The sequence below is a fragment of the Streptomyces sp. NPDC090106 genome (assembly GCF_044747265.1).
GTDB lineage: Bacteria > Actinomycetota > Actinomycetes > Streptomycetales > Streptomycetaceae > Streptomyces.
This window is the reverse complement of sequence record NZ_JBIVDS010000013.1, coordinates 155,093-210,935: the sequence shown is the minus strand read 5'-3', so window position 1 is coordinate 210,935 and position 55,843 is coordinate 155,093. Positions and strand designations below refer to the sequence as shown.

Annotated in this window: 50 protein-coding genes and 7 tRNA genes; 40 read left to right on the top strand and 17 right to left on the bottom strand. The window is 71.9% G+C overall.

Annotation, left to right across the window (positions count from 1 at the left end; all coding sequences use genetic code 11):
- Positions 1-144: 144 nt before the first annotated feature.
- From ACIPSE_RS35490 to ACIPSE_RS35480, 3 genes are all read left to right on the top strand, one after another.
- Entirely contained in the window at positions 145-1,116 is a 972-nt protein-coding gene (locus ACIPSE_RS35490; RefSeq protein ID WP_401671033.1) for an aldo/keto reductase, read from the top strand.
- Between the two features lie 123 nt (positions 1,117-1,239).
- The gene (locus tag ACIPSE_RS35485) at positions 1,240-1,791 is read left to right on the top strand and encodes a TetR/AcrR family transcriptional regulator (protein WP_401671031.1); all 552 of its coding nucleotides are present in this window, start codon (positions 1,240-1,242) and stop codon (positions 1,789-1,791) included.
- Positions 1,788-3,314, top strand: a complete 1,527-nt coding sequence (locus ACIPSE_RS35480; protein WP_401671028.1) for an MFS transporter — start codon at positions 1,788-1,790, stop codon at positions 3,312-3,314. Before ACIPSE_RS35485 ends, ACIPSE_RS35480 begins: the two co-directional genes overlap by 4 nt.
- A gap of 120 nt (positions 3,315-3,434) precedes the next feature.
- Here ACIPSE_RS35480 and ACIPSE_RS35475 read toward each other — a convergent pair whose 3' ends face one another.
- Positions 3,435-4,106: a lysophospholipid acyltransferase family protein gene (locus ACIPSE_RS35475; protein ID WP_401671025.1), complete on the bottom strand. Its 672-nt coding sequence runs from the start codon at positions 4,104-4,106 to the stop codon at positions 3,435-3,437.
- Between the two features lie 323 nt (positions 4,107-4,429).
- Here ACIPSE_RS35475 and ACIPSE_RS35470 point away from each other — a divergent pair, with 323 nt between their 5' ends.
- From ACIPSE_RS35470 to ACIPSE_RS35460, 3 genes are all read left to right on the top strand, one after another.
- A complete protein-coding gene (locus tag ACIPSE_RS35470; RefSeq protein WP_401671022.1) occupies positions 4,430-5,596 on the top strand; it encodes a glycerophosphodiester phosphodiesterase in 1,167 nt (388 codons plus the stop codon).
- 74 nt (positions 5,597-5,670) lie between these two features.
- Positions 5,671-6,177, top strand: coding sequence for a sigma-70 family RNA polymerase sigma factor (locus ACIPSE_RS35465; protein ID WP_401671019.1), 507 nt, complete (start codon positions 5,671-5,673; stop codon positions 6,175-6,177).
- A gap of 46 nt (positions 6,178-6,223) precedes the next feature.
- Positions 6,224-6,721, top strand: a complete 498-nt coding sequence (locus tag ACIPSE_RS35460; protein ID WP_401671017.1) for a GNAT family N-acetyltransferase — start codon at positions 6,224-6,226, stop codon at positions 6,719-6,721.
- 15 nt (positions 6,722-6,736) lie between these two features.
- Here the strand turns inward: ACIPSE_RS35460 and ACIPSE_RS35455 are convergent, their stop codons facing one another.
- Complete coding sequence (locus ACIPSE_RS35455; RefSeq protein ID WP_401671014.1) at positions 6,737-7,180, bottom strand: hypothetical protein; 444 nt, start codon at positions 7,178-7,180, stop codon at positions 6,737-6,739.
- Entirely contained in the window at positions 7,161-7,520 is a 360-nt protein-coding gene (locus ACIPSE_RS35450; protein WP_401671011.1) for a hypothetical protein, read from the bottom strand. The genes ACIPSE_RS35455 and ACIPSE_RS35450 overlap by 20 nt, the downstream gene beginning before the upstream one ends.
- Before the next feature lie 59 nt (positions 7,521-7,579).
- Between ACIPSE_RS35450 and ACIPSE_RS35445 the strand changes: the two genes are divergently transcribed.
- The 9 genes from ACIPSE_RS35445 to ACIPSE_RS35405 all read left to right on the top strand — a co-directional run bounded on the left by ACIPSE_RS35445 (position 7,580) and on the right by ACIPSE_RS35405 (position 19,891).
- A complete protein-coding gene (locus ACIPSE_RS35445) occupies positions 7,580-8,227 on the top strand; it encodes an HAD-IA family hydrolase (RefSeq protein ID WP_401671009.1) in 648 nt (215 codons plus the stop codon).
- A 368-nt stretch (positions 8,228-8,595) separates the two neighbouring features.
- On the top strand, positions 8,596-9,627 hold the full coding sequence (locus tag ACIPSE_RS35440; RefSeq protein WP_401671006.1) for a methionine ABC transporter ATP-binding protein: 1,032 nt from the start codon (positions 8,596-8,598) through the stop codon (positions 9,625-9,627).
- Entirely contained in the window at positions 9,627-10,352 is a 726-nt protein-coding gene (locus ACIPSE_RS35435; RefSeq protein ID WP_401671004.1) for a methionine ABC transporter permease, read from the top strand. Before ACIPSE_RS35440 ends, ACIPSE_RS35435 begins: the two co-directional genes overlap by 1 nt.
- A gap of 71 nt (positions 10,353-10,423) precedes the next feature.
- Entirely contained in the window at positions 10,424-11,254 is an 831-nt protein-coding gene (locus ACIPSE_RS35430) for a MetQ/NlpA family ABC transporter substrate-binding protein (RefSeq protein WP_401671002.1), read from the top strand.
- A 163-nt stretch (positions 11,255-11,417) separates the two neighbouring features.
- Positions 11,418-12,056, top strand: a complete 639-nt coding sequence (locus tag ACIPSE_RS35425; protein ID WP_401671000.1) for a GNAT family N-acetyltransferase — start codon at positions 11,418-11,420, stop codon at positions 12,054-12,056.
- 84 nt (positions 12,057-12,140) lie between these two features.
- Entirely contained in the window at positions 12,141-13,352 is a 1,212-nt protein-coding gene (gene cbiE, locus ACIPSE_RS35420; protein ID WP_401670998.1) for a precorrin-6y C5,15-methyltransferase (decarboxylating) subunit CbiE, read from the top strand.
- A gap of 367 nt (positions 13,353-13,719) precedes the next feature.
- Positions 13,720-17,571 carry a nicotinate-nucleotide--dimethylbenzimidazole phosphoribosyltransferase gene (gene cobT / locus ACIPSE_RS35415; protein WP_401670996.1) on the top strand — a complete coding sequence of 1,284 codons (3,852 nt, stop codon included), beginning with the start codon at positions 13,720-13,722 and terminating at the stop codon, positions 17,569-17,571.
- A gap of 156 nt (positions 17,572-17,727) precedes the next feature.
- Complete coding sequence (cobA, locus tag ACIPSE_RS35410; protein ID WP_401670994.1) at positions 17,728-19,008, top strand: uroporphyrinogen-III C-methyltransferase; 1,281 nt, start codon at positions 17,728-17,730, stop codon at positions 19,006-19,008.
- Positions 19,009-19,072: 64 nt separating this feature from the next.
- Complete coding sequence (locus ACIPSE_RS35405) at positions 19,073-19,891, top strand: TrmH family RNA methyltransferase (protein WP_401670992.1); 819 nt, start codon at positions 19,073-19,075, stop codon at positions 19,889-19,891.
- Positions 19,892-19,895: 4 nt separating this feature from the next.
- Here ACIPSE_RS35405 and ACIPSE_RS35400 read toward each other — a convergent pair whose 3' ends face one another.
- Entirely contained in the window at positions 19,896-21,248 is a 1,353-nt protein-coding gene (locus ACIPSE_RS35400) for a protein kinase (protein ID WP_401670989.1), read from the bottom strand.
- A 196-nt stretch (positions 21,249-21,444) separates the two neighbouring features.
- On the opposite strand from ACIPSE_RS35400, the gene ACIPSE_RS35395 reads away from it, so the two are divergent.
- From ACIPSE_RS35395 to ACIPSE_RS35380, 4 genes are all read left to right on the top strand, one after another.
- Positions 21,445-21,717, top strand: coding sequence for a hypothetical protein (locus ACIPSE_RS35395; protein WP_401670987.1), 273 nt, complete (start codon positions 21,445-21,447; stop codon positions 21,715-21,717).
- A gap of 249 nt (positions 21,718-21,966) precedes the next feature.
- Positions 21,967-22,164 carry a hypothetical protein gene (locus tag ACIPSE_RS35390; RefSeq protein ID WP_401670985.1) on the top strand — a complete coding sequence of 66 codons (198 nt, stop codon included), beginning with the start codon at positions 21,967-21,969 and terminating at the stop codon, positions 22,162-22,164.
- A 728-nt stretch (positions 22,165-22,892) separates the two neighbouring features.
- On the top strand, positions 22,893-23,867 hold the full coding sequence (locus ACIPSE_RS35385; protein WP_401670983.1) for a phosphotransferase: 975 nt from the start codon (positions 22,893-22,895) through the stop codon (positions 23,865-23,867).
- A gap of 80 nt (positions 23,868-23,947) precedes the next feature.
- Complete coding sequence (locus ACIPSE_RS35380) at positions 23,948-24,232, top strand: zf-TFIIB domain-containing protein (protein WP_401670980.1); 285 nt, start codon at positions 23,948-23,950, stop codon at positions 24,230-24,232.
- Positions 24,233-24,292: 60 nt separating this feature from the next.
- Here ACIPSE_RS35380 and ACIPSE_RS35375 read toward each other — a convergent pair.
- The 5 genes from ACIPSE_RS35375 to ACIPSE_RS35355 all read right to left on the bottom strand — a co-directional run bounded on the left by ACIPSE_RS35375 (position 24,293) and on the right by ACIPSE_RS35355 (position 24,750).
- Positions 24,293-24,364, bottom strand: a tRNA-Val gene (locus ACIPSE_RS35375).
- Between the two features lie 32 nt (positions 24,365-24,396).
- Positions 24,397-24,468: transfer RNA gene (locus tag ACIPSE_RS35370), tRNA-Val, on the bottom strand.
- A 23-nt stretch (positions 24,469-24,491) separates the two neighbouring features.
- Positions 24,492-24,563: transfer RNA gene (locus ACIPSE_RS35365), tRNA-Val, on the bottom strand.
- Between the two features lies 1 nt (position 24,564).
- A tRNA-Cys gene (locus ACIPSE_RS35360) sits at positions 24,565-24,638 on the bottom strand.
- Positions 24,639-24,677: 39 nt separating this feature from the next.
- Positions 24,678-24,750: transfer RNA gene (locus ACIPSE_RS35355), tRNA-Gly, on the bottom strand.
- Positions 24,751-24,928: 178 nt separating this feature from the next.
- Between ACIPSE_RS35355 and ACIPSE_RS35350 the strand changes: the two genes are divergently transcribed.
- From ACIPSE_RS35350 to ACIPSE_RS35340, 3 genes are all read left to right on the top strand, one after another.
- Positions 24,929-25,969 carry a chorismate-binding protein gene (locus tag ACIPSE_RS35350; RefSeq protein WP_401670978.1) on the top strand — a complete coding sequence of 347 codons (1,041 nt, stop codon included), beginning with the start codon at positions 24,929-24,931 and terminating at the stop codon, positions 25,967-25,969.
- An 81-nt stretch (positions 25,970-26,050) separates the two neighbouring features.
- On the top strand, positions 26,051-26,872 hold the full coding sequence (locus tag ACIPSE_RS35345; protein ID WP_401670976.1) for an aminotransferase class IV: 822 nt from the start codon (positions 26,051-26,053) through the stop codon (positions 26,870-26,872).
- A 72-nt stretch (positions 26,873-26,944) separates the two neighbouring features.
- On the top strand, positions 26,945-27,769 hold the full coding sequence (locus ACIPSE_RS35340) for a GNAT family N-acetyltransferase (RefSeq protein WP_401670974.1): 825 nt from the start codon (positions 26,945-26,947) through the stop codon (positions 27,767-27,769).
- A 15-nt stretch (positions 27,770-27,784) separates the two neighbouring features.
- On the opposite strand, the gene ACIPSE_RS35335 is transcribed toward ACIPSE_RS35340, so the two are convergent.
- Positions 27,785-28,321, bottom strand: coding sequence for a DsbA family protein (locus ACIPSE_RS35335; protein ID WP_401670972.1), 537 nt, complete (start codon positions 28,319-28,321; stop codon positions 27,785-27,787).
- Positions 28,322-28,515: 194 nt separating this feature from the next.
- Here ACIPSE_RS35335 and ACIPSE_RS35330 point away from each other — a divergent pair, with 194 nt between their 5' ends.
- Both ACIPSE_RS35330 and ACIPSE_RS35325 read left to right on the top strand, forming a co-directional pair.
- Positions 28,516-28,959: a hypothetical protein gene (locus ACIPSE_RS35330; protein WP_401670970.1), complete on the top strand. Its 444-nt coding sequence runs from the start codon at positions 28,516-28,518 to the stop codon at positions 28,957-28,959.
- 207 nt (positions 28,960-29,166) lie between these two features.
- The gene (locus ACIPSE_RS35325) at positions 29,167-29,319 is read left to right on the top strand and encodes a hypothetical protein (RefSeq protein ID WP_020138043.1); all 153 of its coding nucleotides are present in this window, start codon (positions 29,167-29,169) and stop codon (positions 29,317-29,319) included.
- 80 nt (positions 29,320-29,399) lie between these two features.
- On the opposite strand, the gene ACIPSE_RS35320 is transcribed toward ACIPSE_RS35325, so the two are convergent.
- Entirely contained in the window at positions 29,400-29,960 is a 561-nt protein-coding gene (locus ACIPSE_RS35320; RefSeq protein ID WP_401670968.1) for a CGNR zinc finger domain-containing protein, read from the bottom strand.
- A 331-nt stretch (positions 29,961-30,291) separates the two neighbouring features.
- Positions 30,292-30,705 (bottom strand): SsgA family sporulation/cell division regulator, encoded by a 414-nt coding sequence (locus tag ACIPSE_RS35315; RefSeq protein WP_004002642.1) that lies wholly within the window; start codon positions 30,703-30,705, stop codon positions 30,292-30,294.
- 191 nt (positions 30,706-30,896) lie between these two features.
- Here ACIPSE_RS35315 and ACIPSE_RS35310 point away from each other — a divergent pair, with 191 nt between their 5' ends.
- The 7 genes from ACIPSE_RS35310 to ACIPSE_RS35280 all read left to right on the top strand — a co-directional run bounded on the left by ACIPSE_RS35310 (position 30,897) and on the right by ACIPSE_RS35280 (position 39,178).
- Positions 30,897-31,346 (top strand): TIGR02611 family protein, encoded by a 450-nt coding sequence (locus ACIPSE_RS35310; protein ID WP_401670966.1) that lies wholly within the window; start codon positions 30,897-30,899, stop codon positions 31,344-31,346.
- 42 nt (positions 31,347-31,388) lie between these two features.
- Positions 31,389-31,460 (top strand) — tRNA-Val (locus tag ACIPSE_RS35305).
- 1,139 nt (positions 31,461-32,599) lie between these two features.
- Entirely contained in the window at positions 32,600-33,889 is a 1,290-nt protein-coding gene (locus ACIPSE_RS35300; protein WP_401670963.1) for an ABC transporter substrate-binding protein, read from the top strand.
- Between the two features lie 14 nt (positions 33,890-33,903).
- Positions 33,904-34,860, top strand: coding sequence for a carbohydrate ABC transporter permease (locus ACIPSE_RS35295; protein ID WP_401670961.1), 957 nt, complete (start codon positions 33,904-33,906; stop codon positions 34,858-34,860).
- On the top strand, positions 34,857-35,729 hold the full coding sequence (locus ACIPSE_RS35290; RefSeq protein WP_401670958.1) for a carbohydrate ABC transporter permease: 873 nt from the start codon (positions 34,857-34,859) through the stop codon (positions 35,727-35,729). The genes ACIPSE_RS35295 and ACIPSE_RS35290 overlap by 4 nt, the downstream gene beginning before the upstream one ends.
- A gap of 11 nt (positions 35,730-35,740) precedes the next feature.
- Positions 35,741-36,334, top strand: coding sequence for a hypothetical protein (locus ACIPSE_RS35285; protein ID WP_401670955.1), 594 nt, complete (start codon positions 35,741-35,743; stop codon positions 36,332-36,334).
- A gap of 102 nt (positions 36,335-36,436) precedes the next feature.
- The gene (locus ACIPSE_RS35280; protein ID WP_401670953.1) at positions 36,437-39,178 is read left to right on the top strand and encodes a Tat pathway signal sequence domain protein; all 2,742 of its coding nucleotides are present in this window, start codon (positions 36,437-36,439) and stop codon (positions 39,176-39,178) included.
- A 4-nt stretch (positions 39,179-39,182) separates the two neighbouring features.
- On the opposite strand, the gene ACIPSE_RS35275 is transcribed toward ACIPSE_RS35280, so the two are convergent.
- Positions 39,183-41,498, bottom strand: a complete 2,316-nt coding sequence (locus ACIPSE_RS35275; RefSeq protein ID WP_401670950.1) for an SCO7613 C-terminal domain-containing membrane protein — start codon at positions 41,496-41,498, stop codon at positions 39,183-39,185.
- Between the two features lie 93 nt (positions 41,499-41,591).
- On the opposite strand from ACIPSE_RS35275, the gene ACIPSE_RS35270 reads away from it, so the two are divergent.
- Positions 41,592-42,038, top strand: coding sequence for an SRPBCC family protein (locus tag ACIPSE_RS35270; protein ID WP_401670948.1), 447 nt, complete (start codon positions 41,592-41,594; stop codon positions 42,036-42,038).
- 39 nt (positions 42,039-42,077) lie between these two features.
- Positions 42,078-42,149, top strand: a tRNA-Val gene (locus tag ACIPSE_RS35265).
- 75 nt (positions 42,150-42,224) lie between these two features.
- On the opposite strand, the gene ACIPSE_RS35260 is transcribed toward ACIPSE_RS35265, so the two are convergent.
- On the bottom strand, positions 42,225-42,950 hold the full coding sequence (locus ACIPSE_RS35260; protein ID WP_401670945.1) for a 3'-5' exonuclease: 726 nt from the start codon (positions 42,948-42,950) through the stop codon (positions 42,225-42,227).
- A gap of 168 nt (positions 42,951-43,118) precedes the next feature.
- On the opposite strand from ACIPSE_RS35260, the gene ACIPSE_RS35255 reads away from it, so the two are divergent.
- The 3 genes from ACIPSE_RS35255 to thrS all read left to right on the top strand — a co-directional run bounded on the left by ACIPSE_RS35255 (position 43,119) and on the right by thrS (position 47,010).
- Entirely contained in the window at positions 43,119-43,685 is a 567-nt protein-coding gene (locus ACIPSE_RS35255) for a DUF4365 domain-containing protein (protein ID WP_401670942.1), read from the top strand.
- Positions 43,682-44,917, top strand: a complete 1,236-nt coding sequence (locus tag ACIPSE_RS35250) for a hypothetical protein (protein WP_401670939.1) — start codon at positions 43,682-43,684, stop codon at positions 44,915-44,917. The genes ACIPSE_RS35255 and ACIPSE_RS35250 overlap by 4 nt, the downstream gene beginning before the upstream one ends.
- A 116-nt stretch (positions 44,918-45,033) precedes the next feature.
- Positions 45,034-47,010, top strand: coding sequence for a threonine--tRNA ligase (gene thrS, locus ACIPSE_RS35245; RefSeq protein ID WP_401670936.1), 1,977 nt, complete (start codon positions 45,034-45,036; stop codon positions 47,008-47,010).
- A 39-nt stretch (positions 47,011-47,049) separates the two neighbouring features.
- Here thrS and ACIPSE_RS35240 read toward each other — a convergent pair whose 3' ends face one another.
- Positions 47,050-47,706, bottom strand: coding sequence for a potassium channel family protein (locus ACIPSE_RS35240; protein ID WP_401670933.1), 657 nt, complete (start codon positions 47,704-47,706; stop codon positions 47,050-47,052).
- A gap of 67 nt (positions 47,707-47,773) precedes the next feature.
- On the opposite strand from ACIPSE_RS35240, the gene ACIPSE_RS35235 reads away from it, so the two are divergent.
- Positions 47,774-48,334 (top strand): HIT family protein, encoded by a 561-nt coding sequence (locus ACIPSE_RS35235; RefSeq protein ID WP_401670931.1) that lies wholly within the window; start codon positions 47,774-47,776, stop codon positions 48,332-48,334.
- 39 nt (positions 48,335-48,373) lie between these two features.
- Here the strand turns inward: ACIPSE_RS35235 and ACIPSE_RS35230 are convergent, their stop codons facing one another.
- Positions 48,374-50,041 (bottom strand): hypothetical protein, encoded by a 1,668-nt coding sequence (locus ACIPSE_RS35230; RefSeq protein ID WP_401670929.1) that lies wholly within the window; start codon positions 50,039-50,041, stop codon positions 48,374-48,376.
- Between the two features lie 211 nt (positions 50,042-50,252).
- Positions 50,253-52,448, bottom strand: a complete 2,196-nt coding sequence (locus ACIPSE_RS35225; protein ID WP_401670928.1) for an elongation factor G-like protein EF-G2 — start codon at positions 52,446-52,448, stop codon at positions 50,253-50,255.
- 216 nt (positions 52,449-52,664) lie between these two features.
- Here ACIPSE_RS35225 and pgsA point away from each other — a divergent pair, with 216 nt between their 5' ends.
- The 3 genes from pgsA to ACIPSE_RS35210 are packed head-to-tail and all read left to right on the top strand — an operon-like array spanning position 52,665 to position 55,467.
- Complete coding sequence (pgsA, locus tag ACIPSE_RS35220; protein WP_401671308.1) at positions 52,665-53,378, top strand: phosphatidylinositol phosphate synthase; 714 nt, start codon at positions 52,665-52,667, stop codon at positions 53,376-53,378.
- Positions 53,375-54,295, top strand: a complete 921-nt coding sequence (locus ACIPSE_RS35215) for a phosphatidylinositol mannoside acyltransferase (RefSeq protein WP_401670926.1) — start codon at positions 53,375-53,377, stop codon at positions 54,293-54,295. Before pgsA ends, ACIPSE_RS35215 begins: the two co-directional genes overlap by 4 nt.
- Positions 54,292-55,467 (top strand): glycosyltransferase family 4 protein, encoded by a 1,176-nt coding sequence (locus ACIPSE_RS35210; RefSeq protein ID WP_401670924.1) that lies wholly within the window; start codon positions 54,292-54,294, stop codon positions 55,465-55,467. Before ACIPSE_RS35215 ends, ACIPSE_RS35210 begins: the two co-directional genes overlap by 4 nt.
- The last annotated feature ends 376 nt before the right edge of the window (positions 55,468-55,843 follow it).

Genomic DNA, 55,843 nt, shown 5'->3' with positions numbered 1-55,843 from the left:
AAACCCACCGCCCCGCACCCGAAAACCCACCGCCCCGCACTCGAAAACGCACCGCCCCCACAACGCACCCCCCCCAGACGTCACCGAAGGTCACCGCGGGTTACGTTGACCAGGCACCCTGGACCCGACCCGACGGAGCCCGCGATGCCTTTCGCCCGACTGGCCAACGCCACCACGCCCACCTGCCACATCGGCTTCGGCCTCGCCGCGGTGGGCCGCCCCGGCTACATCAACCTAGGCCGCGACGAGGACCTCGGAGAGAACCGCAGCGTCGACTCCCTCCGCACCCGCACCCACGAACTCCTCGACGCCGCCTACGCCCAGGGCGTCCGCTACTTCGACGCCGCCCGCTCCTACGGCCGCTCGGAGGAGTTCCTCGCCGACTGGCTGAACGAACGCCCCGGGATCGACGACATCGTCGTGGGCAGCAAGTGGGGCTACACCTACACCGCCGCCTGGTCGACGGACGCCGAGAAGCACGAGGTCAAGGACCACGGCGTGGCGACCTACGACCGGCAGCGCGCCGAGAGCGCGGCGCTGCTCGGCGACCGGCTGGACCTCTACCAGATCCACTCGGTGACCCCGGACAGCCCCGCCCTCACCGACAAGGAACTCCACGCCCGCCTCGCCGAGGCCGCGGCCCAGGGAGTCACCGTCGGCTTCTCCACCAGCGGCCCCGCCCAGGCCGACGCCATCCGAGCCGCGCTCGACGTGACCGTCGACGGCGAGCCCCTCTTCCGTACCGTCCAGTCCACGTACAACGCCCTGGAGACCTCGGCCGGCCCCGCCCTCGCCGAGGCCCACGAGGCCGGGCTCACGGTGATCGTCAAGGAAGGCATGGCCAACGGCAGGCTCGCGGCCCCGCACGCACCGGACGCCCTGAAGGCCGTGGCCGCCGAGACCTCGCTCGGCTGCGACGCCGTGGCCCTCGCGCTGATCCTGCGCCGGCCTTGGGCCGGCGTGGTCCTCTCCGGCGCGGCGACCCTCGGTCAGCTGGCGTCCAACCTGCACGCGGCGGTCGTCGACCTCGACGACGACCAGCTCGACCGCCTCGCGGCCCTCGCGGAGGAGCCCCGCGCGTACTGGGAGCACCGCGGCCTGCTGCCCTGGCACTGAACCGCGGCCTGCGGCCCCGGCACTGAGAAGAAGCCGGACGGAATCCGACACGAACCGCACCGACGGTGAGACGCACATGCCCGCGATGAGACACGAGTGTCTCATTTGGTCTATAGTCGTCTCATGGCTGTCGATCGTGACCATGTGCTGCGCAGTGCCGCGGCCCTGCTGACCCGCAAATCCACCGCGACCATGGACGAGGTCGCCAAGGCCGCCGGGATCAGCCGGGCGACGCTGCACCGCCAGTTCGCGGGCCGCGACGCGCTCGTACGGGCGCTGGAGGCGCTCGGCATCGCGGAGTGCGACGCGGCGCTGGACCGGGCGCGCCTCGACGAGGGCCCCGCCCGGGACGCCGCGCACCGGCTGGTGCGCGAGATCGAACCCGCCGCCGCGCTGCTCGCCTTCCTCTACACCGAGAACCAGCTGTTCGAGGGCGAGGGGCAGAACGAGGGCTGGGCCCGTATCGACGACCGCATCGCGACCTTGTTCCGTCGCGGCCAGTCCGCGGGCGAGTTCCGTATCGACCTCACCCCGGCCTGGCTCACCGAGGCGCTCTACGGCCTGCTGGCCTCAGGGGCCTGGGCCGTGGCGGAGGGCCGGGTCGCGGCCAAGGACTTCCATTTCATGATCACCGAGTTGCTGCTCGGTGGCGCACTGCGGAGAGAGGAATCATGACCAGCACCGTGCAGCCGGTGACGACGACCGAGGAGGTGACCGGGCGCCCCGGCCGCTGGCTGGCGCTGTCCGTCCTCGTGCTCGCCGTGCTGCTGGTGGCCGTCGACGCGACCGTCCTCGGCCTCGCGACCCCGTACATCAGCGAGGACCTGAACCCGACCGGTACCCAGCTCCTGTGGATCGGCGACGTCTACTCGTTCGTCATCGCCGGTCTCCTCGTGTCCATGGGCAGCCTCGGCGACCGCATCGGCCGCAAGCGGATCCTGCTCGTCGGCGCCACGGCGTTCGGTGCGATATCCGTCCTCAACGCCTATGCCACGACACCCGAGTTGATGATCCTGGCCCGGGCCCTGCTCGGTGTCGCGGGCGCGACCCTGATGCCCGCCACCCTGGCCCTGATCCGCAACCTCTTCCACGACCCGCGCGAACGCAGCCTCGCCGTCGGCATCTGGGGCGCCACCGCCTCCGCCGGCACGGCCGTCGGCCCGATCGCGGGCGGCTTCCTCCTCGAACACTTCTGGTGGGGCTCGGTCTTCCTGATCAACCTGCCCGTGATGGCGGTCCTCGTCCTCGTCGGCATCAAGCTGCTGCCCGAGTCGAAGAACCCGGACCCGGGTCCCTGGGACATGCTCAGCGTCAGCCTCTCCCTGGTCGGCATGATCGCCGTCGTCTACGCGGTGAAGGAGGCCGCGAGCCACGGCGTCAGCGGCGAGTCCGCGGGCATCGCGCTGCTCGGCGCCGCCGCCCTGTACTGGTTCGTGCGCCGCCAACTCACGCTCCCCGCACCGCTGCTGGACATGCGGCTGTTCCGCAACCGGGGCTTCAGCGCGGCCGTCCTCGCCGACCTGCTGACCATCCTCGGCCTGTCCGGTCTGGTCTTCTTCCTCTCCCAGTACCTGCAACTCGTCCAGGGCCGGCGTCCGTTGGAGGCGGGCCTCGCCGAACTCCCCGCCGCCGTGGGCGCGGTGGGCGCGGGCCTGATCGCGGGCTGGGCCGCCCGTCGCTGGTCGGTGCGCGCGGTGGTCTCCGGCGGCCTGGCGGCGGTGGGCCTCGCCCTCGCCTCCCTCACCGTCATCGACGAGTCGACCGGCTACCCGCTCCTGGGCACCGCGCTGCTGGTCGTCGGCGTGGGCGCCGGCTTCTCCTTCACGGTGACCGCCGACGTCATCCTCTCCAGCGTCCCCAAGGAGCAGGCCGGTTCGGCGTCGGCGGTCTCGGAGACGGCGTACGAACTCGGCGCGGCGCTCGGCATCGCCGTGCTCGGCTCGATCGTGACCGGCGTCTACCGGGGCTTCACCGCACCGTCCGGCGCACCGGAGGGCGTCCACGAGTCACTGGGCGCGGCGGTCGAGGCATCGGCCACGCTCCCGGCCCGGCAGGCACAGGAACTGCTGGCCTCGGCGCGCGGATCCTTCGTCGACGGCCTGACGATCGCGGCGGGCGCGGGCGCGGCGGTACTGCTGATCACAGCGCTGGCGGCCTGGTTCCTCCTGCGCAACCAACGCCTGGAGACCCACTCCTGAGAAACCGCCCCTGAGGGACCGCGCAGCGGACCCCCTCAGGGGCGCGGGGAACGGCGCGACAAGCCACAACGGACCGTCAGCCGACGAACCGACCGTCACGCCGCCCGAGCCAGTGCAACGTCACGCCGCCTTCGCCTTGGTCGCGTACATGTCCACGTACTCCTGCCCCGACAGCCGCATGACCTCGCTCATCACGGAGTCCGTCACGGCCCGCAGCACGTACCGGTCCCGGTCCATCCCGTCGTAGCGCGAGAACTCCATCGCCTCGCCGAACCGCACGGTGACCTTGGCGGGGCGTGGCATCCCGGCGCCGCCGGGCTGGATCCGGTCCGTGCCGATCATCGCGAAGGGGACCACCGGCGCGCCGGTCATCAGCGTGAGGCGCGCGATGCCGGTGCGCCCCCGGTACAGCCGTCCGTCGGGGGAGCGGGTGCCCTCGGGGTAGATCCCGAAGACCTTGCCCTCCTCCAGTACGCGGCGCCCGGTCATCAGGGCGGCGACCCCGCCCCGGCCGCCGTCGCGGTCGACGGGGATCATGCCGGTGCCGGTGAAGAACCAGGCCATCAGGCGGCCCTTGAGGCCCTTCCCGGTGACGTACTCGTCCTTGCCGATGAAGAAGACCTGACGGTCGCAGACCAGGGGGAGGATCATCGAGTCGATGAAGGTGACGTGGTTGCCGGCCAGGATGACCGGGCCGTCCCCCGGGATGTGCTCGGCGCCTTCCACCTGTGGGCGGAACATCAGGCGCATGATCGGTCCGAGCACTGCCTTGATGAGCGCGAAGCGGGACAACGGGCCCTCCGGTGTCAAGGGATTCGGTATGAGTCTGTGCAGGTGAGGACGATACTCGCGGTCCCCGGGGTGACGCACATCGGGTTCACCGAGGTATTACGCGGTGTTGACGTACGTTTACCTGCGGTGGCGCTACGGGTACCCGCATTAACCGGCTCGTCACGGTGTGACCGACATCGCGTCTCGAACTGACGAACGGTCAGCCCCCCTGTCCCATGCGACACCCAGCGTCACCCGCGTGTTCGGCCGGAGGTCTCCCGTCCGTCATGGACACGCACCTACGATCGGCGCGCATCGACAGGGCGACGGCAGGAGGGGTCCCGATGGGATCGCAGGACGAGCGGACGAACGTGACCGGACGGCGGGCGCTCCTGGGCGCCGCGGTGCTCGGGGCCGGCGGAGCCGTCCTCGGGATGGGCGGTACGGCGAGAGCGGCGTCGGCGTCGACGCCGGGGCACTCCGGAGGGCTGAAGAGCCTGCCGGTGCCGACGATCATCGGCCACCGGGGCGCGAGCGGCTACCGGCCCGAGCACACCTTCGGCTCCTACCAGCTCGCCCTCGACCTCGGCTCCCATGTCGTCGAGGCCGGCGACCTGGTGCCCACCAAGGACGGCCACCTCGTGTGCCGTCACGAGCCGGAGATCGGCGGGACGACGGACGTCGCCGACCACAAGGAGTTCGCCGACCGCAAGGTCACCAAGGTCCTCGACGGCGTCCCCACCACCGGCTGGTTCACCGAGGACTTCACGCTCGCCGAGCTGAAGACCCTGCGCGCGGTCGAGCGGATCCCGGCCAACCGCCCGCACAACACCCTCTACAACGGCCGCTGGGAGATCCCCGCCTTCGAAGAGGTCCTGAAGTGGCAGGACGAGCAGACCCGCAAGCGCGGCAGGCAGGTCTGGATCTACCCCGAGCTCAAGCACCCCACCTACTTCCGCAAGCTGGGCCTCGGCCTGGAGGAGCGGCTCGCGAAGGTGCTGCGCAAGCACGGCAAGGACGGCCGCAACGCGCCGGTCATCGTCCAGTCCTTCGAGCCGACCAGCATCCAGCGGCTGAACACCCTGGTCGACAACCCGCTGGTGGTGCTGCTGTCCAGCGCGAGCAGCCGCCCCTGGGACTTCGTCGAGACGGGCGACCCGCGCACCACCGCCGACCTGGTCACCCCCAAGGGCCTGCGGGAGATCGCCGGTTACGCGCAGGGCATCGGCCCGACGCTGGACCTGGTCGTCCCGAAGGACGCGAACGGCGACCTCACCGAGCCGACCACCCTTGTCGCCGACGCGCACAAGGTCGGCCTGATCCTGCACCCCTACACCCTGCGCAACGAGAACCCGTTCCTCCCCACGCGCTTCCGCAAGGGCACCGACGCCGACGCCTACGGCGACGTCTTCGGCGCGTACAAGGCGTACTTCGCCACCGGCATCGACGGTGTCTTCACCGACAACCCGGACACCGGCCTGCTGGCCCGCGCGGACTTCGTCAACGGCTGACCGCCGTCCCCCGGAAGGGGTGAGAACCGGCCGTCCGGGCAACCCGCCGCCCGGACGGCCGCGTCGTTCGGCACATGGCCCACGACCTGCTCACCACCCTGCGCCCCCTGCTCACCGCCGAGGCCCGCGCCGAGGCGCACGCCACCGGGACCGAACCCGGCGACCTGGAACAGGCGGTCTGGCTCCGCCTCCTCGAACGCCTCGGCACCGAGGGCCCGCCCCTGGACCCGCACCGCTGGCTGCGCCGCGCCGTCCGCGCCGAGGCCCGCCGCACCCGTCGTACCGCCCGACACGAACGGCCGTACGAAGGTGAGCCCGCGGACCGCGGCGGGCCCACCCCGGAGGAGGCCGCCCTCGCGGGTGACCGCCGCCGCGCGGTGCGCGAAGCGGTGCGCCGGCTGCCGGGCCGCTGCCCGAGCCTCATGGAGGCGCTGCTCTCGCCGGTGGACCTCACGTACCGGGAGATCGCGGGGGAGTTGGGTATCTCACAGGGCAGTCTGGGACCGGAACGTTCCAGATGTCTGGGATGTCTTCGCCGAATGCTCACACCGGAGGTTGCGGCCCGCGGAGCGCGGGGATAGGAGTGAGGGACGAAATGGCGATCAGGTGAGCGGGAGGCGTGCGCACATGGGCATGAGCGTGACCATCTCTGCGGCGGCCGTGCAGGACGCGGAGCAGATCTTCAGGCTGCAGTACCTGTGCTTCCAGAGCGAGGCGGCGCTGTACGGCAATTACCGCATCGACCCGCTCGTCCAGACACTGGACTCGGTCCGCGAGGAGGTCGCCTCGGACTGCGTCTTCGTGGCCCGGCTCGGCGACGAGGTGGTCGGATCCGTACGCGGCCATGTCACCGAGGACGGCTCGGCCGCCATCGGCAAACTCTGCGTCCACCCGCGCCTCCAGGGCCACGGCATCGGCGCCCGGCTCCTGCGCGCCGCCGAGGCGGCCCTCGCCGGGTCCGGGGGCGCCAAGCGGTTCCGCCTGGAGGCGGGCCACCGCAGCGAGGGCAACCTGCGCCTGTACCGCAAGGTCGGCTACGAGGCGGTGGGCACGTCCAAGGGCGCCGACGGCGTCCCGATGGTCGTCCTGGAGAAGCCGGCGAGCGCGTACGCCACCACGGCGTAGCCCCGCCGGACGCCGCTACCGCGCGGCGGTAGCGGTCTTCGACCTCCGCAGCCAGTACAGGGCCGACAGCGGCAGCAGCACGGGGATGAACAGGTACCCCATGCCGTAGTCGGACCACACGGTCGCGTCGGGGAAGGCGGACGGCTCGACGAGCGTCCACGTCCCGACGATCAGCACCCCCGCGAGTTCGGCGGCGCAGCACACCTGCGCCGCCTTGCGCGCCCTCTCGCCACCGCGCACCAGCGTGTACGTGATGAACCCGTACACCAGGCCCGCCACCGCCGACAGCGTGTACGCGAGCGGCGCCCGGTCGAACTCGGTGGCGATCTGGTACACGGACCGCGACACGGCCCCGACGACCATCACGCCGTACAGCCACACCAGCAGCAGTCCCGGCCCACTGATCAGCCGCGTCGGCTCGCTCTCCGTCACCGTCGCCTCAGCTTCCCCAGATGTCATAGAGCCGCACCTCCAGCACCGCCAGCACGACACCGCCGGCCGCGACCGTCACCGAACCCCACCGTGTCCGCTCGGCCAGGGACATCATCCCGGCGGCGGGCACACAGGCCAGGGCGCCCAGCAGATACGAGACGAAGATCGTCGTCCCCTGCTCGGCCTTCTCGCCCCGCGCCAGCTGCACGATCCCGACGACGAGCTGGATCACCACCAGCAGCGTCACCACGCCCATCCCGATGAAGTGCCAGTCCTTCGTCGGCTGGTCTCGGTAGGCCGCCCACCCGCACCAGGCGGCGAGCAGCAGCGCGGCGACACCGGTCACCAGCGTCAGGGCATCAAGCATGCGCCGACCCTATTACGGGCCGTGAGGAGCGCCGAGTCCGACCCCGTAGGGTCGAGCACATGAAGATCCGTGCTCAAGCCCTCCTGTTCGACAACGACGGCACTCTCGTCTCCTCCCTCGACTCCGTGGACCGCTGCTGGCTGCGCTGGGCCGAGGAGTACGGGATCGTCGAGGCGTTCGAACAGGTCGAGCTGCACGGCCGTCCCGCCGCCGAGATAGTCGCCGACCTGCTGCCCGCCCACCTCGTGCCGGAGGCCGTCGCGCGGATCGAGACGCTGGAGGTGGAGGACGTGCCCCACGACGGCGTCCGGATCCTGCCCGGCACGAAGGACTTCCTCGCGTCGCTGCCCGCGGACCGCTGGGCCGTGGTGACCTCCGCCACCCGGCGCCTGGCCGAGGCCCGGCTCGACGCCGTCGGCATCCTCCCCAAGACGCTCGTCGCCGCCGACGACATCACGCGCGGCAAGCCCGACCCCGAGCCCTACCTGCTGGCCGCCCGGCAGCTCGGCGTCGACCCGGCCGACTGCGTCGTCTTCGAGGACGCCCCCGCCGGGCTCGCCGCGGGCCGCGCCGCCGGGATGACGACCGTGGCGTTGGCCACAACGCACGAGGCCCACGAACTCGACGCCGACCTCGTGGTGAAGGACCTTTCCGCCTTGTCCGCGCTGGTCACCGACGGGACGGTCGAGGTCTCCGTCCGCCCCTGACATCTGTCCGCCGTCGTCCGGAATGCGGACGGCGGCTCTTTGTCAGGACCATGAGTCTGCTTTACTGATTCCATGACCACGACGAGCAGCCGCACCCTTGCGACCGAGGCGACCATGACGCCCGGTGCTCGTTGTATGTGTCGAATGTGCGCCTTCTAGAGGGCCCCCGCACCACCCCCGAGCCGGCTCGCGCCCCGAAGCGAGACGCAGCGGCGTGTCCGTACCGCGTACGTGACCGAAGCCGCCCCGCGCACATGTTCTCCCCCGGTTCCATCGCCACCGCGAGAGCCGTGTCGCGTCCCTGAACGAACGCATCCGTGCGCCCGGGCACACCCACGCCCGCGCACTCGACAGTGACGGAAACCCCTGTGATCACCACATCGGGCCTGACCAAGGTCTACCGCTCGCGCGGCCGTGAGGTCACCGCCCTCGACGGCGTCGATCTCCACGTCCGCGAAGGCGAGGTGTACGGCGTCATCGGCCAGTCCGGCGCCGGCAAGTCCTCCCTCATCCGCTGCGTCAACCTGCTGGAGCGTCCCACCGCCGGCACGGTCACCGTCGCCGGACAGGACCTCACCGCCCTCGCCGGCCGCGGCCCCCGAGCCGGACGCGAACTGCGCCAGGCGCGCAGCCGCATCGGCATGGTCTTCCAGCACTTCAACCTGCTGTCCTCCCGCACCGTCCAGGACAACGTCGAGCTGCCCCTCGAAATCCTCGGCGTCTCCGGCAGGGAGCGGTCGAGGAAGGCACTGGAACTCCTCGACCTCGTCGGTCTCTCCGACAAGGCGAGGGCGTACCCCGCCCAGCTCTCCGGCGGTCAGAAGCAGCGTGTCGGCATCGCCCGCGCCCTGGCCGGCGACCCCAAGGTCCTCCTGTCCGACGAGGCCACCAGCGCCCTCGACCCGGAGACCACCCGCTCGATCCTCCAGCTGCTGCGCGACCTCAACCGCCAGCTCGGCCTGACCGTCCTGCTCATCACGCACGAGATGGACGTCGTGAAGTCGATCTGCGACTCCGCCGCCCTCATGGAGCGGGGCCGCGTCGTCGAGTCCGGCACGGTCAGCGAACTCCTCGCGACCCCGGGGTCCGAACTCGCCGCCGCGCTCTTCCCGCTCGGGGGTGACGCCACCGGCGCCGACCGCACCGTCGTCGACGTCACCTTCCAGGGCGAGAGCGCGACCCAGCCGGTCATCTCCCAGCTCTCGCGCACCTACAACGTCGACATCTCGATCCTCGGCGCCGCCATCGACACCGTCGGCGGCCTCCAGGTCGGCCGGATGCGCATCGAACTGCCCGGCCGCTACGAGGACAACGTCGTCCCCATCGGCTTCCTGCGCGAGCAGGGGCTCCAGATCGACGTCGTGGGCCAGGAGCCCGTTCTGCTGAAGGAAGGCGCGTAATGACCTGGTCCGAGATGCAGCCCCTGCTGACCCAGGCGTGTTGGGACACCCTCTACATGGTCGGCTGGTCCACACTCATCGCCGTGATCGGTGGTCTCCCGCTCGGCATCCTCCTCGTCCTCACCGACAAGGGCGGACTGCTCCAGAACCTCGTCGCCAACAAGGTCATCGGGCAGGTCGTGAACATCGCCCGCTCGATGCCCTTCATCATCCTGATGGTCGCCCTGATGGGCTTCACCCGTGGGATCGTCGGCACGACCATCGGCCGCGAGGCCGCGATCGTGCCGCTCGCCATCGGCGCCATCCCGTTCTTCGCGCGGCTCGTCGAGACGGCTGTGCGCGAGGTGGACGGCGGGCTCGTCGAGGCCGTGCAGTCGATGGGCGGCAACACCTGGACCATCGTCCGCAAGGTCCTCGTCCCCGAGTCGCTGCCCTCGCTGATCGCCTCCACCACGACCACGATCGTCGCGCTGATCGGCTACTCCGCGATGGCCGGCACGGTCGGCGCCGGCGGCCTCGGCGACATCGCCATCCGCTACGGCTACCAGCGCTTCGAGACCCAGCTCATGTGGATCACCGTCGCGATCCTCGCCGTCGTCATCTCGCTCATCCAGTTCGCCGGCGACTACACGGCCCGCGGCCTGCACAGCCGTGGCGGACGCTCGGGCCCCGCGCCCCGGCTCAGGTTCCTCAAGGCCGAACCGGCCGCCGGCAAGACCGCCTGAGCCACCCCCTCCCGGACTTCCCCGTCACACCCAGGACGGGGCGGCACCACCCTTCAGGAAAGGCACTTTTCGTGCGTAACACCGCCAAGATCACCACCGCCGTCCTCGCCGCCGGAGCCCTCACCTTCGGGCTGACCGCCTGCGGCTCCTCCGACAGCGACTCCGCCTCCGACACCAGCGGCCCGCTGGTCGTCGCCGCGACCCCGACCCCGCACGCCGAGATCCTGAACTACATCAAGGACAACCTCGCGAAGAAGGCCGGGCTCGACCTGGAGGTCAAGGAGGTCACCGACTACGTGACCCCGAACACCGCCACGGAGGACGGCTCCGTCGACGCCAACTACTTCCAGACCAAGCCGTACCTCGACGACTTCAACAAGAAGAACGGCACCCACATCGTGCCCGTCGTCACGGTCCACCTGGAGCCGCTCGGCCTCTACTCCAAGAAGGTCAAGAGCGCCGACGACCTGAAGAGCGGTGCCACCGTCGCCGTCCCGAACGACGCCTCCAACGAGGCCCGCGCCCTCAAGCTCCTCGCCGACAACGGGATCATCACCCTCAAGGACGGCGTCGGCACCGAGGCCACCCCGGCCGACATCACCAAGAACCCCAAGAACCTCAAGTTCAAGGAGCTGGAGGCGGCCCAGACCCCGCGCTCCCTGGACGACGTCGACGCCGCCGTCATCAACGGCAACTACGCCATCGAGGCCGACCTCTCGCCCGCGAAGGACGCGATCCTCCTGGAGTCCGCCAAGGACAACCCGTACGGCAACTTCCTCGCCGTCAAGGACGGCAACGAGGACGACCCGCGCGTCAAGAAGCTGGAGAAGCTCCTCACCTCCGACGAGGTCAAGAAGTTCATCGAGGACAAGTACGACGGTTCCGTCATCCCGTCCTTCTGAACCCCCTCCTCCGAGCCGACGGCGGCGCGTATACCGCTTATCGCCACGCACAGGGTCCACTCGCTCACCCCGGGTGGACCCTGTAGTGCGTGTGAGTGCTTTCATGCTGCATGCTGGGCAGTTCAGCAGGCCCGAAGGTTTTCCGAAGGTTACGGAGTGGCGCATGACTAGCACCTTCCCCAACATCTCCATCAGCACGGAGCGGTTGGTGCTGCGGCCCCTCGACGAGGACGACGTGCCGGCGCTGGCCGAGATGATGAACGACGAGCAGGTCGCCGCCTGGACCCATGTACCGCAGCCCTTCACCGAGGACGGCGCCCGCACCTGGATCGGCGACTACGCCCCCGCCGAACGCGAGTCGGGGCGCGGACTCGATTTCGCCGTCACCGAGTTCCTCACCCAGCGCCTGGTCGGGATCGTCCAACTGACCAAGACCAACTGGTACATCCGCTCCACCGAGCTGTCGTACATCACCGCCTCCTGGGCCCGCGGCGAGGGCTACGCCTCCGAGGCCGCGCTCGCCACCGCCCAATGGCTCTTCACCGACCAGAAGTTCGAGCGCATAGAGCTGCGCACGGCGGCCGACAACGCCGCCTCCCAGCAGGTCGCCCAGAAGATCGGCTGCATCAGCGAGGGAGTCCTGCGCAACGCCTGCATCGCGCGGGTCCGCACCGAGGACGGCACCTGGGCCGACATCCGCACCGACTTCATCGTCTGGAGCCTGCTGCCCGAGGACCTGGAGGGCGCGGGCGAGCAACTCGCCGACACCGGCGGGTACACGTCGTACGGCGACTGGAACTGACCCCGGGCGGCCGGAACACCCCGGCCGGCCGGGATACGCTCGGGCTGCCCCGTCCACCTGCGTGAACCTTGGAGACTGACGACGATGGCCGACCGCGTCACCGTGATCGGCTGGGACGGCTCGCCGCTGACCGCCGCGGCACACTCCGCCCTGGGCGCCGCCACCCTCGTGGCCGGTGCGGCCCACCACCTGGCACTTCCCGAGGTGCCGGCCGGTGCCGAACGCATCCGCCTGGGCAGCGTCTCCCTCGCCGCCCGCCGCATCACCGGGCACCGGGGCACCGCGGTGGTCATCGCGGACGGCGACCCCGCCTTCTTCGGGGTCGTACGCACCCTGCGCGCGGCCGAGTTCGGCCTTGAGGTCGAGGTCGTCCCCGCCGTCTCCTCCGTCGCCGCGGCCTTCGCCCGCGCGGGCATGCCCTGGGACGACGCCCAGGTGGTCGTCGCGCACCGGCGCACCCTTCGCCGCGCCGTGAACGTGTGCCGTGCCCACACCAAGGTCGCCGTCCTCACCTCACCCGGCGCCGGACCCGCCGAACTGGGCCTCCTCCTGGAAGGTGTCCACCGCACCTTCGTCATCTGCGAGGAACTCGGCACCGAGCGCGAGCAGGTGACCGTCGTCACCTCCGACAAGGCCGCCGACCACACCTGGCGCGACCCCAACGTCGTCATCGTCATCGGCGCCGCCGTCGCCGCCGCCGAGGACGGCGGCTGGATCGCCGGCCGCGACCCGGCCGCGGGCCCGCGCGGCTGGACCCTGCCCGCCGAGGCCTACGGCGGACTCATGGGCGAGGGCGAACTGGAACCGCTGCGCACCGCCCAACTCGGCAGGCTGGGCCCGCGCGTCGGCGACCTCGTCTGGGACATCGGCTGCGGCAGCGGCGCCTTCGCCGTGGACGCCGCGCGCTCCGGCGCGGCCGTCATCGCCGTCGACCGCGACCCGCGCGCGTGCGAGCGCGCCGAGGCGGGCGCCCGCGCCTTCGGGCTCCAGCTCCAGGTCGTCCGCGGCAGCGCCCCGCACGTCCTGGAGAACCTCCCCGAACCGGACGTCGTCCGCGTCGGCGGCGGGGGAGCGGAGGTCGTCACCGCGGTCGCCGACCGGCGTCCGCAGCGGGTCGTCGCCCATGCCACGACCCGCGACGAGGCCGAACTCCTCGGCCGCGAGCTGACCGAACACGGCTACCTCGTCGAGTGCGCGCTCCTCCAGTCCGTCGAACTCGACACGCGGGCCTGGACGGAGCGGGAGCGGAGCGTAGCGTTCCTGCTCAGCGCCGTCCTCCCGGACCGCCCGCAATGACCCGGACCGGTGTCCCCGTGATCCGGTTGTCGTACCGCGCGCGGTAGGCTGGAGGACTGTTGTACCGCACTGGGTCGCCCGGCCTTTCGTTCGTCAATGTCCGGAAAACGCGCCCGTTTTGGGGTGGGTGTGGTACGGCAGGAACCGGAGGACGCGCAACGTGGCGCAGTCCACAGCGGGCTGTCGCGGATCAAGGTGTCGCGAGGGCCGGACGGCCGGGACAATGCCAGTTAATGGCTTTGTCGTCTTTTCCGGGCAGGCCGTTCGTGCCGCTGGGCGCGCACGCTCGTTCTTCACTGCGGGGGCGGTCGGTGCGCCGTCCCCGGTGAGGTCGTAGAAGCACTAAACCGATGGGCGAGGGGTACGCATGACCGACACCGGCCAGATCCCGGGCGAGGGGCTGCCGGAGAGCGCAGGCATGGTGGAGCAGCCGGGCGTCCCCGCGGCGCACGGTGCGTACACCTACCTCTCCGAGACCACCGTCGAGGACGAAGACCTCCTGCTCCCCGGTGCCCAGGGCGCCTGGGGCAACGAGGTGGCCCCGCCCGCGCCCGAGCCGGTCGTCGAGACCATGCACGCGCAGTACGCGGAGCCCGTCCAGGACCCGTACGCCGAGTCCGCGGCCTACGCCGAGCAGGCGCACGAGCCCGGCCCGCACGAGACGGCCGGCCGTGACAGCGGCTCCGTGGACCTCGGCGGCGTCCGGCTGCCGGACCCGGCCCCCGCGCCCGTCGCGGCCCCGTCGCTGCCGATCCCGCCGATCACGCCCCGCCGGCCCCTGCACCTCGGTCCGCCGACCCCCGACGCCTCCGCCAGCCCGGTCCGCTCCCTCGCCGACCGGGGCCCCGCGGGCATGCCGGTCCGCCAGATGGGACCGCCGACCACGGGGCCCGAGTACCTCGACGTCCCGCAGCCCCTGCGCGAGATGGCGCCCCAGGGTGCCGCGCCGTGGGGCGCCCCCGCACCGATGGCCGCACCCGCCCCCGCACCCGCGCCGGTGCCCGCCCCGGCAGCCGAAACGGTTGTCCCCGGTGCCGAGCCCGTGGACCCCGCCCAGGCCGCCGTCGCCCGTCTGACCTCGGAGGCCGGGTACGGCGAGCAGGGCGAGGAGCCCGTCGCGGTACCGGTCCCCGTCGCGGAGGCGACCCAGGAACCCGGCCCCGTCGAGGAGCCGGCCCCCGCTGTCGTCGAGGCCCCCGCACCCGAGGCCGTCCAGATCCCCGACGCCTCTCCCGTGGACGTGCCCGCAGGCGTTCCCGGCGGCCCGGACGCAGGACAGCCCGCCCCGTTCCCGGAGGCCGCGCCTGAGCCGGTCGCCGCGGAGATCCCCGAGGTCCAGCAGGTGGCCGAGCCCGGGCCGGTCCAGGCGCCGGGAGCGTTCCAGGAGCCGGTAGAGGTTCAGGAACCCGGGCAGGTCGTCGAGCCGGGGTCGGTCGCGGAGCCGGGTCAGGTCGCGGAGCCCGTGCAGGCCGTCGAGCCGACGCAGGCGGTCGAGCCGGAGCAGGGCCCCGAGGCCGTGGAGGTCCCGGAGGCCGTACAGCTCCCCGAAGCCATGCAGGTTCCCGAAGCCGCGCAGATCCCGGAAGCCGTCCAGGTGCCGGAACCGGCGCAGTTCCCCGAGCCCGCCGAGATCCCGGAGCCCGTCCAGGCCGTCGACCCCGTGCAGGCTCCCGAGCCCGCCCAGCAGCTCGACGCCCCGCTCGCTCCTGAGGCCACCGCTTCCGGCGTGATCGCTCCCGAGCCCGAGCCGCAGCCACAGCCGCTCGCCGTCGAGCCGGTCGTTCCCGAGGCCGTCGCCGAGGCCGAGCAGCAGCCCGAGCCGCCGCAGCCCCAGCCGGTGATCCCCGAGCCCGTGGACGTGGAGCCCGTGAACGTCGAACCGGAGACCCCCGAGCACCTCCCGGAGCAGGCCGTACCGGTCGCGCACCCCGAGGCCCCGGCCCCCGTCTTCCCGGAGGCGGCACAGCCCCTCCTGCCTCCGCTCCCCGCACACGGCGAGGACCTCCAGCCCGCCGCCCCGTTCCTCGCCGAGCAGGCCCTGGCCCCGGCGTCGGAGCCGCAGCCGGTGCTCCTCGCGCACCCGCAGGCGGACGTACAGGCGGACGCGCAGGCGCCCCTGCCTGCCCCGGAGCCCTTCGTGCCCCAGCCCGTGCTCGCCGAACCCACCGGTCCCACCGGCCCCCAGGTCCTGTTCATGGACACGCCCCCGCAGGGCACCCCGGTGCCGGGCGCCGCCGAGCCCGCCGCCGTCGGCCAGTTCGTCCCGGTGGACGGCATGGTGCCCACGGCCCCGCACCTCGCCCCGACCCCGGAGCAGCCGATCGTCCTGCCGGGGACCGCCTACGAGGCGCCCCTCGCGGTCCCGGCGCCGCGCGAGGGCGACCCCGGACTCGTCCAGCACGCCGACGACCTGGACACCCGGGCCGCCGACCAGGAGGACGGCGAAGAAGGCACGGCCGCGGTGGAAGGGGCACGACGGTCCACCGGACCGGCCGCCCCCGCCTACGACGACGCCGAGCGCGAGGCCGTGCTCAAGGTGATGCGGGAGCGCCGCGACATCCGCAACGGCTTCCGCGCCGACCCGATCCCGCACGAGGTCCTGCTCCGCGTCCTGGAGGCGGCGCACACCGCCCCGTCCGTCGGCCACTCGCAGCCCTGGGACTTCGTCGTCATCCGCTCCGGCGAGACCCGGCGCCGGATGCACGAACTGGCCGAGCGCCAGCGCGACGCGTACGCCAAGTCGCTGCCCAAGGGCCGGGCGAAGCAGTTCAAGGAACTGAAGATCGAGGCCATCCTCGACACCCCGGTCAACATCGTCGTCACCGCCGACCCGACCCGTGGCGGCCGGCACACCCTCGGCCGTCACACCCAGCCGCAGATGGCGCCGTACTCCGCCGCGCTCGCGGTCGAGAACCTCTGGCTCGCCGCCCGCGCCGAGGGCCTCGGCGTCGGCTGGGTCAGCTTCTTCGACGAGCGCGAGATGGTCCGCGCCCTCGGCCTGCCCGAGCACCTCGAAGTCATCGCCTACCTGTGCGTCGGGTACGTCGACGAGTTCCCCGACGAGCCCGAGCTGATGCAGGCCGGCTGGTCCAAGCGCCGCCCGCTGTCCTGGGTCGTGCACGAGGAGACGTACGGCCGCCGCGCCCTGCCCGGCGAGGAGCCGCACGACCTGCTCGCCGAGACCGTCGCCCAGATCCGCCCGCTGGACGCCAAGGCGCTCGGCGAGGCCTGGGAGCGGCAGAAGCGGATGACGAAACCGGCCGGCGCGCTCGGCATGCTGGAGATCATCTCCGCGCAGCTGTCCGGGCTGTCCCGGCAGTGCCCGCCGCCCATCCCGGAGCCCGCGGCCGTCGCGATCTTCGCCGGCGACCACGGTGTGCACGCCCAGGGCGTCACCCCCTGGCCGCAGGAGGTGACGGCCCAGATGGTCGCCAACTTCCTCGGCGGCGGCGCGGTCTGCAACGCCTTCGCCGGCCAGGTCGGCGCCGAGGTCTGCGTCATCGACGTGGGCGTGGCCGCCGATCTCCCGGCCACCCCCGGCCTGCTGCCCCGCAAGGTCCGCGCGGGCACCTCCGACATGACCACCGGCGCCGCGATGACCCGCGAGGAGGCCAAGCAGGCCATCGAGGTCGGCATCGAGACCGCCCGTGACCTGGTCGCGGCGGGCAACAAGGCGCTGCTGACCGGCGAGATGGGCATCGCCAACACCACCGCGTCGGCGGCCCTGATCTCCGTCTTCACCGGCGCCGACCCGTCCGAGGTGACGGGCCGCGGCACCGGCATCAACGACGAGACCCTCGCCCGCAAGACCGAGGTCGTGCGCCGAGCCCTGGAGCAGCACCAGCCCGACCCCGCCGACCCCATCGGCGTCCTCGCCGCGGTCGGCGGCTTCGAGCACGCGGCGCTCGTCGGACTGCTGCTCGGCGGCGCCTCCCTGCGCACGCCGGTCATCCTGGACGGCGTGAGCGCGGGCGCCGCCGCCCTGGTGGCCCGCGCGATCGCCCCCGAGGTCCTCGCGGCCTGCATCGCGGGCCACCGCAGCGCCGAGCCCGGCCATGTCGCCGCGCTCAACAAGCTGGGTCTGCGCCCCCTGGTCGACCTCGACCTGCGTCTCGGCGAGGGCACGGGCGCGCTGCTCGCCCTGCCGATGGTGCAGAGCACGGCCCGTGCCATGCACGAGGTCGCGACGTTCGACTCCGCGGGCGTCACCGAGAAGTAGACCGGTGAGGGGGTGGGGAGGGTGCTCCGTCGCGCCCGCCCCGCCCCCGCCGTACGCTGAAACGCGTCCGGAACCCCACATGGCTAAAATCCGCACGTCAGGGCAGCTCCAGAGCCGTAGCGCCCATCGCATCGCCTGTACGAGGAGCCGCACCTCATGGCCGAAAACCCCGCCTACCCCGTAGGCCTCCGCCTCACCGGCCGCAAGGTGGTCGTCCTGGGCGGCGGTCAGGTCGCGCAGCGCCGCCTCCCGGCCCTCGTCGCGGCGGGCGCCGACATCCTCCTGGTGTCGCCCGAGGTGACCCCGTCGGTCGAGGCGATGGTGGACGCGGGCGAGCTGACCTGGCTCCGTCGGCCGTACGAGGAGGGCGACCTCGCCGAGGCCTGGTACGCGCTCATCGCCACGAGCGACAAGGACGCCAACACGCGGGCCTCCGCCGAGGCCGAACGGCACCGCGTCTGGTGCGTGCGCTCCGACGACGCCGACCGGGCCACCGCCTGGACCCCGGCCACCGGCCACAGCGAGGGCGTCACGATCGCCGTCCTGACGACCGACGCGCGCGGACGCGACCCGCGCCACACCGCCGCCATCCGCGACGCCGTGGTCGAGGGCCTGCGCGACGGCAGCCTCGTCGCCCCGCACCACCGCACCCGCACCGCCGGGGTGGCCCTGGTCGGCGGCGGTCCCGGCGACCCCGACCTGATCACCGTGCGCGGCCGTCGCCTCCTCGCCGAGGCCGACGTCGTCATCACCGACCACCTCGGCCCGCGCGACCTGCTCGCCGAGCTGCCCTCCAGCGTCGAGGTCATCGACGCGGCGAAACTGCCGTACGGCCGTTTCATGGCCCAGGAGGCGATCAACGAGGCGCTGATCGAGCACGCCAGGCAGGGCAAGTCGGTGGTCCGGCTCAAGGGCGGCGACCCCTTCGTCTACGGCCGGGGCATGGAGGAGGTCAACGCGCTCGCGGAGGCCGGCATCCCGTGCACGGTCGTCCCCGGCATCTCCAGTTCCATCTCGGTCCCCGGCGCCGCCGGCATCCCGGTCACCCACCGGGGTGTCGCCCATGAGTTCACCGTGGTCAGCGGCCACATAGCCCCCGACGACGAGCGCTCCCTGGTCGACTGGCCCTCGCTCGCCAAGCTGACCGGCACCCTCGTGATCCTGATGGGGGTGGGCACGATCGGGAAGGTCGCCGAGACCCTCGTCGCCCACGGCAAGTCCCCGGACACCCCGGTCGCCCTCGTCCAGGAGGGCACCATGGCCGCCCAGCGCCGCGTCGACGCGACCCTCGCGACGGTCGCCGCGACGGTCGTCGCCGAGGACGTGAAGTCCCCGGCCGTCATCGTCATCGGTGAGGTGGTGACCGTGGGGCCGAAGCCCTCCGCGGCCCCGGGTCCGGAGGCCGCCGTGGCCGTCGGACCGGAGCAGTCCGCGTAACCGCAGGTAACACAACCCGTACCGAGCCGTTGGCACCGCACCCAGGACAAGGCAGTATCACCCTGTGGCCGATCTCATCACCGTCGAGGATCCGGACGACCCCCGCCTGCGCGACTACACAGGCCTGACCGACGTCGAACTGCGCCGCAAACGAGAACCCGCCGAGGGGCTCTTCATCGCCGAGGGCGAGAAGGTCATCAGACGGGCCAAGGACGCCGGATACGAGATGCGTTCGATGCTCCTGTCCGCGAAGTGGGTCGACGTCATGCGCGACGTCATCGACGAACTCCCCGCCCCCGTCTACGCGGTGAGCCCCGAACTCGCCGAACGGGTCACGGGCTACCACGTGCACCGCGGCGCCCTCGCCTCCATGCAGCGCAAACCCCTGCCCACGGCGACCGAACTGCTCCAGACCACCCGCAGGGTCGTGGTCATGGAGTCCGTCAACGACCACACGAACATCGGCGCGATCTTCCGCAGCGCCGCCGCGCTCGGCATGGACGCGGTCCTGCTCTCCCCGGACTGCGCCGACCCGCTCTACCGCCGCAGCGTGAAGGTCTCGATGGGCGCCGTCTTCTCCGTCCCCTATGCCCGCCTGGAGACCTGGCCCAAGGGCCTGGAGTCGGTCCGCGAGGCCGGCTTCACCCTTCTCGCCCTCACCCCGGACGAGAAGGCCAAGACCCTCGACGAGGCCGCGCCCCACCGCATGGACCGGGTCGCGCTCATGCTCGGCGCCGAGGGCGACGGCCTCTCCACGCAGGCCCTGGTCGCCGCCGACGAATGGGTCCGCATCCCGATGGCCCACGGCGTCGACTCGCTCAACGTCGGCGCGGCGGCGGCGGTCGCCTTCTACGCGGTGGCGACGGGCCGCCCGGACCTGTGACCCCCTAGAAGCCCTGCTCGCCGGAGGGCGGGAGCACCCGCACATGGTCGTGCACCCGCTCCTGCCGTACGACCGGCCGGTCGTCCCCGCCGAGCCCGCGCGAGGGCCCCTGGCACCCCTGTGCCGCGGCGATCGCCAGCGCCACGAGCAGCGTGACCACGACGAACACGAACAGCCGCTGCCGCAGCAGCCGCGGATTGGCGGGCCGGCGTCCCGTCCCGGTCGTCCGGGGCCCCGGACGACCGGTGCCGCTGCGCGGTGCGGGACGGCTCCCGGAGCGGGTCGAGTTCCCGCGCGTGGAAGGCGTCGGCCGCGCGCCGCCTCGCGACGGCACACCGCCCCGGGACGGAACCCCGCCCCGGGAGGGAGCGGGCCCGCCGCGCGGGGCGGGGGTGCGCTGCGTGGGACCCGGCTGCTGTGGTGGCCGCCGCTGGACGCGCTGCTGGTCGGGATAGCTCTCGGTCAGCCGCCCCGAGGGACGGTCCGCCTCGGCGGTCCGCGGCCCGGGCGGACGCACATCGGCGAGCCCCTGCGCCTCCCGCGCGGCGATCTCCTTCAGCCTGAGCGACAGCTGGAGCGTGCTCGGCCGCTCCTCGGGGTCCTTCGCCAGACAGGCCTGTACGAGGGGGGCGAGCGCGTCGGGCACGCCCTGGAGATGCGCCTCCTCGTGCACCACGCGGTACAGCATCACCTCGGAACTGCCGTGCCCGAAGGGCGAGTCACCGGTCGAGGCGTACGCCAGCGTCGCCCCCAGCGAGAACACGTCCGTCGCCGGCGTCACCATGGCCCCGCGCACCTGCTCGGGGGCGAGGAAGCCGGGGGAGCCGACGGCGGTGCCGACATGCGTCAGCGTCGAGGCGCCGGTCGCCCAGGCGATACCGAAGTCGATGATCCGCGGCCCCTTGGGGGACAGCAGGATGTTGGACGGCTTGAGATCCCGGTGCACGACCCCGGCCTCGTGGACCGCGACCAGCCCCTCGGAGAGGGCGGCCCCGATCGCGGCGACCTCGGCGGCCACCAGGGACCCCTCGTCGGCGACCCTGTCGTGCAGCGAAGGGCCGGGCACGTACTGGGTGGCGAACCAGGGCCGTTCGGCGTCGAGATCGGCGGCGACGAGCCGTGCCGTGCAGCCTCCGCGGATGCGCCGCGCGGCCGAGACCTCACGTGCGAACCGCGACCGGAACTCCTGGTCCTCCGCCAGATCGGGCCGGATCACCTTCAGCGCGACCCGCTGTCCCTTCTTGTCGGAGCCCAGGTAGACGACACCCATCCCGCCCGCGCCGAGCCGTCGGTGAAGCCTGAACGAGCCGACGACACGCGGGTCCTCGCGCCTCAGGCGCATCATCGCCATGTTCATCCCCGCTGCCCGGTCCGTGTGACGAGCGACAGCTTACGTTTCCACGGCCGCCCGCGCGCAGAGGCCGCGCCCTCTCGTCCCGACGGATTGTCAGTGCCGGGTGGGAGAATTGAGGGGTGGTCAGGGAAGTTCCGGGCAGGGCGGGTTCGGTGGAGGGCCGGATCTAACTGCCCGCCACGGAAGGGGGATTGGACCCGTGAAGGGTGACCGTGTGGAGATAGTCGTGGATGCCGGGGACACGACACGCACCTACGAGGTCGTGGCCAGCAGGGCGGGCCGCCGGGTGGAGACGGCGGTACGCCGAGGTGTCGTGGAAGTGAGCGAAGTCACGCGGAGCGGATCCGTCGTGCGCACCGCCCGCTTCATGGCGACCAGGGTCCTGGCCCTGGTCGAGCAGCCGGTCCCACGAGAGGACAGCTCGGAGAAGAGCGCGACGAAGAGCGCGACGAACAGCGCGGAGAACGGCTAGCGGAAACCAGGGCAGAGCGGGCACCCCCTCCGGGAAGACCCGGAGACCTGTGTTCCCGTCTCCACCCAGGGGAGTAGACCGCACCGGACGGCTCATCCTCCGGGAGGCCCGCCAATCGGTACGAGGGCATGACGTGCGAGAGGCGCCACGAGCCTAGATTTGAGGTCAAGCGGCGGATGCAGCACTCGTCCCCCGAGGTCAGACATCCGCCGCTGCCAAACGACAACTGAGACGGTCAGGAGAGGGACCATGGCTCTGACGGCACCGCGGACACAGCTCCGCACATCCGAGCGCACGGCGGTGCGCCCCCGCCGACAGGGCCGGCGCCACCCCTTGGTGGCGACGCTGATGGCCCTTCCCCTGGCGGCACTGCTCCTCCTCGTCTTCGACGGTTGGGAGACAGTGGCCACACAGGCGTCGTCCGTGGGAGTGATGCTGGGGCGCTGAGCGGCGACCCCAGGCCCGGAAGAGCGGTCCGGGCGGGGACATCCCACCCATGAAACCCCGTGGGGACGGGGGTGCGGCGGACGGCAAAAATGCCGGCGTAGCTGGGGAGCTACGCCGGCATTGCTTTTCCCCCACGCCTGCGACCAGCAGCCCCGCCTAGGCCACTTCCCTGCCTGCGGCCGGCGGCCTCGTCCGGGCTTCCTCCCTGCCTGCGACTGTCAGCCCCACCTGAGCCTCTTCCCCTACTGCGCCCAGCCGCCCTGCCCGAGCCTCTTCCCCGACTGCGCCCAGCCGCCTCGCCCGGGCTTCCTCCCCAACTGCGGGCAGTCGTGCCGCCCGAGCCTCCTCGCTGGCTGCGGCCAGCCGTCCTGCCCGGGCTTCCTCCTTGGCTGTGGCCAGCAGCCCCGCCTGAGCTTCTTCCCTGGCTGCGGCCAGCTGCCTCGCCCGGGCTTCCTCCTCAGCTGCGAGCAGTCGTGCCGCCCGAGCCTCCTCGCTAGCTGCGGCCAGTCGCCCTGCCCGAGCTTCTTCCCTGGCTGCGGCCAGCTGCCTCGCCCGATCCTCCTCCCCAGCTGCGGGCAGTCGTGCCGCTGGGGCGGCACGGGTGGGCGCGGCGGCACCCTCCCCGCGGCGGCAAGCGCCCCCACCCCGCCCCGCGCCACCCTCCCCCCCCGGCGGAGCCCCCGTACCCTCGCGACCAGACACCACCCCGCACACGCCGAGGGAGCCCCGTGACACCCGCCACCCCCTTGCTCGCCGAGCTCAGCACCAGGGCCCGGGCCAGGGCCCACGCGACCACGCTGCCCCCCTGCCCCTGCGGAGCGACCGCCACCCTCGCCGACCGCCCCGACGCGACGGTCGTCCGCCACGAGGACACCGTCGCCAAGGCCCATGCCCCCGGCACCGACCCCGCCGCGCTCACCACCCGCCTCGCCGTCGCCGCCCACCTCCCCGGCATCCTCCTCCCCCCACTCGCCCCGACCCCGGTCACCCTCCACGGCCGCCTCGCCACCTTCTGGCCCTACGGCACCCCCGTGGACCCCGACGACCCGGACGCGGCCCCCTGGGAGGAGGCAGGCACGCTCCTCGCCCGCCTCCACCGCACACCCCCGCCCACCACCCGGCCCCTGCCCCCGATGAGAGGCCCGGCCAAGGCGGCCCAGGCGGTCACGGCGCTGAGGGCGCTCCTCGGCGCCGAGGACAGCCGGGACCACCCCGTCCTCACAGCCTGGTCCGCCCTCCCCGCCTGGGCCCGCGCCGAGGCCCCCATGCCGGACGGCCGGGGCGACGGCGGCCCCCGCACCCTGTGCCACGGCGACCTCCACCTCGGCCAGCTGGTCCGCCACCCCGCCCCCGACGGCCCGTGGCTCCTCATCGACGTCGACGACCTCGGCACCGGCACCCCCGCCTGGGACCTGGCCCGCCCGGCCGCCTGGTTCGCCTGCGGCCTCCTCCCGCCCGACGAGTGGACCCGTTTCCTGGACGCCTACCGGGCCGCGGGCGGTCCGGCCGTCCCACCGCACGGTGACCCCTGGCCCGCCCTGGACGTCGCGGCCCGCGCCCTGACGGTGCAGACGGCGGCGAGGGCGATCGTCAAGGCCGAGGCGGCGGGACACGCGCTGGACGAGGTCGAGCGGGCCCTCGTCGACGCCTGCGCGCGAATGACCCCCGTCCCGCCCGAGTTGACGTACGAATCATCCAAGTAGGGTGCAACCGACCGCGGCCGGACAGAGTCTGTCCTGGCGAAACGTGAAGCAGGACCTACCGGCGAGGAGTTGAGCCGAGCATGCAGTGTCCTAAGTGCCATGCGCCCATGCACACCTACAACCGCAACGGCGTCCAGATCGAGCAGTGCAGCAACTGCCGGGGGATCTTCCTCGACTACGGCGAGCTGGAGGCGCTGACCCGGGTGGAGTCGCAGTGGACCCAGCCCGCCCCGCCGCCCCCGGGCGCCCCGCAGGCCTACCCGGCGGCTCCCGCCTGGGGCGCCCCGCACGGCGGTCACCACGGCGGCGGCCACTACGGCCACAAGCGGCACAAGAGCTTCGGCCACATGCTCTTCTCCAGCTGACGCACGGCGACGCCGAGACACGAAGAAGCCCCCGACCAGATGGCCGGGGGCTTCGGTGTGTGGACGATACTGGGATTGAACCAGTGACCTCTTCCGTGTCAGGGAAGCGCTCTCCCGCTGAGCTAATCGTCCGCGGGATCACGACCGGGGTCGTGGATCTTGCGTGCGCGATACTGGGATTGAACCAGTGACCTCTTCCGTGTCAGGGAAGCGCTCTCCCGCTGAGCTAATCGCGCGGGTCGAAGCCCTGAGGCTCCAGTGGACGATACTGGGATTGAACCAGTGACCTCTTCCGTGTCAGGGAAGCGCTCTCCCGCTGAGCTAATCGTCCTTGGAGGTGGAGACGGGATTTGAACCCGTGTAGACGGCTTTGCAGGCCGTTGCCTCGCCTCTCGGCCACTCCACCAGGAGTGTAGGGGTTCGGGAAGATCCCCTTGCTCTTTCGAGCGAACGACGAGGTTCGAACTCGCGACCTCAACCTTGGCAAGGTTGCGCTCTACCAACTGAGCTACGTTCGCCTGTCATTCCGTTCCGCTTGCGCGTCTCGGCGACGTGTTGAACTCTAGCGGATTCCTGGGCCAGTACAAAAACGCGTTTGTGCAGCGTGCTGCCCTGCGCTCCCTCGTGGACCCCGCCGGCCTCCCCCGGGGGACATGACCAGGTCACCTGTCCGACACCCGCCCTAGACTCGACCGCGTGCACGACCTCCCTCCTCTCGCCCGGTTCGGCCACCGTGTGGCCACCGGACTCCTCGACGTGACGACCGACCCGGCGGCCCTGGACTCCACCGGCCACTGGGCCGTCGCCGCCGACTTCGAGGGCCGTCTGACCTGCGCCCGCTTCCAGGACGTACGGGAGGAGCCCGTGCCCGCCCCCGTGCCGGGGCAGTGGCGCGGACCGGCCCCCGCGGACTGGACGACGTCCCTGGACCGCGCCGGGTACACCGCGGGCGTCCGGCGCATCCGGGAGCACATAGCCGCGGGCGAGGTCTATCAGGCGAACCTCTGCCGGGTCCTGAGCGCACCGGTCGCCCCCGACGCCGACGTGGACGCGCTGACGGCGCTGCTGGCCCGCGGCAACCCCGCCCCCTACGCCGGCACGATCCGGCTGCCGGCACAGGGCGTGGAGATCGCCACCGCCTCACCCGAGCTGTTCCTGCGCCGGGACGGGCGGACCGTCGAGTCCGGTCCGATCAAGGGCACCGGGCGCACCGAGGCGGACCTCCTGGAGAAGGACTACGCCGAGAACGTCATGATCGTGGACCTCGTCCGCAACGACATCGGGCGGGTCTGCGCCACCGGCAGTGTCACCGTCCCCGACCTGTGCGCCGTGGAGAAGCACCCGGGCCTGGTCCACCTCGTCTCGACCGTGCGCGGCGAGCTGCGCGCCGGCGCCGGCTGGCCGGAGCTGCTCGACGCGGCCTTCCCGCCCGGCTCGGTCACCGGCGCCCCGAAGTCCAGCGCCCTGCGGATCATCGAAGCGCTGGAGACGGCACCCCGCGGCCCCTACTGCGGCGGTGTCGGCTGGGTCGACGCCGACCGCGGGACCGGCGAGCTGGCCGTCGGCATCCGCACCTTCTGGATCGACCGGGACGCGGGCGAGCTGCGCTTCGGCACCGGCGCGGGCATCACCTGGGGTTCCGACCCCGAGGGGGAGTGGCGGGAGACCGAGCTGAAGGCGTCCCGGCTGCTCGCGGTAGCGTCGGGGACGTACGAGGTGAGTGAAGAGGGCGCCTGACCACGCCGCACGGCCCGGAGGACGACCGTCGGAGCCGCGGCCGACACGGCGCCCCGGCGCAGACTTGCGAGGAAGAGACCAGTGAAGCTTTGGCTCGACGGTGGGCTCACGGACACCGACTCCGCCCGTGTCTCCGTCTTCGACCACGGACTGACCGTGGGCGACGGCATCTTCGAGACGGTGAAGGCGGTCGAGGGCCGTCCGTTCGCGCTCACCCGGCACCTCGACCGGCTGACCCGCTCCGCGCGCGGCCTCGGGCTGCCCGACCCCGACCTGGACGAGGTGCGCCGCGGCTGCGCCGCCGTCCTGGAGGCCAATCCCATGCCGCTGGGGCGGCTGCGCATCACCTACACCGGCGGCCACGGCCCGCTCGGCTCCGACCGCGGAGAACACGGCCCGACCCTGGTCATCGCCCTCGGCGAGACCACCCGGCGCCCCGACTCCACGGCCACCATCACCGTCCCCTGGACGCGCAACGAGCGCGGCGCCCTCGCGGGCCTGAAGACCACCTCGTACGCCGAGAACGTCGTCGCCCTCGCCCGCGCGCACGAGCGGGGCGCGTCCGAGGCGCTGTTCGCCAACACGGTCGGGCAGCTCTGCGAGGGCACCGGCTCGAACGTGTTCGTGGTCCTGGACGGCGAGATCCACACCCCGCCCGTCGCCTCCGGCTGCCTCGCGGGCATCACGCGCGCGCTGGCCGTCGAGTGGACCGGCGCGCGCGAGACCGACCTGCCGCTGGACGTCCTGGAACGGGCCGAGGAGGTCTTCCTCACCTCCACGCTGCGCGACGTCCAGGCCGTGCACCGGGTCGACGACCGTGAACTGCCCGGTGGACCCGGCCCGGTGACCGCCAAGGCCGTGCGCGTCTTCGCGGAGCGCGCCGCGGACGACCTGGACCCCTGAGCCGCTCGGGCCCGGGGGAGCGGGGAAAAAAACGGGCTGACTCAGGTTGCCCGGGCGGGTAGAACTCCCGTGATGACCACGACCCTGCGGCCGACCGAGCCGCTCCAGCGCCACGCCGACGGTACGCGTTCACGCCACTACCAGGTGTGCGTGAACAGCCGTCCCGTCGGCGCGGTACACCTCGCCACGGTGCCCGGGTTCGGCGACTCGGTCGCCTCCGTCGACGACCTGCGGATCGAGGAACCCGACCGCAGGCGCGGCCGGGGCACCGTCGCCGCGCTCGCCGCCGAGGAGATCGCGCGGGGCTGGGGCTGCCAGGAGATCCAGATCGCCCTGCCGGGGACGGCCGAGGCCGCGCTGCGGCTGGTCGCGGCGGTCGGCTACGTGCTGCGCAACCGCGGCATGGCGAAACGCCTCGGCGACACCCCGCCCGCCCTGCCGGAGGGCAGCCGCGGCCGGCCGATGACCCAGGCCGAGTTCGACGCCTGGCAGGCGCACGAGACGGACCGCTACGCGCGCGACTGGATCGCCCGGGGCGTACCCGAGGAAGCCGCCCGCGCGAAGTCGCGCCGCGACCACGAGGTGCTCCTCCCGCAGGGCCTCGCCTCGGCCGACACCTGGTTCAGCGTCCTGGAGCAGGACGGCACCCGCGTGGGCACCCTGTGGCTCGCGCTGCGCGACGGTCTGCCGTTCGTCTACGACGTCGAGGTCGACGCGGCGCACCGGGGCCGCGGACACGGCCGCACGCTCATGCTCCTGGCGGAGACCCAGGCGCACGGCATGGGCCAACACGCCCTGGGGCTCAACGTGTTCGCGGACAACCCGCCGGCCGAGCGGCTGTACGAGTCACTCGGCTACGAGACGACGCGGTACGTCTTCCGCAAGGCGCTGCTGTGACGGCGACGGGCGCCGTCAGGCGTCCCGCTCCGCCAGCAGCCGGTCCGCGATCTCCTCGACGCGCTCGCGCAGTCCCTCCTGGCTCTTGCCGCCGTCGAGCCGCTCGCCGCCGATGACATAGGTCGGGGTGCCGGTCACGCCGATCGCCTTGCCCTCGGCCTGGTCGGCGTCGACGATCAGGATGTGCCGGCCGTCGATCAGCGCGGTGTCGAACTCCTCGGCGTCCAGACCCAATTCACCGGCGATCGCGACCAGGAGGGGTTCGCCCTCACGGTCCAGGTCCCCGACCCGGCCGAGCACCGCCTCGACGTACTCCCAGCCCTTGCCCTGCTCCAGGGCCTCCTCGGCGGCCTGCGCTGCGGCAAAGGCGTGCTTGTGCTTCTCCAGCGGGAAGTGCCGCAGCCGCAGCTCCAGCCGGTCGCCGTACCGCGCGCGCAGGGCCCGGACGTCGTCCAGGGCGCTGCGGCAGTCGGGACACTGGAGCTCGCACCAGACGTCCAGGACGACGGGGGCGGCGGGAGAGACGGGAGAGGCGGGGGAGGAGTCACTCATGGTCACAGTCTCCCAGCCGGACCCCTGCCGACCCAATCGACCCCGATGCCCCTGCCGGGTACCGGCACCTCCGGAGGAGCCGACCCGGAGATGTCCCTGATGTCCCGCCGGACCGTGGCATCCCGGGGTGGCGTCGGTGCAGGATGGAAGGGACGAAACCGCCCCGCCCGAGTGAGCCCTGCCTGGAGGACCGGATGATTGCCGAGACCGTCTGTTCCGCCGTCTCCGCGGCCGGCCTGGGCATCGCCGCGGTCACCGCGTACCGAAAGCGCTTCCTCGCGGCGACCCGGATCGCCGCCTACTCGCTGATCCCGATCGGCCTGGTGATGACCGGAGTCGTGGAGTGGCTGAGCGACACCGCGTTCAGCATCACGGCCTGGGCCGGGGTCGGCGTGCTCGGCCTGTCCTGGCTGCTCTTCGCGTCCACCCGCGCGGTGGAGCGCCGGCGCGGGGGCACCCGCAAGGAGCGCAGGGCCGCGGCCCGCTCCGCCCGGCCCGACGCCGTCGCGCCCACGGCCTCGGCGCCCTCGCTGGGCCCCTCGGCCCGCCCGGCGGCCCGGCCCGCGAACACGGCCCCCGCCGCGGGCGCCGACGACTTCAGCGACATCGAGGCCATCCTCAAGAAGCACGGCATATGAACCCGCCCTCAGGGGGTGCGGCCTACGGACCCGCGCCGAGCAGGGCATATGACGGACGCACGGAGGACTGAAACGACACAGTTCCGTCGCTCGATCGCACAGGCGTAAATCCGACGGCGTTACGTCACGGAATCCAGCGAACAGCCCTTCTTTTCCGGGCGTGTTGGTCAACGGAGGGGTCCGAACTGCGTCATCATCGCCCGCGAGATGCTGGACACGACACAGAGCGACGCCGCGCCACCTCAGGACGAGCCGCGCGGGTGCCTTTTCGCCCTTTCCCAGCCACCGCTGATGATCTTCCTTGCGGTGATCGGGTGTCTGCTGCTCATGGCTGCGCTGCACGATCTGCTGCTGCTCTGAGCCGTACCCGTGGTACCCGGCGTCACCCGCCGGGTATCACGACGACACCGGTGTCCGTGCCGGACGCCGGCGCCCGTGTCTCAGCCCGCGGCCTCTTTGCGGCGGGCCCGGTAGGCGGCCACGTGCAGGCGGTTCCCGCAGGTACGGCTGTCGCAGTAACGGCGTGACCGGTTCCGGGACAGGTCGACGAAGGCGTGCCGGCAGTCCGGGGCCTCGCAGCGCCGCAGCCGCTCCTGCTCGCCCGCGACGACGAAGAAGGCCAGCGCCATCCCGCAGTCGGCGGCCAGGTGGTCGGCGATGGACGCGCCGGGCGCGAAGTAGTGCACATGCCAGTCGTAGCCGTCGTGATCGGTGAGCCGGGGCGTGGTGCCCGCCGAGGCCACCAGTTCGTTGATCAGTCCTGCGGCGGTCCGCGCGTCCGGTGCCGAGAAGATCGCGGCGAGCCGGCCGCGGATCTTGCGCACCGCCGACAGGTCGAACTCCGACAGGACTCCGACATCACTGATCTCGTGCTTTCGTACGAAATCCTCGAGAGCGGCCAGATCCGGCAGCGCGTCCGGGGTCGTGGCGTCCTCCGGTGCGGTGTTCACCAGATCGACCACGGCATCAAGGGCACACCGGGTGTCATGGGTGATCAGCACGATTCGCTCCCTGGCCTGGGGGGTCGGGCGGGCGCCCGCCGATGCTGGCCGATGGTAGTGGCTCCGTGCCCGCTCGTACCGGGCCCGGACATGCGGGCATCGTCACGGCGACAGCGGCGGCGCGGACGGTGTAGGGCCTGAGCGGGGGCGGCACGGGGCCAGGACTGCCCGGGGCGCGGTCCGCGGGGGAGCGGCGGGGTGGGAGCGCACGCACCGGCGCCGCCCCGCGAGAATCCGCGGCGACGGCGCCGGTGGGTCCAGCTATTCGGTTGTACAGGCCCGAGCCGTCACCCCGAGTCGACGGCGCCGGGCGGCTTCGTGAGCCCTCGCCCTAGCTCTCCGCCAGGATGTGCGAGAGCTCCTGATCCAGATCGAAGTGGCGGTGCTCCGTGCCCGGGGGCACGGCGGCGTCCGTCCGCTTCAGGAAGGACTCCAGCGCACGCGCCGGGGCCTCCAGCAGCGCTTCCCCCTCCGGGGAGCTCAGGGCGATGCAGACGACGCCCTGACCGTGGCTCCGGGACGGCCAGACACGGACGTCGCCGGTGCCGGTGGGCCGATGCAGGCCCTCGGCGAGGAGGTCGCGGGCGAACACCCACTCGACGGTTTCCTCGGCTCCGGTGTGGAAGGTGGCGTGCACGGCGTAGGGGTCGGCCGTGTCGTACCGCAGGCCTGCGGGGACAGGCAGGGAGGACTCGCTCGACACAACGAGGCGCAGGTGCAGCTCGCAGCTGACCGTGGTGTTCATAAGCGCCAGGGCCTTTCGCTCAGTGTGCGCTCGGGGATTCGCACGTCGGCGAAATCGACATGCCACCTACGGTGCCGTTGTAAACCCCTCTGAGTGTTTTGCGTGCCTTTACGTAACTCTTCCGGCCGAGAACCGGTTCGGGCGCTACGACCATTCCGGTGACTGGTTTCCCTCGGGTAAAGTTTGGCCGTATGAATACGGGGAGTGACAAGCCGGGCGAGGTGGCCGTGGCGGATCAGGCCGGTGCCGAGGGCGCGACGGACGAACAGCCGCTGGGCTCCAGGGCGCCGGCCTTCGTCAAGGCCCGCCGGGCCCTGCATCTGAGCTGGCAGGTGGGCGTTTTCGTCATCGGACTCGCGGTCGTCGTCGCGGGCATCATCATGCTGCCGCTGCCGGGCCCCGGCTGGGTCGTGATCTTCGGCGGCATGGCGATCTGGGCGACCGAGTTCGTCTGGGCCCAGCTCGTGCTGCGGTGGACCAAGCGCAAGGTGACGGAGGCGGCGCAGAAGGCGCTCGACCCGAAGGTCCGCCGGCGCAACATCGTCCTGACGTCGATCGGGCTGGTGATCATCGCCGCGGTCGTCGGGGTCTACCTCTACAAGTTCGGCTTCGAGATGCCCTGGAAGATCGAGGACCAGTGACCGGAGCGCCCCCTGACATGGGGTAATGTTCTCCCTGCGTCCGGGCGATTAGCTCAGTGGGAGAGCGCTTCGTTCACACCGAAGAGGTCACTGGTTCGAACCCAGTATCGCCCACCCGGATCCGACGGCCCGCCTGCGAAACCGCAGGCGGGCCGTCGGCGTACCCGCCCCTGCCGCGGTGCCGCCGCCCCCGCCGACCGGCCTTCGGCTCGGCCGCCTTCGCGCACCCCGTCGCGTCCCGCGCTCCAGCCCCGCCCCTGCGGCCCCCGGCCCGACCCTGTGCTCGGGTTCCGCCTCCCCGGCCCCGTCGTCGAACCCCTGCGCTCCAGCTCGGCCCCTGCGGCCCCCCGCCCAACGCTGTAATCCAGGTCCGGCACCGCGGCCCCGTTGTGCCTCTGCGCGCCGGCCCCGGCGCTCCGTCCGGGCCGCCCCGACGCAGCGTCCACAGCCCGGGGCTTCGCCCCTCGCGGCCTTGGGCCCGGCCCTGAACCCGCACAACCTCGCGGCCTGCCTCCCCCGTGGACCTGAACCTCGGGACCCCTGCCCCCTCGTGGACCTGAACCTCGCGACCCCTGCCCCTGAGGCGTCTGAAGTCCTGAGGCGTCTGAAGTCCTGAGGCGCCTGAAGTTCTGAGGTCCCTGCGCCCCCTCGCGGGACTTCGCGGCGGCGGCTTCGCCCTCCGTAGTCCCAGCTCAGAGCCCCCATCCCCTGCCGCCCCCTCCGGCTCCGCCCGTCAGTGGTCGAGCCTCCATCCACCCGCGGCCTCGGCTCCCTCCCTCCCGTGGCCCGGCCCCGAACCAGTCCTCCCGCTCTCGAACCAGCCGTCCCAGCCCCGAGCCCGCTGCCCCGGTCTCGCACCAGCGTCCGCCCCCCACCGGTCGCCCCGCCCCCGAGCCGGCCACCCCGCATCCGACCCCACGGCCCCGGCCGCCCTTCGCCACGCCACCACCCCCCAGCCCCGGCCACCACCCCCGCACCTCCGCTCCACCCCCGGCGGATTTCCGCCGGGGGTGCATTCAGGTCCGACCCGGCAGATCCTGTTCGACCGATCGACCCCAGCCGCCCCACCTGCGGCTTCGTCCACCCGTACGGGCTCGGTGCCTCCGGCGGACCGTCGACCTGTCCGGTCGCGTCCGAAGAAATTCCTGTCCGAATCATTGACGCACCCCGAGCCCCTTCGTACCTTGTGCCAGCAAGCGCTTACTTGAAACGATTCATGCAGTCGACGACGACGTCGCGGGGAGGGCCCGATCATGGGAACCAGCAGGAATGTGGAGAGGCGGACGATCCTGAAGGTGGCCGGCGCTTCGGCGGCCACGCTCGGGCTCGGGGCGACCACCGCGTGCGGTGGTGACAGCGGCGGTTCCGGGGACGGGACGGTGACACTCCGTTACGCCTGGTGGGGTGGTGAGCCGCGGACCATCGCCATGAAGAAGGCGATCGCGGTCTTCGAGAAGAAGAACCCGAAGATCAAGATCAAGCCGGAATTCACTGACTATGCAGCGTTCTGGGAGAAGTTCCAGACGCAGGCTTCCGGCGGTAATCCCCCGGACGTTTTCCAGAATGCGGTCGGGTTCCTCCGCAAGTACGACAAGCGCGGTGTTCTGCTGGATCTCAAGTCGCAGGCGGACTCCGGGAATCTGAGCCTGGACAACTTCCGCAACGGTGTTCTGGCGAACGGTCAGGTCGACGGCAAGCAGCTCGGCGTTCCGGTCGGCGCCAACACCATGTCACTGGTCATCGACCTCAAGGCCTTCGAGAAGGCGGGCGTCGAGGCGAAGTTCGGCTGGACCTGGGACGAGTACTTCGCCGCCCTCCAGACCATCCAGGACAAGCTGAAGATCTCCGGTGACACCGGCTACTTCGGCATCATGTACCTGTACGACCTGTACCTCCGTCAGAACGGCAAGGCGTTCTTCACGGATTCCGATCTCGGCTTCACCGAGGACGACCTGACGCAGTGGTGGACGGACGGCTACAAGCGCGTCAAGTCCGGGCTCGTCGCCGACCCGAAGAAGATCGAGCAGGTCAACCCCAAGTCCGGTCTCTCCGCGGGCCTCGCCGCCTCCGAGTTCACCTGGGACAACTTCTCCATCCGCTACGAGGGCGAGGGGGAGTCCGACTACGGCCTCGCGCCGATCCCCACCACCGACGGCAAGCAGACCGGCCAGTACCTCGGCTCGCTGATGCTCAGCGCCTTCTCCGGCACCAAGCATCCGGCGGAGGCCGCCAAGTTCATCTCCTTCATGGTCCACGACCCCGAGGTCGGCAAGATCATGGGCTACGACCGGGGCATCCTCTCCACCACCGAGCAGTACGACGCCTTCGTCCCGACCGACGACAACAACAAGGGCGTCAAGGCGTACGAGGAGGAGGTCGCCGCGGCCGGCGTGCTCGGCAAGATCACCCCGCACCCGTCCGGCGCCGATGTCATCGAGGCGGCGTTCCTGCGCATCGGCGGTGAGGTCGCCCAGGGCAAGACCAAGCCGGCCGACGCCGCCAAGGCGCTGTTCAGCGAGGCCAAGGCCGCGTTCGCGGGCTGAGGGGACGTACCACCATGACGCTCGTCAAGGAAGCGCCCGCGCGCCCGGCGAAGAAGCGGTCCGCCGCTCCTGTCGCCGGGCGGCGCGGGCGGCGCCGCGAGAACATCGCCGGCTATCTGTTCATGTCGCCGTGGATCGCGGGCTTCGTGCTGCTCACGGCGGGGCCCATGATCGCGTCGCTGTACTACGCGTTCACCAGCTACAACCTGTTCACGCCGCCCCAGTGGGTGGGCCTGGACAACTTCACGACGATGTTCCAGGACCCCCGCTGGCAGAAGTCGGTCGAGGTCACCCTGAAGTACGTCGTCGTGGCCACCCCGCTGAAGCTGCTCCTCGCGCTCGGTGTCGCGCTGCTGCTCGCGCAGAAGCGGCGCGGACAGGGCTGGTACCGGGCCGCGTTCTACATGCCCTCGCTGATCGGCGCCAGCGTCTCCGTCGGCTTCGTGTGGCGGGCGCTGTTCTCGGACGACGCGGTCGTGGACCGTACGCAGAAGATCTTCGGTGTCGACGTCGGCGGCTGGATCGGCAACCCGGACTACGTGCTGTACGCCCTGGTGGCGCTGAGCATCTGGCAGTTCGGCGCGCCGATGGTCATCTTCCTGGCCGGGCTCAAGCAGGTCCCCCGGGAGCTGTACGAGGCCGCCGAGGTGGACGGGGCCGGGCCGCTGCGCCGGTTCTGGAACATCACGCTGCCGATGATCTCCCCGGTGCTGTTCTTCAACGTGCTGCTGGAGTCCATCCACGCGTTCCAGGTGTTCGGCTCCGCCTATGTCGTCTCCGACACCCGGTGCGGGCCCGCCGACGCCACGCTCGTCTACACCTGCTACCTGTACCAGAAGGGCTTCAAGGAGGCCCAGATGGGCTTCGCCTCCGCGATGGCCTGGACGCTGGTGGTCGCGGTGGCGCTGGTCACGGCGGTCCTGTTCTGGTCGCAGAAGAAGTGGGTGCACTACGAGGAGGCCGCCAAGTGACCACCGCCACCAGCCCCGTCGCGCGCACCGCGAACGACCGGCGGCGCACCGGCTCGATCGTCTGGCACCTGGGCGCGCTCGCCGTGCTCGCCGTCGTCCTCTATCCGGTGGTCTGGGTGGTCGGCGCGGCGTTCAAGCCCGGCAAGGACATCATCGCCAGCCTCGACCTGCTGCCCGCCAAGCCGGTCTGGGACAACTTCTCCGGACTCGCCGACGGGATCTCCGGCATCTCCATCGGCACCTTCTTCTCCAACTCCCTGCTGTACGCGGGTCTCGCCGTAGTCGGCGTGGTGCTGTCCAGCTCGCTGACCGCGTACGCCTTCGCCAAGATCCGCTTCGCCGGGCGGAACCTGATGTTCACGCTGATGATCGGCACGCTGCTGCTGCCGTACCACGTGCTGCTCATCCCGCAGTACGTGCTGTTCCGCAAGCTGGAACTCGTCGACACGCTCGTGCCGTTGGTGGCCGGCAAGTTCCTGGCGGTGGAGGCGTTCTTCGTCTTCCTGATGGTCCAGTTCATGCGCGGGCTCCCGCGCGAGCTCGACGAGGCGGCGAAGCTCGACGGCTGCGGGCACCTGAGGACGTACTGGTCGATCGTGCTGCCGCTGTGCCGGCCCGCGCTCATCACCAGCGCGATCTTCACCTTCATCAACGCGTGGAACGACTTCATGGGGCCGTTGATCTACCTCAACACCCCTGACAAGTACACGGTGTCGCTCGGGCTGATGATGTTCCGCGACCAGGAGGGCATCTCCAACTACGGCAGCATGATCGCGATGTCGCTGGTGGCGCTGGTGCCGGTCGTCGCCTTCTTCATGGCCTTCCAGCGATATCTGATCGACGGTATGGCGACCTCCGGACTGAAGTGAGGCGGACGACCATGGCGCAAGCACGTGTGAAGGCCCGCAGGGCGTCCGTGTTCGGCGGTGAGCGGTTCGCGGTCTTCGCCGAGTGTCTGCTCACCGGCGTGTGGATCGCGGTGGCCTCGCTCGGCGTGGTCACCTACCCGGCCGCGTTCGCCGCCGGTGCCCGGCACCTGCGGCGCCGGACCGGGCAGGTGGACGGCGGCAGGCGGGAGTTCGTCGCGGACTTCCGTACGGCGCTGCGCCGCGGCTGGCTCGTCGGGCTCGCCGGATGGGCGGTGGCCGCCGCCGTGTACGTGGACGTCCAGGCCGCGCGCGCCGGGCTCCCCGGCGGCCCGCTCGTCGGTGCCGTCGGGCTGTTCGCCCTGTTCGGATGTGTCGTCGCCCTCCTGCGGGCGGCGGCGGTCTGGACGCCGGGCGCGTCCTGGCGGGCGCTGCTCGCGGCGGCCGGACGCCGGACCGTCCTCGACCCGGCCGGGTCGTTCCTGATCGTCGCCGGGCTGGCCGTCACCGCCCTGTCCGGCTGGTTCGTCGCCCCCCTGGCGGTTCCCGTCCTCGGCGCGGTCGCCGCGGCGGCCGTCGCCGTGGAGGAGCGGTACGCGCGCCGCTGACCCGCGGCGTCCCCCGACCGAGGCCGGCGCCCTGAGCGCCGCGCCTCTGCCTGTCATGCCCCTGTCCAGTCTGCACGGTAGAGAAGGAAAGGCTGACCACTCATGTCTCCCATCCCTCGCAGGTCCATCCTCAAGGCGGCGGCCGTCGCCGGAGCCGCCGCGCAGTTCAGCTGGGCGCTGGGCACCCAGGAGGCCGTCGCCGCGCCGAGAGCCGCCGAGGCCGCCGGCGCCGATCCCGTGACCCTGGACTGGCTGGAGGACGGCGGGCTCGGTGCCGCGCCCGGTACCACGCTCGGCGTGCCCTGGCCCAAGGGCGTCTACCAGGAGGACCAGACCTTCGCCCTCACGGACGCCGACGGCAAGGCCGTACCCGTGCAGTCCTGGCCGATCGCCTACTGGCCCGACGGCTCCCTCAAGTGGACCGCCCACTCGGTCAGTTCGGGCAACGGAAAGCTGACGCTGGGCGCGGGCGACGCCGCCGTACCGGAGAAGAAGGTCACCGTCGACAAGAGCGGCGGCACCATCGACGTGTCGACCGGCGTCATCACCGCGAGGATCGGCAAGTCCGGCGCCACCCTCATCAAGTCCGTCACCCGCGGCTCCACCGAGATCGCCAAGAACGGCAAGCTCGTCCTGATCCGCCAGCCCGAGGTCGAGGACGAGGACCAGGGCGCGGTCAGGACCGAGCGCTTCGACGGCGCGATCTCCGACGTCACCGTCGAACAGGACGGCCCGGTCCGCGCGGTCGTCCGCATCGACGGCAAGCACCGCAAGGGCAACCGGAGCTGGCTGCCGTTCTCGATCCGCCTCTACTTCTACGCGGGCGCCGAGTCCTTCCGCATGGTGCACACCATCACCTACGACGGCACCCAGGAACCCGGCAAGGCCAGCGGCGACTTCATCCGCGGGATCGGGGTCCGCTTCACCGTCCCGATGCGTGACGCGTCCTACGACCGGCACATCCGCATCGGCGGCGAGGGCACCGGTCTGCTCCGCGAGGCGGTCAAGGGCATCACCGGACTGCGCCGCGACCCCGGCGCCGCCGTCCAGGCGGCCCAGTACGCGGGGGAGAAGCTGCCCGACCCGTCCACCTGGGACCAGCGCGTCACCACCCGCCTCCAGTACATCCCCGAGTGGGGCGACTACACCCTCTCCCAGCTCTCCGCCGACGGCTTCACCCTGCGCAAGCGCACCAAGAAGGGCTACGGCTGGGTCGGCGCCGGCGGCGGCGGGCGCGCCTCCGGGTTCGGCTACGTCGGCGGCGTCAGCGGCGGACTCTCCTTCGGACTGCGCGACTTCTGGGAGAAGTTCCCCGCCCAGCTCGACATCCGCGACGCCCACACCGATGAGGCCGAGGTCACCCTGTGGCTCTGGTCGCCCGAGGCGCAGCCCATGGACCTGCGCTTCTACCACGACGGCATGGGCCAGGACACCTTCGCCGAACAGCTCGAAGGCCTCAACATCACCTACGAGGACTACGAGCCCGAGTTCGGCACCCCGTACGGCATCGCCCGCACCTCCGAACTCCTCTTCTGGGCCAACGAGTCCACGCCCGCCCCCTCCGTCCTCGCCGAACAGGTCGAGGCCGTCCGCGTGCTGCCGCAGCTCGCCGCACCGCCCAAGCAGCTCATCAAGGCGGGGGTGTTCGGCCCCGGCCTCTACTCCGAGCCCGACCGCTCCACCGCCGCCAAGGCGAAGATCGAGGACCACCTCGACTTCCTCTTCACCTACTACAAGGACCAGGTGGAGCAGCGCCGTTGGTACGGCTTCTGGGACTACGGCGACATCATGCACACCTACGACACCGTGCGCCACCAGTGGCGGTACGACATCGGCGGCTACGCCTGGGACAACTCCGAGCTCTCGCCCGACCTGTGGCTCTGGTTCGCGTACCTGCGCTCCGGCCGCTCCGACATCTTCCGCTTCGCCGAGGCCATGACCCGGCACACCGGCGAGGTCGACGTCTACCACCTGGGCCAGTGGGCCGGGCTGGGCACCCGGCACGGCGTCCAGCACTTCGCCGACAGCGCCAAGCAGCAGCGCATCGCCAACACCACCTACCGGCGCTACTACTACTTCCTCACCGCCGACGAACGCGTCGGCGACCTCATGCACGCCAACGTCGACTCCGACGAGACCTTCCTCGTCCTCGACCCGCTGCGCAAGATCCGCACCGAGCCCTACACGCCCGACCGGCACGCCCTGTCGATCGGCTTCGGCACCGACTGGAGCGGTCTCGTCTCCGCCTGGCTCACCGAGTGGGAGCGCAAGGGGCCCAAGTGGGAGAAGGCCAAGGCGCGCGTGCTGTCCACCATGGAGGGCATCGGCGCCCAGCCCAACGGCTTCGTCCAGGGCAGCGGCCTCTACGACCTCGACACGGGCGAGTTCGCCGTCGCCACGACCCCGGTCGTCGGCGTCTCGCACCTGTCCGCCGTCTTCGGCCTCAACGAACTGTGCGCCGAACTCATCGACCTCGTCGACATCCCGGAGTTCAACGAGGCGTACTACGACTACTGCCGCTACTTCAACGCCACCAAGACCGAGCAGGCGGCACGCTACGGCTCCAACTTCGGCACCCTGCTGCTGTTCCAGGGCCACTCGCGCCTCGACGCCTACACCGCCGTCAAGACCGGTGACGCGAAGCTCGCCACGCGCGCGTGGGACAAGTTCTACAACTCCGACGGCTACAAGGAGTCCGCGCCCTGGAAGACGGAGGAACTCAGCGGCCCGGTGACGCTGGTGGCAGGCAGTGAAGCAGCCTGGATCTCCACCAACGACACCGCGCTGTACGGCCTCGCCGCCATCGAGAACCTCGCCCTCCTCGGCGACAAGATGCCGTCGTAGCCCTTTAGTTCATCTTCCCCAGGGTCTCCCGCACCCGCCGGACGTCCCGGATGCGCTGCTCGTACGTCGCCCCGAGTGCGAGCAGCAGCAGTCCGGCGAGCGCGGGCAGCACCCAGCGGGGCAGCGCGTCGGTCACCTGGACGATGTACGGCGCGAGTTCGTGCAGCGCGTCCAGGCTCAGCACCGCGCCGCCGAGCAGCAGCGGCGCCTGGAGGTTGTGCCCGGCGCCGAGCAGCGTGACCGACAGCGCCGCCAGGCCCAGCAGCAGAGGCCGCGTCCAGTGCGGGTCGCCCCACGCCGCGCACAGGCTCGGCACCAGGGTGGCCGCGAGACCGAAGCCGTACGCCGTCCAGGACGACGCCCCCGGGTCACGGCGCCGGCGCAGATGGCCGACGACCAGCGCCGGGACCGACACCGGGACGGTGTACGCCTCCGGAGCCGTCACGTCCCACGCCGCCAGATACGCCCACGCGGCGAGGACGAACAGCGCCGCCGAGGCGTGTCCGACCGGGCGGCGGTCCGCGCGGACCGCCACACCCGCCGTGATCACCGCGCACACGGCCAGCACCAGGGCCAGCACCCGCAGGTCGCCCGCGGCCAGCCCGACGGCGAGCAGACCGGCGGCGGCGCCCGTCAGTTCCACGGCCGGGACGTTCACGCGTGCCGTGACGAGCGCCGCCGCCACCGGCACCGCCAGCACCAGCAGCGCGGTCCGCTCCGGCTCCCAGCCCGCCGCCGCGCCGGTCGCGCAGGCCAGCGCCGTCGCGGACACCAGGGACGCCGGGGCCGTGACCGGCGTGAGCCGCCAGGACACCGCCGCGAAGAACACCGTGAGCGCGCCGAGCGCCGTCAGGGTCGCCGACTGCGAGGCCAGCGCGGTGAAGGCCAGCACCGCGGAGGTGACGAGGGCGAGGACGGTCGAGGCCGGCTGCCCGTACGGCGACGCCAGCGTGACCGCGGTCAGCGCGCCCAGCGCCAGCAGGCCGGTGGTGAAGGGGAGTTCCAGCACCGCCGGGAGCGTCAGCGCGGCGGCCCACGCCAGCGTCAGCGCGCCGGTCAGCGCCCGGGGACGCCACTTTGCCCGCCGGACGGCCACCGCGAGCACGGCCGCCACCGCCACGAGCACCAGCGGAACCGTCGCCGCGTCCGGCGGCCAGGGAGCGTCCGCCGTGACCGCCTCACGGGCGTTCGCCGGCGCCCCCGACCAGGCGTGCCACGTCCAGGCCACCGGACCGAGCAGCGTGACCGCCACGACCGGCAGCGCCCCCACCAGGGCCAGCGCCTGCACGGCGGCCGACGCCACGGCGAACCCGCGCCGCACCTGCTCCGGCAGCCGCAGCACCGGCCGCAGCGCCGCCAACAGGGCGATGCCGAAGGCGAGATGGACCGGAGCCGCCCACATGCCCGGCAGAGCGGAGAGCGGCACCGCGCCGAGCGCGGCCACGGTCAGCAGCCCCGCGGCCGTCGCGAGCCCCACGGCGTGCCGGCCGCCCAGGCGCCAGGCGGCGGCCAGCGCGAGCGCCGCCGCGAAGAGGAGGAGCGCCGCCGCACGGGCGGCGGCGCCCGGGCCGGAGGCCGTCCAGGCCAGCACACCGGCCGTCCATGCGCCCGGGCCGCCCAGACCGTACGCGCCGACGGCGGCGAGCAGACGTACCGGCCGGGCGGACGCCCCGAGCGCCACCACTGTGTCGAACGCGGCCGTCACCAGGACGGCCGCCGTGACGCCGTACACGTCGGCGCCGAGCGCCCAGGCCGCGAAGAACAGCGGGAACTGGGCCATGGACAGCGCGGCGGGCCGCGGCAGCCGCAGCTCCGACACGCGCGGCAGCAGCCCGTACCCCGCCCACAGCGCCGCCAGCAGGGCGGTCGCCACGGCCGTGTACGTGTCGGCCTCGGCGTCCGGGAAGGCCAGGCTGTACAGCGCGATCGCGTCCAGCGCCGTCAGCGCCAGACCCAGGCCCGCCACCGCCTCCGCCGTCGAGCGCAGCCCGCGGCGCAGCAGGGCGACCGGGGCCGCGAGGGTCGCCGCGGTGACCCCGCCGAGCACCAGGGCCCGCCCGCCGATCCCCAACTCGCCCCAGCTCACCAGGGTGAACGCGGTCGCGGCGATGACCAGCAGGATCCCGCCGAGCATCAGCAGCACGTTCTGCACGCGCGGCGGAGTCGTCTCGGGGCGCGGCGGCCGGACCGGGGCCTGCGGCTGGAGAGCGGCGACCAGCCAGGCGCGGCGGTGCAGCAACTGGGCGCGGCGGGCGTCCAGTCGGAACAGCTCGGCGTCCAGGAGCCGCAGCTCCTCGGCCGGGGGCGGGATGTGCGTCATGTCTGGGAGTGTGGTCGGCGTCACCTCCGACGACATGAGTGCGGGTACTCAGACGCTACTCAGATTCGAGCCCGTGACCGACACACTCTCCCCATGGACTGGACGCACTACCGCTTCCGCACCGTCTGGCGGCTGCCCGCGCCGCCCGCCGCCGTGTACGCGGCCCTGGAGGACGCCGAGCGCTATCCCCGCTGGTGGCCCCAGGTCCGCGAGGTGCGGCCGATCGACGACACCACCGGGACGATCCGTATCCGCGCCGCCCTGCCCTACGAGCTCGCCTTCACCGCGCGCGAGGCGCGCCGCGATCCCGCGGCGGGCGTCCTGGAGATCGCCATGACCGGCGACCTGGAGGGCTGGGCGCGCTGGACCGTCGGCCCCGACGGCACGGGCACCGTCGCCCGCTACGACCAGGTCGTCGACGTGCGCAAGCCGCTGCTGAGGAGGCTCGCCGTGCCCGGCAGGCCCTTCTTCCGCGCCAACCACCGGCTCATGATGCGCTCCGGACGGCGAGGGCTGGCCGCGTACTTGGCGGCGGTTTGAACGAAGGGCGCCGGGGCCTGTATTGTTCAGTGCGTTCCCGGGCGATTAGCTCAGTGGGAGAGCGCTTCGTTCACACCGAAGAGGTCACTGGTTCGAACCCAGTATCGCCCACCGGGAGAAGGCCGGTCCGCAGCACGCGGACCGGCTTTTTTCATGCGCCCGGCGCTGTCCGCGCGGCGCGGGACGTCACGCCGCCGCCGGCAGGTCAGGACGCAGCGGCCACGCCGGGTCCACCGCCTCCTCGCTCCCGCTGCGCGCGAACCACGCCTGGAGGCCCCGCGCCTGAGCCGCGTGCCACACCGCCTGGAGCGTGTGCAGCTCACCGGGGCTGAGCCGCTCCATCCGGGCCGCGAACCGCCGCCCCACCGCCCGTACGACGTCCAGCGCGGCCAGCGCGTCCGCGCCCGCGTCGTGCGCGCCCTCCAGCGACACCTCGTAGTGCGCGCACAGATCGGTGAGCGTGCGACGGCCCTTGCGGTACCGGTCCAGATGCTTGTCCAGGACCCGCGGATCCAGGACCAGCAGCGGCGACGACTCGAACCAGCGGTCCAGCGACGAGGCGCGGTGGCGGCGCAGCTCGCGATCCAGGAGCGTGAGATCGAACGGGGCGTTCATCACCACCAACGGGCGCCCCGCGGAGGCCTGTTCGGCCAGATGCTCGGCTATCTCGTACACGCACGGCGCGGGCCAGCGCCCGTGGCGCTGGAGATGTCCGTCCGTCAGCCCGTGCACCGCCGTCGCCCCTTCGGGCACCGGCACGCCGGGGTTCACCAGCCACCGGGTGACCCGTGGCCGGGTCCCCGGGGCGTCCTGGACGACGACGGCGGCCGACACGATCCGGTCGGTCTCCACGTCGACGCCCGTCGTCTCCGTGTCGAAGGCGGCCAGAGGCCCCTCGTACCAGCTCGTCATACCTACACAACCCCTCGTTCACCACGGCAGACTGACGCACCGTCTTCTGCCTGTTTGGTGATACCCGGGCTGTTTGCGCCGTACGCCGGAAGGACACAACAGGAATGCGGGTCTTTGCAGTTCAGCGACTCGCGGTGCGAATTCCTCGAACGCGGAAGGCTGTTGGTCATGGCGATAGCGCAGCCCGAGCGGGGCGGGCTGCTGCCCGAACGCACGGGCCCCCATCGCGGCACACTCGCCACCACCGCCTGCATGGAGACCTTGCAGGTGGGCTATCTGCACGCCGTCGCGGCGGCGGCCGGCTGCTCGCTGTCCCAGCCCTTCCCGGACAACGGCATCGACTGGCACGTCAGCCACGGCTCGCCCGGACACACGGTCGACGACGAGGTCACCATCAAGGTGCAGCTCAAGGCCACCTACCAGGTCGCGCCGAACCCACCGGGACGGTTCTTCTCCTTCACGCTCGACAACGACCATCTGCGCAAGCTCGCGCGCACCCCGGTGTCCGTGCACAAGATCCTCGTGGTCATGCTCGTGCCCCGCTCCCCGGACGACTGGCTGCGCGCCAGCCACGACCGGCTCGACCTGAGGCACTGCTGCTACTGGCTCAACCTCGCCGGACACCCGGTCACGGGCCGCACCCGGACCACCGTGCGCATCCCGACCACCCGCATCTTCGACGACCGGGCGCTGTGCGAGATCATGACGCGCGTCGGGACCGGAGGCAGGCCATGACCCACCGCCCCACCGAGGACGTACTGCGCCCCGTGCGCCCGCACCCCGGCGACACCGACTGGGACCGCGCCCCCGAACCCGGCGAGGTCGACCCCGCCGTCCTCGGCGCGCTCCTGCACCGGCACGGCTGGCAGCGGCGCGGCGGCGCCCCCGGCCGCTACGGACGCTGGACCCCACCGGGACCGGGCACCGGCGGGACGAGCCTGCTGGTGCCCGAGAGCCGGGCCTTCCCCGACAGCGACGACCTGCTCGGCGAGGCGCTCGACGCCCTCGCCCGCAGCGGCACGCCCTCCGCGCGCGAGGTGCTCGTCGGGCTCGCCGTGCCCAGTGACGAGATCCGCTGGTGGCGCGACGTCCCCAGCGGCCCCGCCGGAGCCTCCCCCTGGACCGTCGAGGAACAACTGCGCGGCGCCGCCCGCCAGACCCTCCTCGCGGGCGCCCTCGCCACCCGCGCGCGGGCCGGGTACTACGGCGCCCGGCACCGGCGCGCCGCCGCCGCCCTGCTCGACGGCGTCCTCGTCGGCGCGGCCACCGCGGGGCGGCTCACCTCCTTCGTCCCCGTCGCCGCCGGACGCGCCCTCGCCGTCCGCCTCCACCAGGCCCTGTGCGCCACCCGCGAGGCCATCGACTACCAGCGGGCCACCGGTGGCATGGACGCCTTCGACGGCGCCGTCGAAGCGGGCGTCAGCCGCGAGCTCACCGAGGCGCTGGTCACCCTCGTGCGCGGCACCGAGGGCGCCCGTGTCGGCGTCGAGTGGGCACCCGCCGCAGGCGTGCCCGAGGGGTGCGCGGCCTCGGGGGAGCCCGTCGAGTTCTCGCCCGGCGACCTGCCCGTGCTGCGCGAGGCCGGGGCACGGTTCCTGCGCGACGAGCCGTCCGTGCCCGTCCGTGTCACCGGCACCGTCGTGCGGATGCGCCGCTCCGGGCCGCGCGGGGCGGGCAGCGTACGGCTGCGGGTCATCGCCGGTGCCGACATCCCGCACGTGCGGCTCACCCTCGACGAGGAGGCGTACCGCATCGCCGGGCACGCCCACCTGCTCGGGCTGCCGGTGCGCCTGACCGGGCGGCTGGAGAGCCGGGGCGGCTTCCGCCGGATCACCGGTGCCGGAGGGGTCGTACCGGTCCAGGTGGACGAGGCGGAGCGGGACCGGCTGATGAAGTCGATCCAGGAGCACGCGGCAAGGGGGGACTTCTTCGAGGAGGCCTGCGGCGAGGCATACGACGAGGACTGATCACGGGGGCCGTGAGGAGGGCTGATTTCGCCCTCCCCGGGTGCGGGTCGGTACGATCCCGTCATGCGCGCGCTCCTGGTATGGCGCCGCACCCCACCTTCAGTCAGGAGAAACCGGTGTCAGACGTCCGTGTGATCATCCAACGCGATTCCGAGCGGGAAGAGCGCACGGTGACGACGGGCACCACGGCCGCCGAGCTGTTCGCGGGCGAGCGCTCGGTCATCGCCGCGCGAGTGGGCGGCGAGCTGAAGGACCTGGCGTACGTCGTCGCCGACGGCGAGACGGTCGAGGGTGTCGAGATCTCCTCCGAGGACGGTCTGAACATCCTGCGCCACTCCGCCGCGCACGTCATGGCGCAGGCCGTGCAGGAGCTCTTCCCCGAGGCCAAGCTGGGCATCGGCCCGCCCGTCAAGGACGGCTTCTACTACGACTTCGACGTCGAGAAGCCGTTCACGCCGGAGGACCTCAAGGCCGTCGAGAAGAAGATGCAGGAGATCCAGAAGCGCGGGCAGCGGTTCGCCCGCCGCGTGGTCACCGACGAGGCCGCCCGCGAGGAGCTGGCCGACGAGCCGTACAAGCTGGAGCTGATCGGGCTCAAGGGCTCCGCGTCCAGCGACGACGGCGCGGACGTCGAGGTCGGCGCCGGTGAGCTGACGATCTACGACAACCTCGACGCCAAGACCGGCGACCTGTGCTGGAAGGACCTCTGCCGCGGTCCGCACCTGCCCTCGACCCGCGCGATCCCGGCGTTCAAGCTGATGCGCAACGCCGCCGCCTACTGGCGCGGCAGCGAGAAGAACCCGATGCTCCAGCGCATCTACGGCACCGCCTGGCCGTCCAAGGAGGAGCTCAAGGGCTACCTGGACTTCCTCGCCGAGGCCGAGAAGCGCGACCACCGCAAGCTGGGCTCCGAGCTCGACCTGTTCTCCATCCCGGAGCAGATCGGCTCCGGCCTCGCCGTCTTCCACCCCAAGGGCGGCATCGTCCGCCGGGTCATGGAGGACTACTCGCGCCGCCGGCACGAGGAGGAGGGCTACGAGTTCGTCTACACCCCGCACGCCACGAAGGGGAAGCTCTTCGAGACGTCCGGGCACCTGGACTGGTACGCCGACGGCATGTACCCGCCCATGCAGCTCGACGAGGGCGTGGACTACTACCTCAAGCCCATGAACTGCCCGATGCACAACCTGATCTTCGACGCGCGTGGCCGGTCCTACCGTGAACTGCCGCTGCGGCTCTTCGAGTTCGGCACCGTGTACCGGTACGAGAAGTCGGGCGTGGTGCACGGCCTCACGCGTGCCCGCGGCTTCACGCAGGACGACGCGCACATCTACTGCACCCGTGAGCAGATGTCGGAGGAGCTCGACAAGACGCTCACCTTCGTCCTCGGCCTGCTGCGCGACTACGGTCTGACCGACTTCTACCTGGAGCTGTCCACCAAGGACCCGGAGAAGTTCGTCGGCTCCGACGAGGTCTGGGAGGAGGCGACCGAAACGCTGCGCCAGGTCGCCGAGAAGCAGGGCCTGCCGCTGGTCCCCGACCCGGGCGGCGCCGCGTTCTACGGCCCGAAGATCTCCGTGCAGACCAAGGACGCCATCGGCCGCACCTGGCAGATGTCGACCATCCAGCTCGACTTCAACCTGCCCGAGCGCTTCGACCTGGAGTACACCGGCGCCGACGGGACCAAGCAGCGGCCGGTCATGATCCACCGCGCGCTGTTCGGTTCGATCGAGCGGTTCTTCGCCGTGCTCCTGGAGCACTACGCGGGCGCCTTCCCGGCGTGGCTCGCGCCGGTGCAGGCCGTGGGCATCCCGATCGGGGACGCGCACGTGGAGTACCTGGGCAGGTTCGCCGCCGCGGCGAAGAAGCAGGGCCTGCGGGTCGACGTGGACTCGTCCTCGGACCGGATGCAGAAGAAGATCCGCAACGCCCAGAAGCAGAAGGTGCCCTTCATGGTCATCGCGGGCGACGAGGACATGGCCGCGGGCTCGGTCTCCTTCCGCTACCGCGACGGCTCCCAGGAGAACGGCATCCCGTTCGACGAGGCCATCGCGAAGATCGCGAAGGTCGTCGAGGAGCGGGTCCAGGTCTGACCCGGCCCGCCGAACGGCTCCGAGAGGCCCCCGGGGGATTCACCTCCCCGGGGGCCTCTCGTCGTCCTCCCGCGAGAACACCTGGAGCAGCCAGGACGCGAACGTGCCGGTCACCGCGCCCAGCAGCGCCAGCCCGATGGCCATGATCCCGACGGCGATCAGGCGCCCCATGGGCGTGACGGGCGTGACGTCGCCGTAGCCGACGGTGGCGAGCGTGGCGCACGTCCACCACACGGCGTCGCCGAAGGTCAGCATCGTCGCCCCGGGGGCCCCGCGCTCCTCCTGGAAGACGGCGAGGGACCCGGCGAAGCCGAGCAGCGCGGTCGCCAGCCCCGCGTACACCATCACGCGCGCGTGCAGCGCCAGCCGGGGCCGTCCGTGCCGGCGCTGTACCGCCTCGTAGAGCCTGACGATCCGCAGCGGGCGCAGCAGCGGCAGGAGGAGGACCAGCGTGTCCAGCCAGTGGGTGCGGACGAACCGCGGCCCTTCCCCGCTCAGCCGCCAGCGCACCGCGTAGTCCGCGACGAACAGGGCCCAGGCGGCCAGCGTCACCGTCAGACAGAGGTCGTGCCAGCCCTCGGACAGGCCGTCGGCGAGCACGCGGACCGCGTACGAGGCGAGGAACAGGAGCGACGCCACGGCGAGCGGGACTTCGGTGCGCCGCTCCCAGCGGGCCTTGGTGCTGTCATCGTCCACCCGCCCAGCTTGGCCCGGCGGTGCGCCGCCGCAACCCCGCCGACACGCCCCGAACGGGCGAAGCCATATGCTGCACTGCATGACGAGTGAGCCGGAGCAGCAGTGGGGAGTGGGGACCCAGGACGCGTTCCAGCGTCTGTGGACGCCCCACCGGATGGCCTACATCCAGGGCGAGAACAAGCCGACCGGCCCGGGTGCCGACGACGGCTGCCCCTTCTGCTCGATCCCGGCGAAATCCGACGAGGACGGTCTGGTCGTCCGGCGCGGTGAGCACGTGTACGCGGTGCTCAACCTGTACCCGTACAACGGCGGCCATCTGATGGTGGTGCCCTACCGGCACGTGGCCGACTACACCGACCTGACGGACGCGGAGACGGTCGAGCTGGCCGCCCTCACCAAGCAGGCGATGACGGCGCTGCGCACGGCCTCCGGGGCGCACGGTTTCAACATCGGCATGAACCAGGGGTCGGTGGCCGGCGCCGGTATCGCCGCGCATCTGCACCAGCACATCGTCCCGCGCTGGGGCGGCGACACGAACTTCATGCCGGTCGTCGGCCACACGCGGGTGCTGCCGCAGCTCCTCGCGGACACGCGCAAGATGCTCGCGGAGGCGTGGCCCGCGGCCTGAGCCACGGGCCACGACCGGAGGCCGGACCTGGTACGGCGGCTACGCGTCGTACAGGTCGGCCTTGCGCGGGGACGGGTCCTGGACCGCGCCGCTGAGGAACGAGGAGCGGTTGCCGAACTTCTCCGTGTCGACGCCGTTCTCCTCCAGGACCTTGATGGCCGCCGCGTGCACCACGCGCAGCACGGGTGTCGCGGCGCGCATCGCGTCGTCGGCCATGAAGCGGTGCCGCCAGGGCTTGTCCGCCCAGACGTGCCGCAGGCCGAACGGCTCGGGCAGGGAGATGGTGCCGCCGAGCCAGTTCAGCAGCGGCGGGTACCAGGTCAGCGGAGCGCGCACGGCCAGCCGCACGACCTCCTGCGTGGTGATCAGCGGAAGCTGGACCGTCCGGTTCTCCCACGGCTTGTGCGCCTTCTGGACGGACTTCGTGGGGTTCGAGGGCTTGCCCTGGAACAGCCCGTTCACCGGGCCCAGCGCGTGTCCGGTGACCTCGATCCGCAGCGTCTCGTGCAGCACGGTGACGGTGATCATCATGGTGAGGATCAGCTGGCCGTCCCAGAGCACCCACTGCACGCCCAGGTAGTGCCGGTCGCCGCTGCCGAACTGCTGCTTGTTGCAGATGTCCTGTATCGAGTGGGTGCGGTGCCGGAACGCCTCGATGTCGGCGGACTGCTCGGTGCGGGAGACGCCCGAGGCGTTCTCCGCGATGGGCGTCACGATCCAGTGCTGTATGGACGCCTTGGGGAAGCCGCCGGTGTTGATGGTGTTGCGCTCCAGCATCCGCAGCCGGTCGTGGACGGCCCGGATCACGTCCCAGCTGCGGAACGGGTGGATCTCACGGCTCGGATCGGCGGGCCGAAGGTCCTCCGCGAGCTGCCAGCTGCCCCAGCGGGTGCCCATGCCCAGAATGCCCTTGGGACCGGCGTAGAACACCGAGTTGGACTGCTGCTCGGCGCTCAGCTTGGCCAGCGACTGCCGCTTCTGCTCGGCCTGCGTCTCCCCGGGGCTGCTCGGCACGGCCTCGGGCACCTGGGCGCCGACGCTGCTGCCCGAGAGCAGGCCGTCCCAGCGGGAGCGCAGGTCCTTCGTCGCGTTCAGGCAGATCTGCTTGGCCCAGAACCAGCCCAGCACCGGGACGACGACGCACGCGCGTGCGTACCAGCCCCAGAAGCCGGTGAAGGGCAGCTTGAGCAGGAAGATCACGGCGAGCACGCCCACACCGACGAGCAGGGCCGTGGCGAGCGCGGAGGCGCGCTTGTTGGGGTTCTTGTCGATGATGCCGCGCACCCAGAAGACCGTCAGCCACAGCAGCAGCCCGGGCAGGAACAGCAGCCCGCACAGCACCATGACCGCGCTCAGCCGCTTGTCCCGCTCCCGGCGCAGCCGGAAGGCCGCCAGGCAGTGGTCGACGACGATCTGGGGCTCCATGCCGAAGGACTGGATCAGCGGCTTGCGGCCCGGGCCGATCATCCGGTCGATCACCGCGCGGGAGAACGCCTCGCCGAGGTTGGGCTCGAAGAGGGTCCCGGCCCATGAGCGGCCCTTGTTGACCTTCGTCTGGTACCAGTCGCCGTCGGCGTCGGTGATCTTGTCGTACTTGTCGTCCCGATAGGCGACCGAGGCGAGCGCGAAGGTCGCCGTCTGGCTCTCGTCTCCGGTGCGGGGCACCTGAGGTCCGAAGACGCTCTCGTAGTTCGCATCAACGGTCATTCCGCCCCCGATCGCCGCCACTTCCCGCTCCTGCGGCTTTCCCGACTTGCTTGCTTCGCACACCTGTTGATCAGGTGATCAGCGTATCGCCAGCCACGGACGTTCGTCGGCGGACGGCACAAGCCGTCCGCCGACCCGGAGGGAAGCCTTCCGTACGGGCGTGTTGACGGACGCCCGGTTCCAAGTGCCGGGCGCCCGCCGCCACTTCGTCCTAGGAGTCCCCGGACTCCTCGCGGATCCGCTCCGCGAGCTGCGGCGGCATCGGTTCGTGCCGTGCGTAGGACCGGCTGAAGCGGGCCGTGCCGTGCGACAGGGACCGCAGGTCGACGGCGTACCGGCCGATCTCGATCTCCGGCACCTCGGCCCTGACGACCGTCCGGTTCCCGCTGGTCTGCTCGGTGCCCAGGACCCGGCCGCGCCGCCCGGACAGGTCGCTCATCACGGCGCCCACGTAGTCGTCGCCGACCAGGACGCTCACCTCGGCCACCGGCTCCAGCAGATGGATCCTCGCGTCCGCTGCCGCCTCCCGCAGCGCCAGCGCACCGGCTGTCTGGAACGCGGCGTCCGAGGAGTCCACGGAGTGCGCCTTGCCGTCGAGCAGGGTCACCCGGACGTCGATGAGCTGGTAACCGGCCGCGACTCCCTTGGCGGCCTGGGCCCTCACCCCCTTCTCGACCGACGGGATGAACTGCCGGGGCACCGCGCCGCCCACCACCTTGTCCACGAACTCGATGCCGGAACCGCCGGGCAGCGGCTCCACCTCGATCTCGCAGATCGCGTACTGGCCGTGGCCGCCGGACTGCTTCACATGCCGTCCGCGCCCGCCCGACCTGGCGGCGAACGTCTCCCGGAGGGAGACCTTGTGCGGGATGACGTCGACCTGGACGCCGTAACGGTGGCGCAGCCGTTCCAGCGCGACGTCCGCGTGCGCCTCGCCCAGGGCCCACAGGACGACCTGGTGGGTGTCCGGGTTCTGTTCGAGCCGCATGGTGGGGTCCTCGGCGACCAGCCGGGACAGCCCCTGGGAGAGCTTGTCCTCGTCCGCCTTGCTGTGCGCCCGGATGGCGAGCGGCAGCAGCGGGTCGGGCATCTGCCACGGCTCCATCAGGAGCGGGTCGTCCTTCGCGGAGAGGGTGTCGCCGGTCTCCGCGCGGCTGAGCTTCGCCACACACACCAGGTCGCCCGCGATGGCGTGGGTCACCGGACGCTGGTGCTTGCCGAACGGCGTCGACAGCGCGCCGACCCGCTCGTCCACGTCGTGGTCCTCGTGGCCCCGGTCGGCGAGCCCGTGCCCGGAGACGTGGACCGTCTCGTCGGGGCGCAGGGTGCCGGAGAAGACCCGGACCAGCGAGACCCGGCCCACGTACGGGTCGGAGGCCGTCTTGACGACCTCGGCGACCAGCGGGCCCTCGGTGTCGCACGCCTTGATCTCGCGCGGCCTGCCGTCGATCGTGGTGACGCCCGGGGTGGGGTGCTCGAACGGGGTCGGGAAGCCGCGCGTGATCAGCTCCAGCAACTCGACCGTGCCGATGCCCTGCTTGGCGCCCTCGGCCGCGGGGGCGGCGGCCAGCACGGGGTGGAACACGCCCCGCGCGACGGCCCGTTCGAGATCCTCGACGAGCGTCTTGACGTCGACGTCCTCACCGCCGAGATAGCGGTCCATGAGGGTCTCGTCCTCGCTCTCCGCGATGATCCCCTCGATGAGCCGGTTCCGGGCCTCCTCGATCTCCGGGAGCTGCTCCTCGGCCGGCTCGGACGCCTTGCGCTCCCCGGAGGAGTAGTCGAAGAGCTGCTGCGACAGCAGCCCGGTCAGCCCCGTCACGGGCGCGTGCCCGTCGGGCCCCTGGGGGCCGTGCAACGGCAGGTACAGCGGCAGCACCGCGTCGGGGTCGTCGCCGCCGAAGGCCCGCGCGCAGATCCCGGTCATCTCCTCGAAGTCGGCGCGCGCGGCCTCCAGGTGCGTGACCACGATCGCGCGCGGCATCCCGACCGCCGCGCACTCCTCCCACACCATGCGCGTCGAGCCGTCCACGCCGTCCGAGGCGGAGACGACGAAGAGGGCCGCGTCCGCCGCGCGCAGACCGGCCCTCAGCTCTCCTACGAAGTCGGCGTATCCGGGGGTGTCGAGCAGGTTGATCTTGATGCCGTCCCATTCGACGGGCACCAGGGACAGCTGCACCGAACGCTGCTGCCGGTGCTCGATCTCGTCGTAGTCGGAGACGGAGCCGCCGTCCTCCACGCGGCCCGCCCGGTTCACTGCCCCCGCGGTCAGCGCGAGGGCCTCCACCAACGTCGTCTTGCCCGATCCGGAGTGGCCGACCAGCACCACATTCCGTACGGACGCGGGGTGGTCGGCCGCTGTTGCCCTGCCGGCGGCTCCGGGGTGTGCGTTCGCCTTGTCGCCCATGGCCTTGCCTCCCGTGCACGGTGAGGTCACTGTGGGCGCGGACACGACCGGCCGCGTGCGGTGGCGGCTCCGGTGACGCCCGCGGTGCTTCGAGCTTTCCACTCCCGTCACGGTGCGTCCATACAGCGGACGCGATCCCGCCGTTACCCGTATGCCACGGGGACGTGACACGGGGCCCGGGTGCCCGGCGGTCGTACAAGCGCGCGCGTGGCTACGATGGGCCAGCCGGTGGCCAGCAGGGGCCGCGCGGCCACACCGACCCTCGGGAAGGCCATGCTGAACAAGTACGCGCGTGCATTCTTCACGCGTGTCCTCACACCGTTCGCCGCGTTTCTCATCCGCCGGGGAGTCAGCCCGGACACGGTCACGCTCCTCGGCACCGCCGGGGTGGTCGCGGGCGCGTTGGTCTTCTACCCCCGGGGCGAGTTCTTCTGGGGCACGATCGTGATCACGCTTTTCGTGTTCTCCGATCTCGTCGACGGCAACATGGCCCGTCAACTCGGCCGCTCCAGCCGGTGGGGCGCCTTCCTCGACTCCACCCTGGACCGCGTCGCCGACGGCGCGATCTTCGGCGGCTTCGCCCTCTGGTACGCGGGCAACGGCGACGACAACGTCCTGTGCGCCGTCTCGATCTTCTGCCTGGCCAGCGGCCAGGTCGTCTCCTACACCAAGGCGCGCGGCGAGTCGATCGGCCTGCCCGTCGCGGTCAACGGCCTCGTCGAGCGGGCCGAGCGGCTCGTGGTCTCGCTGGTCGCGGCCGGCCTCGCGGGCCTGCACGCGTTCGGCGTGCCCGGCATCCAGTACCTGCTGCCCGTCGCCCTGTGGGTCGTCGCGGTGGGCAGCCTGGTCACGCTGATCCAGCGGGTCGTCACCGTCCGCCGGGAGTCCGAGGAGGCGGAGGCCGCGGCCACGCGGGAGGCGGCGCAGTGACCCTCCGGGACCGGCTCACCGACTCGATGTACGGGCTCGGCTGGGGCGCCGTCAAGAAGCTCCCCGAACCCGTCGCCGTCCGCCTCGGACGGTCCATCGCCGACCTCGCCTGGAAGCGGCGCGGCAAGGGCGTGCGGCGCCTGGAGAGCAACTACGCGCGCGTGCTGCCCGACGCGAGCCCCGAGCGGCTGGCCGAACTGTCCCGCGCGGGCATGCGCTCCTACCTGCGCTACTGGATGGAGTCCTTCCGGCTGCCCGCCTGGAGCGCCGAACGCGTCAAGGCGGGCTTCGACCCCGAGGACGTCCACCACCTCACCGACGGCATCGCCTCCGACCGCGGTGTCATCCTGGCGCTGCCGCACATGGCCAACTGGGACCTCGCGGGCGCCTGGGTCACCACGAAGCTGGAGACCCCGTTCACGACCGTCGCCGAGCGCCTCAGGCCGGAATCCCTGTACGACCGGTTCGTCGCCTACCGCGAGGGCCTCGGCATGGAGGTCCTCCCGCACAGCGGCGGCACCGCCTTCGGCACCCTCGCCCGGCGGCTGCGCGACGGCGGCCTGGTCTGCCTGGTCGCCGAGCGCGACCTGTCGTCCTCCGGCGTCGAGGTCCAGTTCTTCGGCGAGGCCACCCGCATCCCCGCGGGTCCGGCCCTGCTCGCCCAGCAGACCGGCGCGCTGCTGCTGCCGGTGACCCTCTGGTACGACGACTCGCCCGTGATGCGGGGCCGGGTCCACCCGCCGATCGAGGTGCCCGAGGCAGGCACCCGCGCCGAAAAGACGTCTGTCATGGCACAGGCGCTGGCCGATGCCTTCGCCTCGGGGATCGCCGACCATCCGGAGGACTGGCACATGCTGCAGCGGCTGTGGCTCAAGGATCTCGATCCCGAGCGCTCTCCCGCCGGGGGGACCGCGTGAGGATCGGCATCGTCTGCCCGTACTCCTGGGACGTGCCGGGCGGCGTCCAGTTCCACATCCGGGATCTCGCCGAGTACTTCATCCGGCTCGGCCACGAGGTCTCCGTCCTCGCCCCGGCCGACGACGACACCCCGCTGCCGCCCTACGTCGTCTCGGCGGGCCGGGCCGTCCCGGTGCCGTACAACGGGTCGGTGGCCCGGCTCAACTTCGGCTTCCTGAGCGCCGCGCGGGTGCGCCGGTGGCTGCACGACGGCGCGTTCGACGTCGTCCACATCCACGAGCCGTCCTCGCCCTCGCTCGGCCTGCTGGCCTGCTGGGCCGCGCAGGGGCCGCTGGTGGCGACCTTCCACACCTCCAACCCGCGCTCCAAGGCGATGATCGCCGCGTACTCGATCCTCCAGGCCGCCCTGGAGAAGATCAGCGCGCGCATCGCGGTGAGCGAGTACGCCCGGCGCACCCTCGTGGAGCACCTGGGCGGGGACGCCGTCGTCATCCCCAACGGTGTCGACGTCGACTTCTTCGCCAAGGCCGAGCCGAGACCCGAGTGGCAGGGCGGGACGCTCGGCTTCGTCGGCCGGATCGACGAGCCCCGCAAGGGCCTGCCGGTGCTGATGAGGGCCCTGCCGAGGATCTTCGCGGAGCGCCCCGGCGCCAGGCTGCTGATCGCGGGCCGCGGCGATGAGGAGGAGGCCGTGCAGTCGCTGCCCGAGGAGCTGCGCTCACGCGTGGAGTTCCTCGGCATGGTCAGCGACGAGGACAAGGCCCGCTTCCTGCGCAGTGTCGACCTCTACATCGCGCCCAACACCGGCGGCGAGAGCTTCGGCATCATCCTCGTCGAGGCGATGTCCGCGGGCGCCCCCGTCCTCGCCTCCGACCTCGACGCGTTCGCGCAGGTCCTCGACCAGGGCGAGGCGGGCGAACTCTTCGCCAACGAGGACGCCGACGCGCTGGCCGACGCGGCCGTACGACTTCTCGGCGACCCCGAGCGCCTCGCCGAACTCCGCGCGCGCGGCAGCGCACACGTACGGCGCTTCGACTGGTCGGTCGTCGGCGCGGACATCCTCTCCGTCTACGAGACGGTCACCGCGGGCGCGGCGGCGGTCGCCGCGGCCGACGACGACCGCACCCCGGGCCCCGGCCTCCGGGCCCGCCTGGGCCTGGCCCGGGACTGAAGCCTCCGGGAGGCGGCACCGGCGGCATCGAGGCGACGCCGTTCGGCCGGTCGCGGGCGGTGCTCGGTCCGGTCCGCGGCTGGCGTGTCGGCCGCGGAGGCGGTCGCGGCGCCCGAGGCCGACCGGGGCGCGTGACCATGGCTGCGGGCCCGCGGGGCTGGCCGGGGACTGACGGGCCTGCCGTCTGCGCAGTGCGGCCGAGCCGACCGGTCGCGGGTGCCGATGGCGATCGGACTTGGGGGCGGGAGGGCGTGGGCTGTGATGTCCGGTCAGGCCCGCGTCTGAGGGCTCCTTGCGGGGGCCTGTGGTTGATGTGCGGGCGGCGGATGCGGCGGTGGTGCCGCGCCTGCCGACGACGGGTCTGGGGACCGGGGCT

Excerpts from the sequence above, each read along its gene's own strand:
- ACIPSE_RS35490 (WP_401671033.1), top strand. The coding sequence starts at position 145 with ATGCCTTTCGCCCGACTGGCCAACGCCACCACGCCCACCTGCCACATC.
- ACIPSE_RS35485 (WP_401671031.1), top strand. The coding sequence starts at position 1,240 with ATGGCTGTCGATCGTGACCATGTGCTGCGCAGTGCCGCGGCCCTGCTG.
- ACIPSE_RS35480 (WP_401671028.1), top strand. The coding sequence starts at position 1,788 with ATGACCAGCACCGTGCAGCCGGTGACGACGACCGAGGAGGTGACCGGG.
- ACIPSE_RS35470 (WP_401671022.1), top strand. The coding sequence starts at position 4,430 with ATGGGATCGCAGGACGAGCGGACGAACGTGACCGGACGGCGGGCGCTC.
- ACIPSE_RS35465 (WP_401671019.1), top strand. The coding sequence starts at position 5,671 with ATGGCCCACGACCTGCTCACCACCCTGCGCCCCCTGCTCACCGCCGAG.
- ACIPSE_RS35460 (WP_401671017.1), top strand. The coding sequence starts at position 6,224 with ATGGGCATGAGCGTGACCATCTCTGCGGCGGCCGTGCAGGACGCGGAG.
- ACIPSE_RS35455 (WP_401671014.1), bottom strand. The coding sequence starts at position 7,180 with ATGACATCTGGGGAAGCTGAGGCGACGGTGACGGAGAGCGAGCCGACG.
- ACIPSE_RS35450 (WP_401671011.1), bottom strand. The coding sequence starts at position 7,520 with ATGCTTGATGCCCTGACGCTGGTGACCGGTGTCGCCGCGCTGCTGCTC.
- ACIPSE_RS35445 (WP_401671009.1), top strand. The coding sequence starts at position 7,580 with ATGAAGATCCGTGCTCAAGCCCTCCTGTTCGACAACGACGGCACTCTC.
- ACIPSE_RS35435 (WP_401671004.1), top strand. The coding sequence starts at position 9,627 with ATGACCTGGTCCGAGATGCAGCCCCTGCTGACCCAGGCGTGTTGGGAC.
- ACIPSE_RS35425 (WP_401671000.1), top strand. The coding sequence starts at position 11,418 with ATGACTAGCACCTTCCCCAACATCTCCATCAGCACGGAGCGGTTGGTG.
- cbiE (WP_401670998.1), top strand. The coding sequence starts at position 12,141 with ATGGCCGACCGCGTCACCGTGATCGGCTGGGACGGCTCGCCGCTGACC.
- cobT (WP_401670996.1), top strand. The coding sequence starts at position 13,720 with ATGACCGACACCGGCCAGATCCCGGGCGAGGGGCTGCCGGAGAGCGCA.
- cobA (WP_401670994.1), top strand. The coding sequence starts at position 17,728 with ATGGCCGAAAACCCCGCCTACCCCGTAGGCCTCCGCCTCACCGGCCGC.
- ACIPSE_RS35400 (WP_401670989.1), bottom strand. The coding sequence starts at position 21,248 with ATGAACATGGCGATGATGCGCCTGAGGCGCGAGGACCCGCGTGTCGTC.
- ACIPSE_RS35390 (WP_401670985.1), top strand. The coding sequence starts at position 21,967 with ATGGCTCTGACGGCACCGCGGACACAGCTCCGCACATCCGAGCGCACG.
- ACIPSE_RS35380 (WP_401670980.1), top strand. The coding sequence starts at position 23,948 with ATGCAGTGTCCTAAGTGCCATGCGCCCATGCACACCTACAACCGCAAC.
- ACIPSE_RS35340 (WP_401670974.1), top strand. The coding sequence starts at position 26,945 with ATGACCACGACCCTGCGGCCGACCGAGCCGCTCCAGCGCCACGCCGAC.
- ACIPSE_RS35335 (WP_401670972.1), bottom strand. The coding sequence starts at position 28,321 with ATGAGTGACTCCTCCCCCGCCTCTCCCGTCTCTCCCGCCGCCCCCGTC.
- ACIPSE_RS35330 (WP_401670970.1), top strand. The coding sequence starts at position 28,516 with ATGATTGCCGAGACCGTCTGTTCCGCCGTCTCCGCGGCCGGCCTGGGC.
- ACIPSE_RS35325 (WP_020138043.1), top strand. The coding sequence starts at position 29,167 with ATGCTGGACACGACACAGAGCGACGCCGCGCCACCTCAGGACGAGCCG.
- ACIPSE_RS35315 (WP_004002642.1), bottom strand. The coding sequence starts at position 30,705 with ATGAACACCACGGTCAGCTGCGAGCTGCACCTGCGCCTCGTTGTGTCG.
- ACIPSE_RS35310 (WP_401670966.1), top strand. The coding sequence starts at position 30,897 with ATGAATACGGGGAGTGACAAGCCGGGCGAGGTGGCCGTGGCGGATCAG.
- ACIPSE_RS35300 (WP_401670963.1), top strand. The coding sequence starts at position 32,600 with ATGGGAACCAGCAGGAATGTGGAGAGGCGGACGATCCTGAAGGTGGCC.
- ACIPSE_RS35295 (WP_401670961.1), top strand. The coding sequence starts at position 33,904 with ATGACGCTCGTCAAGGAAGCGCCCGCGCGCCCGGCGAAGAAGCGGTCC.
- ACIPSE_RS35285 (WP_401670955.1), top strand. The coding sequence starts at position 35,741 with ATGGCGCAAGCACGTGTGAAGGCCCGCAGGGCGTCCGTGTTCGGCGGT.
- ACIPSE_RS35280 (WP_401670953.1), top strand. The coding sequence starts at position 36,437 with ATGTCTCCCATCCCTCGCAGGTCCATCCTCAAGGCGGCGGCCGTCGCC.
- ACIPSE_RS35275 (WP_401670950.1), bottom strand. The coding sequence starts at position 41,498 with ATGACGCACATCCCGCCCCCGGCCGAGGAGCTGCGGCTCCTGGACGCC.
- ACIPSE_RS35270 (WP_401670948.1), top strand. The coding sequence starts at position 41,592 with ATGGACTGGACGCACTACCGCTTCCGCACCGTCTGGCGGCTGCCCGCG.
- ACIPSE_RS35260 (WP_401670945.1), bottom strand. The coding sequence starts at position 42,950 with ATGACGAGCTGGTACGAGGGGCCTCTGGCCGCCTTCGACACGGAGACG.
- ACIPSE_RS35255 (WP_401670942.1), top strand. The coding sequence starts at position 43,119 with ATGGCGATAGCGCAGCCCGAGCGGGGCGGGCTGCTGCCCGAACGCACG.
- ACIPSE_RS35250 (WP_401670939.1), top strand. The coding sequence starts at position 43,682 with ATGACCCACCGCCCCACCGAGGACGTACTGCGCCCCGTGCGCCCGCAC.
- ACIPSE_RS35235 (WP_401670931.1), top strand. The coding sequence starts at position 47,774 with ATGCTGCACTGCATGACGAGTGAGCCGGAGCAGCAGTGGGGAGTGGGG.
- ACIPSE_RS35230 (WP_401670929.1), bottom strand. The coding sequence starts at position 50,041 with ATGACCGTTGATGCGAACTACGAGAGCGTCTTCGGACCTCAGGTGCCC.
- ACIPSE_RS35225 (WP_401670928.1), bottom strand. The coding sequence starts at position 52,448 with ATGGGCGACAAGGCGAACGCACACCCCGGAGCCGCCGGCAGGGCAACA.
- pgsA (WP_401671308.1), top strand. The coding sequence starts at position 52,665 with ATGGGCCAGCCGGTGGCCAGCAGGGGCCGCGCGGCCACACCGACCCTC.